49 protein-coding genes and 1 pseudogene (1 of these 50 only partly in view) are annotated in these 57,087 nt (G+C 61.3%); 21 read left to right on the forward strand and 29 right to left on the reverse strand.

From position 1 onward, the window contains the following. Window positions 1–116: 116 nt before the first annotated feature. The 4 genes from yidA to G5287_RS08895 form a co-directional block, all read right to left on the reverse strand. Window positions 117–926 carry a sugar-phosphatase gene (gene yidA, locus G5287_RS08880; protein ID WP_005363212.1) on the reverse strand — a complete coding sequence of 270 codons (810 nt, stop codon included), beginning with the start codon at window positions 924–926 and terminating at the stop codon, window positions 117–119. Between the two features lie 101 nt (window positions 927–1,027). Beyond that, window positions 1,028–2,695, reverse strand: a complete 1,668-nt coding sequence (locus G5287_RS08885; protein ID WP_421231177.1) for a FapA family protein — start codon at window positions 2,693–2,695, stop codon at window positions 1,028–1,030. A 285-nt stretch (window positions 2,696–2,980) separates the two neighbouring features. Then, the gene (locus G5287_RS08890; protein WP_421231178.1) at window positions 2,981–4,132 is read right to left on the reverse strand and encodes a competence/damage-inducible protein A; all 1,152 of its coding nucleotides are present in this window, start codon (window positions 4,130–4,132) and stop codon (window positions 2,981–2,983) included. Window positions 4,133–4,185: 53 nt separating this feature from the next. Next, the gene (locus G5287_RS08895; protein ID WP_421231179.1) at window positions 4,186–5,424 is read right to left on the reverse strand and encodes an HD-GYP domain-containing protein; all 1,239 of its coding nucleotides are present in this window, start codon (window positions 5,422–5,424) and stop codon (window positions 4,186–4,188) included. Between the two features lie 144 nt (window positions 5,425–5,568). On the opposite strand from G5287_RS08895, the gene metA reads away from it, so the two are divergent. Next, window positions 5,569–6,516 (forward strand): homoserine O-acetyltransferase MetA, encoded by a 948-nt coding sequence (gene metA / locus G5287_RS08900; protein WP_042053667.1) that lies wholly within the window; start codon window positions 5,569–5,571, stop codon window positions 6,514–6,516. Here metA and G5287_RS08905 read toward each other — a convergent pair whose 3' ends face one another. Next, window positions 6,517–7,035 carry a cyclin-dependent kinase inhibitor 3 family protein gene (locus G5287_RS08905; RefSeq protein WP_421231180.1) on the reverse strand — a complete coding sequence of 173 codons (519 nt, stop codon included), beginning with the start codon at window positions 7,033–7,035 and terminating at the stop codon, window positions 6,517–6,519. Window positions 7,036–7,178: 143 nt separating this feature from the next. Here G5287_RS08905 and G5287_RS08910 point away from each other — a divergent pair, with 143 nt between their 5' ends. Beyond that, window positions 7,179–7,649: an Lrp/AsnC family transcriptional regulator gene (locus tag G5287_RS08910; RefSeq protein ID WP_005336001.1), complete on the forward strand. Its 471-nt coding sequence runs from the start codon at window positions 7,179–7,181 to the stop codon at window positions 7,647–7,649. Between the two features lie 90 nt (window positions 7,650–7,739). Here the strand turns inward: G5287_RS08910 and G5287_RS08915 are convergent, their stop codons facing one another. Further along, a complete protein-coding gene (locus tag G5287_RS08915; RefSeq protein WP_421231181.1) occupies window positions 7,740–9,704 on the reverse strand; it encodes an LTA synthase family protein in 1,965 nt (654 codons plus the stop codon). Window positions 9,705–9,963: 259 nt separating this feature from the next. On the opposite strand from G5287_RS08915, the gene G5287_RS08920 reads away from it, so the two are divergent. Next, window positions 9,964–10,221, forward strand: coding sequence for a DUF2442 domain-containing protein (locus G5287_RS08920; protein ID WP_005335997.1), 258 nt, complete (start codon window positions 9,964–9,966; stop codon window positions 10,219–10,221). Here G5287_RS08920 and G5287_RS08925 read toward each other — a convergent pair. Then, window positions 10,218–10,478 carry a hypothetical protein gene (locus G5287_RS08925; protein ID WP_421231182.1) on the reverse strand — a complete coding sequence of 87 codons (261 nt, stop codon included), beginning with the start codon at window positions 10,476–10,478 and terminating at the stop codon, window positions 10,218–10,220. The genes G5287_RS08920 and G5287_RS08925 overlap by 4 nt on opposite strands. Between G5287_RS08925 and G5287_RS08930 the strand changes: the two genes are divergently transcribed. Further along, window positions 10,467–12,434, forward strand: coding sequence for a TonB-dependent copper receptor (locus tag G5287_RS08930; RefSeq protein ID WP_421231183.1), 1,968 nt, complete (start codon window positions 10,467–10,469; stop codon window positions 12,432–12,434). The two genes, G5287_RS08925 and G5287_RS08930, sit on opposite strands and share 12 nt — an antisense overlap. A gap of 109 nt (window positions 12,435–12,543) precedes the next feature. Beyond that, a complete protein-coding gene (locus tag G5287_RS08935) occupies window positions 12,544–14,172 on the forward strand; it encodes an alpha-amylase family glycosyl hydrolase (RefSeq protein WP_421172283.1) in 1,629 nt (542 codons plus the stop codon). A gap of 84 nt (window positions 14,173–14,256) precedes the next feature. Here the strand turns inward: G5287_RS08935 and G5287_RS08940 are convergent, their stop codons facing one another. After that, window positions 14,257–15,696, reverse strand: coding sequence for a RimK family protein (locus G5287_RS08940; RefSeq protein WP_421231184.1), 1,440 nt, complete (start codon window positions 15,694–15,696; stop codon window positions 14,257–14,259). Between the two features lie 186 nt (window positions 15,697–15,882). On the opposite strand from G5287_RS08940, the gene G5287_RS08945 reads away from it, so the two are divergent. Genes G5287_RS08945 through G5287_RS08955 form a run of 3 tightly spaced genes read left to right on the forward strand, consistent with a single transcriptional unit; the run spans window position 15,883 to window position 17,485 of the window. Further along, window positions 15,883–16,404, forward strand: coding sequence for a GNAT family N-acetyltransferase (locus G5287_RS08945; RefSeq protein ID WP_021231662.1), 522 nt, complete (start codon window positions 15,883–15,885; stop codon window positions 16,402–16,404). 31 nt (window positions 16,405–16,435) lie between these two features. Continuing rightward, complete coding sequence (locus tag G5287_RS08950; protein WP_100644972.1) at window positions 16,436–16,681, forward strand: DUF3624 domain-containing protein; 246 nt, start codon at window positions 16,436–16,438, stop codon at window positions 16,679–16,681. A gap of 57 nt (window positions 16,682–16,738) precedes the next feature. Further along, window positions 16,739–17,485 (forward strand): SDR family oxidoreductase, encoded by a 747-nt coding sequence (locus G5287_RS08955; protein WP_100644974.1) that lies wholly within the window; start codon window positions 16,739–16,741, stop codon window positions 17,483–17,485. A gap of 61 nt (window positions 17,486–17,546) precedes the next feature. Here G5287_RS08955 and G5287_RS08960 read toward each other — a convergent pair whose 3' ends face one another. Further along, window positions 17,547–19,019: a C69 family dipeptidase gene (locus tag G5287_RS08960; RefSeq protein ID WP_421231185.1), complete on the reverse strand. Its 1,473-nt coding sequence runs from the start codon at window positions 19,017–19,019 to the stop codon at window positions 17,547–17,549. A 474-nt stretch (window positions 19,020–19,493) separates the two neighbouring features. Between G5287_RS08960 and G5287_RS08965 the strand changes: the two genes are divergently transcribed. Further along, a complete protein-coding gene (locus tag G5287_RS08965; protein ID WP_150389782.1) occupies window positions 19,494–19,949 on the forward strand; it encodes a hypothetical protein in 456 nt (151 codons plus the stop codon). 143 nt (window positions 19,950–20,092) lie between these two features. Next, on the forward strand, window positions 20,093–21,244 hold the full coding sequence (locus tag G5287_RS08970) for an iron-containing alcohol dehydrogenase (RefSeq protein WP_421172279.1): 1,152 nt from the start codon (window positions 20,093–20,095) through the stop codon (window positions 21,242–21,244). Between the two features lie 89 nt (window positions 21,245–21,333). Here the strand turns inward: G5287_RS08970 and G5287_RS08975 are convergent, their stop codons facing one another. The 4 genes from G5287_RS08975 to G5287_RS08990 form a co-directional block, all read right to left on the reverse strand. Then, a complete protein-coding gene (locus tag G5287_RS08975) occupies window positions 21,334–21,792 on the reverse strand; it encodes a methylglyoxal synthase (protein WP_287975221.1) in 459 nt (152 codons plus the stop codon). Window positions 21,793–21,880: 88 nt separating this feature from the next. Then, a complete protein-coding gene (locus G5287_RS08980) occupies window positions 21,881–23,992 on the reverse strand; it encodes a DUF885 domain-containing protein (protein ID WP_227341873.1) in 2,112 nt (703 codons plus the stop codon). Window positions 23,993–24,194: 202 nt separating this feature from the next. Continuing rightward, window positions 24,195–24,674 (reverse strand): bacterioferritin, encoded by a 480-nt coding sequence (gene bfr, locus G5287_RS08985; protein WP_042053647.1) that lies wholly within the window; start codon window positions 24,672–24,674, stop codon window positions 24,195–24,197. Window positions 24,675–24,818: 144 nt separating this feature from the next. After that, a complete protein-coding gene (locus G5287_RS08990) occupies window positions 24,819–25,025 on the reverse strand; it encodes a bacterioferritin-associated ferredoxin (protein WP_005335965.1) in 207 nt (68 codons plus the stop codon). A 136-nt stretch (window positions 25,026–25,161) separates the two neighbouring features. Here G5287_RS08990 and G5287_RS08995 point away from each other — a divergent pair, with 136 nt between their 5' ends. Next, window positions 25,162–25,473, forward strand: coding sequence for an HlyU family transcriptional regulator (locus tag G5287_RS08995; RefSeq protein ID WP_374880344.1), 312 nt, complete (start codon window positions 25,162–25,164; stop codon window positions 25,471–25,473). Further along, a complete protein-coding gene (locus tag G5287_RS09000; RefSeq protein WP_421231186.1) occupies window positions 25,470–27,536 on the forward strand; it encodes a tRNA(Met) cytidine acetyltransferase TmcA in 2,067 nt (688 codons plus the stop codon). Before G5287_RS08995 ends, G5287_RS09000 begins: the two co-directional genes overlap by 4 nt. On the opposite strand, the gene G5287_RS09005 is transcribed toward G5287_RS09000, so the two are convergent. After that, complete coding sequence (locus G5287_RS09005) at window positions 27,523–28,242, reverse strand: SDR family NAD(P)-dependent oxidoreductase (RefSeq protein WP_374996357.1); 720 nt, start codon at window positions 28,240–28,242, stop codon at window positions 27,523–27,525. The two genes, G5287_RS09000 and G5287_RS09005, sit on opposite strands and share 14 nt — an antisense overlap. Window positions 28,243–28,443: 201 nt before the next feature. Here G5287_RS09005 and G5287_RS09010 point away from each other — a divergent pair, with 201 nt between their 5' ends. The 3 genes from G5287_RS09010 (at window position 28,444) to G5287_RS09020 (ending at window position 30,746) form a co-directional block, all read left to right on the forward strand. Continuing rightward, window positions 28,444–29,460 carry a chemotaxis protein gene (locus G5287_RS09010; protein ID WP_005335957.1) on the forward strand — a complete coding sequence of 339 codons (1,017 nt, stop codon included), beginning with the start codon at window positions 28,444–28,446 and terminating at the stop codon, window positions 29,458–29,460. 174 nt (window positions 29,461–29,634) lie between these two features. Next, the gene (locus tag G5287_RS09015) at window positions 29,635–30,114 is read left to right on the forward strand and encodes a hypothetical protein (protein ID WP_374996358.1); all 480 of its coding nucleotides are present in this window, start codon (window positions 29,635–29,637) and stop codon (window positions 30,112–30,114) included. 17 nt (window positions 30,115–30,131) lie between these two features. Further along, a complete protein-coding gene (locus tag G5287_RS09020; RefSeq protein WP_323925997.1) occupies window positions 30,132–30,746 on the forward strand; it encodes a superoxide dismutase in 615 nt (204 codons plus the stop codon). An 84-nt stretch (window positions 30,747–30,830) separates the two neighbouring features. On the opposite strand, the gene G5287_RS09025 is transcribed toward G5287_RS09020, so the two are convergent. The 8 genes from G5287_RS09025 to G5287_RS09060 all read right to left on the reverse strand — a co-directional run bounded on the left by G5287_RS09025 (window position 30,831) and on the right by G5287_RS09060 (window position 42,013). Then, a complete protein-coding gene (locus G5287_RS09025) occupies window positions 30,831–31,778 on the reverse strand; it encodes a SanA/YdcF family protein (protein WP_374996360.1) in 948 nt (315 codons plus the stop codon). A gap of 185 nt (window positions 31,779–31,963) precedes the next feature. Then, complete coding sequence (locus G5287_RS09030; protein WP_421231187.1) at window positions 31,964–34,723, reverse strand: collagenase; 2,760 nt, start codon at window positions 34,721–34,723, stop codon at window positions 31,964–31,966. A 218-nt stretch (window positions 34,724–34,941) separates the two neighbouring features. Further along, the gene (gene menE / locus G5287_RS09035; RefSeq protein ID WP_421231188.1) at window positions 34,942–36,369 is read right to left on the reverse strand and encodes an o-succinylbenzoate--CoA ligase; all 1,428 of its coding nucleotides are present in this window, start codon (window positions 36,367–36,369) and stop codon (window positions 34,942–34,944) included. After that, window positions 36,362–37,291, reverse strand: coding sequence for an o-succinylbenzoate synthase (gene menC / locus G5287_RS09040; RefSeq protein ID WP_421231189.1), 930 nt, complete (start codon window positions 37,289–37,291; stop codon window positions 36,362–36,364). Before menC ends, menE begins: the two co-directional genes overlap by 8 nt. Next, window positions 37,291–38,151, reverse strand: a complete 861-nt coding sequence (menB, locus tag G5287_RS09045) for a 1,4-dihydroxy-2-naphthoyl-CoA synthase (protein WP_042081860.1) — start codon at window positions 38,149–38,151, stop codon at window positions 37,291–37,293. The genes menC and menB overlap by 1 nt, the downstream gene beginning before the upstream one ends. Further along, the gene (menH, locus tag G5287_RS09050; RefSeq protein WP_374996363.1) at window positions 38,144–38,941 is read right to left on the reverse strand and encodes a 2-succinyl-6-hydroxy-2,4-cyclohexadiene-1-carboxylate synthase; all 798 of its coding nucleotides are present in this window, start codon (window positions 38,939–38,941) and stop codon (window positions 38,144–38,146) included. Before menH ends, menB begins: the two co-directional genes overlap by 8 nt. Continuing rightward, window positions 38,901–40,658 (reverse strand): 2-succinyl-5-enolpyruvyl-6-hydroxy-3-cyclohexene-1-carboxylic-acid synthase, encoded by a 1,758-nt coding sequence (gene menD / locus G5287_RS09055; RefSeq protein WP_374996364.1) that lies wholly within the window; start codon window positions 40,656–40,658, stop codon window positions 38,901–38,903. The genes menH and menD overlap by 41 nt, the downstream gene beginning before the upstream one ends. A 32-nt stretch (window positions 40,659–40,690) precedes the next feature. Beyond that, window positions 40,691–42,013: an isochorismate synthase gene (locus G5287_RS09060; RefSeq protein WP_374996365.1), complete on the reverse strand. Its 1,323-nt coding sequence runs from the start codon at window positions 42,011–42,013 to the stop codon at window positions 40,691–40,693. Between the two features lie 208 nt (window positions 42,014–42,221). Here G5287_RS09060 and G5287_RS09065 point away from each other — a divergent pair, with 208 nt between their 5' ends. Then, window positions 42,222–43,127: a 1,4-dihydroxy-2-naphthoate polyprenyltransferase gene (locus G5287_RS09065; RefSeq protein ID WP_216980055.1), complete on the forward strand. Its 906-nt coding sequence runs from the start codon at window positions 42,222–42,224 to the stop codon at window positions 43,125–43,127. A 75-nt stretch (window positions 43,128–43,202) separates the two neighbouring features. Here G5287_RS09065 and G5287_RS09070 read toward each other — a convergent pair. After that, a pseudogene (locus tag G5287_RS09070) lies at window positions 43,203–44,596 on the reverse strand (PepSY-associated TM helix domain-containing protein). Window positions 44,597–44,864: 268 nt separating this feature from the next. Here G5287_RS09070 and G5287_RS09075 point away from each other — a divergent pair. Continuing rightward, entirely contained in the window at window positions 44,865–45,272 is a 408-nt protein-coding gene (locus G5287_RS09075) for a hypothetical protein (RefSeq protein ID WP_337073192.1), read from the forward strand. 172 nt (window positions 45,273–45,444) lie between these two features. Here G5287_RS09075 and G5287_RS09080 read toward each other — a convergent pair whose 3' ends face one another. Next, complete coding sequence (locus tag G5287_RS09080; protein WP_005363120.1) at window positions 45,445–45,735, reverse strand: YkgJ family cysteine cluster protein; 291 nt, start codon at window positions 45,733–45,735, stop codon at window positions 45,445–45,447. A gap of 89 nt (window positions 45,736–45,824) precedes the next feature. Next, the gene (dbpA, locus tag G5287_RS09085) at window positions 45,825–47,204 is read right to left on the reverse strand and encodes an ATP-dependent RNA helicase DbpA (protein ID WP_421172272.1); all 1,380 of its coding nucleotides are present in this window, start codon (window positions 47,202–47,204) and stop codon (window positions 45,825–45,827) included. Between the two features lie 545 nt (window positions 47,205–47,749). Between dbpA and G5287_RS09090 the strand changes: the two genes are divergently transcribed. Continuing rightward, window positions 47,750–48,955 carry a NupC/NupG family nucleoside CNT transporter gene (locus tag G5287_RS09090; protein ID WP_421231190.1) on the forward strand — a complete coding sequence of 402 codons (1,206 nt, stop codon included), beginning with the start codon at window positions 47,750–47,752 and terminating at the stop codon, window positions 48,953–48,955. Between the two features lie 64 nt (window positions 48,956–49,019). Here G5287_RS09090 and G5287_RS09095 read toward each other — a convergent pair whose 3' ends face one another. Beyond that, the gene (locus G5287_RS09095) at window positions 49,020–49,520 is read right to left on the reverse strand and encodes a metal-dependent hydrolase (protein WP_421231212.1); all 501 of its coding nucleotides are present in this window, start codon (window positions 49,518–49,520) and stop codon (window positions 49,020–49,022) included. 125 nt (window positions 49,521–49,645) lie between these two features. Beyond that, a complete protein-coding gene (locus tag G5287_RS09100) occupies window positions 49,646–50,095 on the reverse strand; it encodes a YaiI/YqxD family protein (RefSeq protein WP_421231191.1) in 450 nt (149 codons plus the stop codon). A 140-nt stretch (window positions 50,096–50,235) separates the two neighbouring features. On the opposite strand from G5287_RS09100, the gene zntB reads away from it, so the two are divergent. Next, entirely contained in the window at window positions 50,236–51,201 is a 966-nt protein-coding gene (zntB, locus tag G5287_RS09105; protein ID WP_005341467.1) for a zinc transporter ZntB, read from the forward strand. A gap of 13 nt (window positions 51,202–51,214) precedes the next feature. Continuing rightward, on the forward strand, window positions 51,215–51,727 hold the full coding sequence (locus G5287_RS09110; RefSeq protein WP_005335914.1) for a mechanosensitive ion channel domain-containing protein: 513 nt from the start codon (window positions 51,215–51,217) through the stop codon (window positions 51,725–51,727). Between the two features lie 142 nt (window positions 51,728–51,869). Here the strand turns inward: G5287_RS09110 and G5287_RS09115 are convergent, their stop codons facing one another. Beyond that, the gene (locus tag G5287_RS09115) at window positions 51,870–52,283 is read right to left on the reverse strand and encodes a hypothetical protein (RefSeq protein WP_216952830.1); all 414 of its coding nucleotides are present in this window, start codon (window positions 52,281–52,283) and stop codon (window positions 51,870–51,872) included. A 262-nt stretch (window positions 52,284–52,545) separates the two neighbouring features. Here G5287_RS09115 and pulA point away from each other — a divergent pair, with 262 nt between their 5' ends. Beyond that, window positions 52,546–56,610: a pullulanase-type alpha-1,6-glucosidase gene (gene pulA, locus G5287_RS09120; RefSeq protein WP_421231192.1), complete on the forward strand. Its 4,065-nt coding sequence runs from the start codon at window positions 52,546–52,548 to the stop codon at window positions 56,608–56,610. A 195-nt stretch (window positions 56,611–56,805) separates the two neighbouring features. Here the strand turns inward: pulA and G5287_RS09125 are convergent, their stop codons facing one another. Next, window positions 56,806–57,087, reverse strand: the 3' portion of a protein-coding gene (locus G5287_RS09125; protein WP_421231193.1) for a zinc/cadmium/mercury/lead-transporting ATPase. It continues 2,163 nt past the right edge of the window; 282 of the gene's 2,445 nt are visible here — the last part of the coding sequence; its start codon lies off the right edge, out of view — the gene reads right to left on this strand; its stop codon occupies window positions 56,806–56,808.

A 57,087-nucleotide genomic window follows, 5' to 3' on the forward strand; every position in this document is an offset into this window, starting at 1 on the left:
GGAAAAGGCGTAAATATCAAAGTGTGTTTGTATGAGGCCCTGGGGCGCCCCATGCAACACGTAATTGGGACATAGCCTTTTATTTCCTTATCGGACGCAGCGGCGCTCGATTGCGGTCAGGCGTTCAGTACGAACTGTTCGATCACCTGAGCTACGCCATCTTCATCGTTGCGGGCAGTGGTGTGCTGGGCGAGAGCCTTGATCTCGTCGGTGGCATTGCCCATCGCAACCCCGAGGCCTGCGTATTCGATCATGTGGCGATCGTTGCCCGCATCCCCGACGCAGATCACCTGATCGGCGGTCAGGCCAAGGTGCTCGGCCAGTGCGGCCACGCCGGTTCCCTTGTTGCTCTGCTTGTTCATGAACTCGAGGAAGAAGGGGGCGCTCTGTACCACGGTATAGCGCTCATAGAGCTCTGCAGGCAGTCGCTCGATGGCGCGGGAGAGCTGGGGCGGCTCGTCGATCATCATCACCTTCATGATCTGCTCGTCGGCAGGCAGGGTGGCGAAGTCGATCAGATTGATCGGCATGCCGATCAGGCGGGATTCGTGCTCGGTGTAGGTACTGACACGGGGACTGATGAGGCCCTGGGTCACCGAGAAACCGTGGACGTTCACCTCCAGCTCGTCAGCCAGTTTGGCGACGGCGCTGGCGTCACTGCCGGTCAGCAGCTGGCTGCGGATGATGCGCTGATCGGCCACCTGTTGCACCAGGGCGCCGTTGTAGCAGATGACGTAGTCATGCTCTGTGGTGAGGCCGAGCTCTTCCAGATAGCGGCTCATCCCTTCCAGCGGGCGGCCGGAGGCCAGCACAACGGTTACCCCTTTGGCGCGCGCGGCGCTGATGGCGGCGTGGGTGCGGGGAGTAATCTGGCCCTGCGGGTTGAGCAGGGTGCCATCCATATCCAATGCGATCAGCTTGTACATCTCTCACTACCTGAGTCTGGCTGGCCCACCCGGTGGGGCCAAGGAAGTGGCGAGTGTAGCGAAAATCGACGGCGGGATCACGGTCGATGCGGATGGTTCACCTAGCTGTGCCCCTCGTAAGGGGTCATCTCCAGCTGCTCGTCGTGAATAGTCAGGCGGGTAGGGCCTCGGGTAATGGTAACCTTGCGTTTGAAGCTGGCCATCTCGACCTCGATGCCGGAGTAGAGGTGCTGGGTGGCAATGACCTCCATCTGAGCCATCAAGTTTCGCAGCTCCTCCTGGTTGGCGGTGAGCTGCTCATCGAGCTGGGCCAGTTCGGCCAGCTGATGGTCCCGGATCGGTTTGAGCTTGCGCAGGGTATCCGGATTGCGTTTATCGCTGGGCAGTTGCAGCAGCCTCATCACCAGCGCCTTGATCTTGTCGAGTTGAGCCTGGCACTCCTGCTGACGAACCTTCAGCTGGATCTCCTGCTCCTTGTGGGTGAAATAGCCACCGAGGATCTGCAACCGGGTATGGTTGGCGGCCTCGGCCCCCAGGCTGGGGGCCATGATGAGACGGTTGGCTATGCTGGTGCCACCCAGCAGGGTGCCTTTGCGCATGCTGCTGTCACCCACCTTGATATCCTGCCCGCTGCGGCTATAACAGTGGCTGAGCTGACTCTGGATCTGGATGTCGCCCCCAGCTTCAAGTTGCGCATACTGGGCGTAGCTGGCGTGGATCTCCCCCTGCGCATTGAGTTGGCAAAGGTACTCCCCTTGCTCGTTGCGGCGGCCAATGATGCCGTGGCGAACCGTGATGCTGCCGCCGGCCTCGATCACGCCCCCTTCAATAAATCCACCGATGACGATATCGCCGCTGACCCGCACCTTCATGCCCGGATTGACGTCGCCATTGACGATCAACCCCCCTTCAAAGGTAATGTGGCCGTGACGAACATCTACCTGTTTGACGGTGAGCACCTCATCCACCTTCATGCCCGCTTTCTCCTGACAGGGCAGGCCTGCCCGACCGGCGATCAACAGATCGGGATCGTCGGGGGAGATAAAGGTGCCCTCGCCAGCGCTCATCGGGCTGTCCTTGCCATTCTTGGCGGGCAGCTCCTGGCCTGTCACGGTAAAGCCGGGCACTCCCTGGGTGGCCGGATGACGTCGCATCAAAGGCGCCCCGGCTTTGACGGTGACGATGGAGCCGAGATCCCGCAGGTCGACCTTGCCATGATCCAGTTCCTGTGGTTTGAGGATCCGTTCGGCCGGAGTCTCCACCAGCCGCTCGTAACGGGTGTCCTCACCATTTTGTGCAGGTTGACCACGAGCGATGACCAGCTTGAGCAGGGTGCCGGGGGATGCCTCCCTGGCGGACTGGATGGCGGCGGTGAGCAGTTGCTCACTCACCCCCTGTTTGATTTCGCTGATGGCGATCGCCTCTTTCAGCTGTTCCAGCGTCACATACTTGCCCCCCCAGTCGGCAGTGATCTGGGCGATGGCGCTCATGCGATCCTTCTCCACTATTACGGCGAGTCGGGCATCCTGACGCTTGCCGATGGGGATGGGGTTGGCGGGGACGGGGGCGGCAGGGTTGGTGAGCAGGGTATTGAGCAGGCTGATGGCCTGTTTGATCCCCTCGGGCAGCGGCTGATAGCGGCGACAGTTGGAAGCGAGCAGCAGAGCCTGCACATCCTGTTCCGTGACAGGTTTGGTGAGACCGGCGGCAATCCGCAGGCAGACCAGTTCCATATCGCTTGATAGCAGCAGCCACTCTTTGCTTAACACCGCATCTCCTTGCCTGGTGGGGAGAGGGGCGCTCGGTTTTCCCCTCTACTGTCATTTAATCTCTCTGTGATGAATAAAGCGAGTCGCCAACCCTGAGAGTGGGCAGTATTCAGATATTTCTTCTGAATGGTCAATGAATTGAGGTCGGATCGGTGACAAGAGACGGATAAATCGTGGTCGTATAAATGGCGTTCTGTTCGGTGATGACGCCAAGAGGGATGCCGGAGAGTGACCGGATATATCAGCCAGCGGCATGGCCTGCACGGGCCGGGTGAGGGATTGTGGTTAACCGCCGCGTTGTGTCGTTCTGTCCAGCGTGAGGTACTTGCCGAGTACCGGCTCGTCCAACAGGTGGCGGCGCAGCATGTCGAGGGCGGCAAAGGCGAGGATCTTGCGGCGGCTCTCCGGGTCGGGGTGGCTGACCTTGACTGTCTGACCGATGTGCATGCCATCGGCGCTGAGCAGCAGTGGCACTCCCTCTGGCCCCTCTCGCCCTATGGTCAGTTGCAGGCCCGCATCGGTCGTCGGTAGCTGCGCCAGCTCATCGGCCAGTTGTGTACTGAAGTTGGCCTCCAGCCGGGAATGGCCGTGACAAAGCGCCAGCAGGGCGCCGCCACTCTCTCCCTCCAGCAGAGACAGCGGCCTGCCTTGCAGCAGCGCGAGGATCTGCTGCGCCGGTTCCGTATCTCCGCAGCCAGCCAGCCAGGGGCGGACCGTATCCAGCAGTCGGCGCTCGGCACTCTCCATATCAGCGGCACTGGCGCCGTGGCCGATCAGTTTCAGCTCGATAAGGGGCATGGAGGAGCGGTAACCCAGCTCGATGCCGGCTGGCCAGGGTTCGGCATCCAGCATATCGCTGAGCGCCGACTCCGAGATGCCGAAGGTGTAAAAGCGACGCAGCTCGGTATCGATCTGCGCACCGGCCAGCTGTTTGAGGCGCGGCAGAATTTGCTCACGCACCATCTGTTTGAACTCGAACGGCACTCCCGGGGTGAAGAAGAGCTGACTCTGGCCACTTCGCACCACAAAGCCGCAGGCGGTGCCGACCGGGTTGTCGAGGATCTCGCACCCCTGTGGCAGCCAGGCCTGTTTGGCATTGCTTTGTGCCATGGGGCGGCCACGGCTGGCGTAGCGCGCTTCGATGGTAGCGAGCCAGTCGGGGAAGAGGGTGAGCGGTTGGTCAAAGGCCTCGGCTGCCGCCTGAGCGGTGAGGTCGTCGGCGGTGGGCCCGAGCCCGCCACACACCAACACCACCTCGGCGCGGCGGGCACTCTCTTGCAGCACCGTTTTCAGGTCGGCGAGGTTGTCCCCTACCGTCAGGCGACGGCGCACCTGCCAGCCCTGCTCCAGCAGCAGAGCGCTGAGCCAGGCCGCGTTGGTATCCACCACCAGACCCGTCACTATCTCGTCTCCGGTACTGATGATCTCGATACGCATGGCAGGCTCCTTGGATTAAACGGGTGGCAACGGTTGGCCTTGGGCCAACACAATCAGGCTTTGTTGTGCTCGAAGTAGTAGCTGATCCGGGTACGCGGATTGAGGTACTCGAACACGGCGGGCGGCAGCCGTTTGGGGTGGATCACCTTGGCGATCGACAGTTCGGCCTGCTGCAGGTCGATGATGGCCGCTTCCTGACGGGGAATGCGCGGATCGTAGACCAGCACCGAGGGGTATAGCAGGCGGGAAGCGTTGACCGACATCACCAGCCCCACCTGACCGTTGGAGAGTTGCACCACGCTGCCGGGGGGATAGATCCCCATCAACCGGATCAGCATGCTGAGGTACTCCGGATTGAACTGCGCCTTGCGCTGCTTGTAGAGGCCGCTCAGGGCCGAGTAGGGCACCTTGGCCTGCATGTGGCAGAGGTTATCGTACTCGTTGATCAGCGACACCATCTGGGTCAGCGGATCGAGCTGGCCGCCCTTGAGCCCTTCCGGCCCGCTGCCATCCAGATATTCGTGGTGGTGCAGCACTATCCCCTTCGCTTCCGACGGGAAATCCTTGGCCAGATTGAGCAGATCCAGTCCGTAGCGCGGGTGCTGGGCCATCAGGTTCTGCTCCGGCCTGGTGAGCGGCTCGGTCTTGCGCAGGATCTGGCTCGGGATCTTCAGTTTGCCGATGTCGTGGAACAGGGCCCCCATACCGATATGGCGGATCTGGTCGGCCGACATGTTGCACTCCTTGGCCAGCAGCATGCTGAGCACGCTGACGTTGAGGGAGTGGAAGTAGAGGTTGTTGCCATCCTCGCTGTCGGAGACCAGGTGCAGCACCATCTCGTCCACCGAGAGCAGCTGTTCTGTCATGGCGTTGACCAGCTCCTGCGCCTCGCCGATGGCATTGAGGGGGCGGGACTGGATCTTGCTCATCACGCTGCGCACCTGGGCCAGCGACTGCTGAAACTGTTTCTCGCACTGCTGCAGGTTGCGACGATACTGCTGCAACTGCTCGATGCGGCGGTCCTTCTCCTGCTGCATCTGAGCCTGGCGCTGGGCGGCGTCTGCGCTCTCTTGTGGTTGAGGCTGTACCTGATTGAGGGGCTTGGGCGGAACGTCGCTCTTGTCGGGAATGATGGTGACCAGTTTCAGGCCGAGACGGCGGATCAGCTCGATCTCTTCTTCACTTTTGATCTTGAAGCTGGAAAACAGGAACGGGTGTTCGCGCCACCCCAGTGGCAGGGATACATAGTTGCCGACTTGCAGTCGATCTACGGAAATCTTGATACCGGTCATTATCTTGGAAGCAGGAGACACACTGAGCCGTATGCTAGTCAAAGGCGGGGGTGAATACAAAAGGTATCTGATGACAGGGCTGGAGCTTTATTATAGGCTTCTGGATGTCCAGACATATTTACCGATGCAGTACAGGGAGTAAGCATGCCGATCAAGATCCCGGATCAGTTGCCCGCCGCCGAAGTGCTGGGGCAGGAGAACATCTTCGTGATGACGGAATCCCGGGCCGTCACCCAGAACATCCGCCCGCTGCGGGTGCTCATCCTCAACCTGATGCCAAAGAAGATTGAGACCGAGATCCAGCTGATGCGGATGCTCTCCAACTCGCCGCTGCAGGTGGATGTGGATCTGCTGCGCATCGATGACAGGGAGTCAAAGAACACGCCGCAGGCCCATCTGGAGAACTTCTATCACGACTTCGAGCAGGTGCGTGGCAACAACTACGACGGCATGATCATCACAGGGGCGCCGCTCGGGCTGGTGGAGTTCGAAGAGGTGGTCTACTGGCCGCGCATCGTCGAGATCATCGAGTGGTCCCATCAGCATGTCACCTCCACCCTGTTCCTCTGCTGGGCGGTGCAGGCGGCGCTGAAAGCCTTGTATGGTATGGAGAAGCAGACCCACGGCGAGAAGCTCTCCGGGGTTTATCGCCACCATCGCCTCGATGAGCACGAGCCGCTGCTGCGCGGTTTTGATGACGAGTTTGTGGCGCCCCACTCCCGCTATGCGGCATTTGATGGCGATCTGATCCGCGCCCAGACCGACTTGCAGATTTTTGCCGAGTCAGAAGAGGCGGGGGTCTATCTGGCGGCGACCAAGGATTGTCGTCAGGTGTTTGTCACCGGGCACCCGGAGTACGATGCCCTGACGCTGGACGGGGAGTATCAGCGGGATCTGGCGGCGGGGCTCGACCCAGCCATTCCGGTCAACTACTACCCGAATAACGATCCGAGCCGGACGCCGCGCGCCAGCTGGCGCAGCCACGGTCATCTGCTGTTTGCCAACTGGCTCAACTACTACGTTTATCAGCTCACCAGCTATCGGGTGGAAGATATCGGCAAGGTCTTTACCTACGACCAGGGAGGCAAGTAGTCAGTCGCCCTGCGCCAGCCGCTCGGCCAGCTGGTCGAGCCACTGGCGGTGGCAGGCCAGGGTAAATGCATTGGGTCTGTGGGCCTTGATGGCGGTCATCGCCTCTTGCTGTGGCTGGCCGAGGGTCATCAGCAGCGCGGCGGCGACCAGCCCGGTACGACCGCTGCCCCCTTTGCAATGGATGACCAGATGCTTGCCATCCCCCAGCAGCTCGCGCAGCTGCGGCAGTGCCTGTTGCCAGGCGGCCTCGAAGGCGGTGTCGGGGGCCAGATCATCCTCGATGGGCAGATGGAACCAGCGCATCCCTTCGTGCTCGACCTGCTGGCCGAGCGGCGCCAGTTCGAGTCGGGTCAGCTCGGCGCTCGTCATCAGGGTCACCACCCCGTGGGCACCGGCCAACCGCAGTTGATCGAGCGCCAGGGTCAGCGGCACCTGCTGGGTGCCGGGGCAGGGAGTCAGCAGTAACTGGCCATCGACACGGGGAACCTCAAGGCTCCAGAAGGGGTGAAACGGGTGCATGGCGGATCCTCGCGTAGTGGCCGCAGGTCTGCGGTCGGTGAATGGCGCCAAGGATAGGCGGGGCCGGAGGGATGTCAATGGCCGTTGTGTTTGCCCCGGTTTACGGGCAGAGTCTAAAAAATTGAGCGGTTCAAGGAGTTAAGATGAGAAACCTGGATCAACTGGATTTGGATATCCTGGCCCATCTGTTTCGGGATGCGGGCATGACCAACAAGGATCTGGCCGCGCTGGTGGGCGTTGCCCCCTCCACCTGTCTGGAGCGGGTGCGCAAGCTGCAGCAGGATGGCGTGCTCAAGGGAGCGCACTGCGAAGTGGATTATCAGGCCCTCGGTGGTCACATTCAGGCCATGGTCTCCCTGCAGCTGGCCCGCCACAGCCGTCAGATCATCGATGCCTTCCGCGATGCCATTCTGGCGCTGCCCGAAGTGATCAGTCTGTTCCACATGGGCGGCAAGGATGATTTTCTGGTGCACCTCTGTGTCTCCGATACCGAGCACCTGCGCAACTTTGTCTTCGATCACTTCACCTCCCGCGAGGAGGTGGTGCACCTCGAAACTTCGCTGGTGTTCGAGCACAAGTTCAGCCGCTCCCTGCCCTGCTTTCCCCAGCCATAGCGGCCAGTGGGCCGACAATATGGGGAGATGAAAAAACCGCCAGCTGGCGGTTTTTTCTAGTCTGCTATCGGCTGAATCAGCACGGTTGGCTCAATTGGCGGCGGTGCGTTCATCCTTGGCCGTCTGATAGAGACTCTTCTGATAGGCCATGCTGCCCCACAGGGCAAGACCAAGGGCATCCTCTTTCAAAGCGTCCGGCTGCGCCGCCAGTGTCAGCTTCTCGCTGGCATTGTCGTAGACATAGCCCTCTGCCGCCCGCTCCGGTTGCAGGATCACCACATCCTTGCCGCGCATCAGGGCGAAGTTCTTGTCGTACTGCATGATGGCGCGCCCCGGCCAGTCGGTGGGCATGCGCGTCAGATCCTTGCCGAGCATGGGGTAGTCGGCACTGATCCCCATCAGGGAGAGCAGGGTCGGCGCCATGTCGATCTGGCTGACGACGCGCGGATCCTTTCTCGGCACTATGCCGTCGCCCACGATAACCCCCGGAATATGGAAGCGGGGGATGGGCACCAGACTGGCGCCACCGACCCGGCTGTCGTGGTCGGCGATGACCAGGAACAGGGTATCCTTCCAGTATTCGGACTGTTTCGCCCTCTTGAAGAACTCGCCGATGGCGTAATCCGCATACTTGGCCGCGTTGTTGCGGGTCTGCTTGGGTTGCTCGAAGAGTTCGATGCGGTTGTCCGGGAATTCAAACGGATCGTGATTGCTGGAGCTGAACACCAGACTGAAGAAGGGCTTGCCCTCCTTGTGCAGCGCCTTGAAGGTCTCGTCGGCCTTGGCCATCAGATCCTCGTCGGAGGCGCCCCATGAGCCCTTGAACACCGGATTGTCGAAATCCTTCTGCTCGACGATGGTGGTGAAGCCGTTGCCGAGGAAGAAGCTGCGCATGTTGTCGAAGTGACTCTCGCCGCCATAAATAAAGCTGGTGTCATAACCCCGCTGTTTGAGCAGATCCGCGATGGTGAAGAAGTTGGTCTGGCTCTTGCCGAGTTTGACCACCGCCTGTGCCGGGGTCGGCGTGAAGCCGGTCAGTACCGCCTCGATACCGCGCACCGAGCGGGTGCCGGTGGCGTAGAGCTGCTCGAAGGCCCAGCCCTGCTGCGACAGGGCGTCGATGTTGGGGGTAAGCGGCAGGCCGCCGAGGGAACCGACAAACTGGGCACCCAGACTCTCCTGCAGCAGGATCACCAGATTCTTCGGTTTACCCTGGAAGCTCGCCTCGTTGAAGGTCTGGCTGGGCAGCAGATCGGAGTTGAAATCACTGGCCGGACGGCCACTCTCCTTGCGCATGACCTCGAGCACCTTCTGAGGGGTCATCTCGCCGTAAAACTGGCCGGCATCCTCCTCGGCGCCCATCTGTTTGATGGCAAAGAAGAGGGAGTAGGCGGAATTGACGGTGAGCGAGTTGACCAGCGGATCCTCGGCAAAGGCGACCATGGCCGGGTTCAGGGCGCGGTGGCCGAGACTGGAGCGGGCACCGAGAAAACCTATGGCCAGAATGAGCAGGGCGAAGGCCGGACGCAGATACCAGCGGGGGAAGCTGAGGCCATGCACCAGACGGCCGCTCAGCCACCAACCGCCGGTCAGCACGGCGCCACTGAAGAGTAACGCCAGCAGCAGCTCGGCTTTGCGCCCCGCCCACAGCATGGCGAACACCTCTTTCGGATAGATGAGGTACTCCACATAGAGACGGTTGGGACGCACGCCATATTCGGTGACAAACGAGGGGGTGGAGATCTCGAGGAACAGCATCAGCCAGAGTCCGACGGTCAGCCAGACGCGCATCAGTTGCAGCCAGCCCCGGCCGATGGCATGGGGGCCTGCCAGCAGCAGAGTGAGCATGGCGGGGACACCCCAGACCCAGCAGAGGGTCGCAAAGTCGACCCGGATCCCTTGCAGCAGCATCTCCTGCCAACCGGCCACGGCATCCACCCGTTCCAGTTGCCAGAGACCGAGGGCGATTCGGCTGAAAGAGAGAGAAAAAAGCGCGAGCGCGCAGAAGACGGCGAAGGGCCAGAACGGGCCGAGTCGCTGTTTTAGATCTGTCATGTTTGTTCCTGAATGAGACTGTAAACGTCTGTCCACAGACGTTTTTTTAGTTGTTGTGAGGTTATGACAGATCGAATTGGTTAAGGTTGCATTCAAGTTTGTTAAAAGTCGGCATTAACACATTTATCATCTAAAAATGTGATGTCGCGCCACTAATGAGCACAGCATAATCTGCTGGGTAAAATGTGAGCCACAGCGTGTATGGATGGAGCGCTGGTGTTTATAATTGCCGCGAATTATCTCAATCGGAGCCGAAGGGATGCCGGTCTTTATCGATGTCGAGTATGTGCGGGGATGGCGCCTGTTTCTGGTGTTATCGGATGGCACCACGGGTGTGCTGGATCTGACCCCCTGGCGAACCCAGCCGCTGTTTGCAAAGCTGGAGAGCGAGCGTCACTGCGCCCGGGTCTTCATCAACCGTCACCACCAGCTGGAGTGGCCTGTTGGCTGCACGCTATCCGCCCATGAGGTCTATCACCTCATCTCTCCCATCGATGAGCGGGAAGCCTTCAGCTAATCCCCATTTTTTGTGAGCCAACGCCAGATTCCTGTTACTGGAATGTTTGCCCGTTTGCCTTTCTGAGCCAACTTGGGTAAAACCTGCGCAACATTTTGCCAACTTGCCTTCGCTTCACCTGACAGAGGCTTGCCGCTTTCGCGCCGCAGGCCTTTTTTGCGGCCTGATGGCAAACATTCCCCTTGCTGAAAGGTTTGGTCGGTTGAATGAAAATAACAAAATAAACAAATACATAAGGAAAATGTATGGCTTGTCATATGCGCACACCTCTTGCCCTGCTGGTGGGCGGGCTCGCCTGTCACGGCGCTGCCGGTCAGGAATCGGTTCAACAGCTGGATCCCATGGTGGTGGTGGCAACCCGCCCCGCCAGCACACTTGAAGTGACGCTGGATCCCAAGAAGCCCGGTTCCCCCATGCCCGCTGCCGACGGCGCCGGTTATCTGAAGAATGTCACCGGCATGAGCATGGTGCGCAAAGGGGGGCTCGGTGGCGACCCTGTACTGCGGGGGATGGGGATGTCCCGCCTCAACGTGCAGATGGATGGCGGCATGCTGGCCGGTGGGTGTGGTGGCCGGATGGACCCGCCCACCGCCTATGTGTTCCCCCAATCCTTTGACCGGATCAGGGTGCTGAAGGGGCCGCAATCCCTCGAGCAAGGGGCTACGCTGGCGGGAACCGTGCTGTTCGAGCGGGACAGACCCGAGTTCACCGCACCGGGCCTCAAGGCCGATGCCTCGGCCCTCTTTGGCAGCTTCGGCCGCGATGATCAGATGGTCGACATGACGGCAGGCTCGACCGACGGCTATCTGCGCGGTCAGTTCACCCACTCCGATAGCGACGATTACCGCGATGGCCATGGCAACAAGGTGCGCTCCTTCTATCGCCGCGAGAACGGCACCGCCCAGCTGGGCTGGACGCCGGGGGAGCACACCTGGCTGGAACTCACCGCCGAGCGCAGCAACGCCCGCGCCGCCTATGCGGACCGCACCATGGATGGCCCCATGTTTGATCGCGAATCCTTCGGGCTGAAGCTCAAGCAGGAGCAGATCACCACTCACTGGCAGCGCAGCGAGCTGACCCTGTGGGACAACTATATAGACCACATCATGGACAACTTCAGCCTGCGGCAAAACAGTGGCATGAAGATGCTCTCCAACCCGGATCGCCGCAACACCGGCGGTCGCTGGGCCAACGACATCGCCTTGCCAGCAGACTGGCTGCTGACCGCCGGGCTCGACAGCAACCGGGATCAGCACCGCAGTCGGAGTGGGGTCGACTATGCCACCAAGGATCGCCAGCGCACCCTGCGTTTCGAGCAGCAGGGCGGCTTCGCCGAACTGGGTCGTCAGCAGGGGGCTCACAGCTACAAGGGCGGTTACCGTCAGGATAGGGTAGAGACCACCCGCTATGGCGCCGGTGAACAGACCCTCTACAGCGATACCCTGAGTCTTAACAGCGGGTTTGGCCGCTACGAATATCAGTGGTCGCCACGCTGGTCCAGCTATCTGGCCTGGGGGCAGGCAGAGCGTGCGCCGGACTACTGGGAGCGCAGCAAGGACAGCACCCCGTTCACCCTCAACCCGGAGCGCAGCCGCCAGTGGGATGCGGGTCTGGCTTTGCGCAGCCGCGAGCTGGATCTGACCCTCTCCCTCTTTAGCGCCGACATCAAGGACTACCTGCTCTACAACAGCAAGTCGAACAAGGTGCGCAATATCGATGCCCAGACCCGGGGTGGCGAGCTGGAGGGACGCTGGCAGTTTTCCGAGCAGTGGCGTCTCGATGGTGGTATGGCGGTGGTCTACGGCGAAAACCAGAGCGACAACAAGCCGCTGGCCCAGATGCCGCCGCTTGATGGCAAGCTGGCGTTGGGCTGGCAGCCTGACGAGGCGCTGAACTTCACCCTGCTGGGACGCGCGGTGGCGGCGCAGGATCGGGTGGACGTCGGTTCCGGCACCGTTGCGGGTCAGGATCAGGGGGAGACTCCGGGCTTCTTCACCATGAACCTGAGCGGCGCCTGGCAGTTTGCCAAGGGGTGGCAGCTCTCGGCCGGGGCGGACAACCTGTTCGACACCTTCTACTACGAGCACCTCTCCAAGTCGGTACATGCCAGTCAGGCAGGGCTGGGCTACGAGCAGAGCGGCCGTATCCCCGAGCCGGGTCGCTCGTACTGGCTCTCGTTCAACTACCGGTTTGCCTCGGCGGGGGTGCTTTAACCAGTTGAGTCAGATAACGTTTTCAGTCACAGACACCGCTGTGTGAGCCTCGCTATCATGGTGGAAAACAGGCGTATCAGACGCCTGCTCTCACAGCGGGAATATAACAATGAAACAGGGAACGTTACGCTATGGCGGCCTGCTCGGGGCCGCCCTGTTACTTGCGGCTTGCGGCGGCAGCGGTAGTTCAGGCGGGGAGAGCTCTCCCCCCGTCGTCAATCCGCCGGTCACCCACCCTCCGGTCGCGACGGCCAGTCGTGCCTGCTATGGCGACGATCAACCCGCCTGCAACCTGCGCATCTATCAGGTGATGGTGGAGTCGTTTGCCGATGGTGACGGCAGCGCCAACTACGGCGTCGGCTATGGCCCCTCCCAGCACAACGGCGATCTGCAGGGGATCATCGATAGTCTCGACCACATCAAGAGTCTCAACGTCAACGCTATCTGGCTCACCCCGGTGTTCGACTCCTGCGCGGGGCAAGGCGGCGATAACAAGCTCGATGCCACCGGCTACTTCGCCTGCGACTTCTTCAACGTAGACCCCAACTTCGGCAGCAATGCCAAGCTCAAACAGTTGGTGGATGGGGCGCACCAGCGCGGCCTCTATGTCTTCCTCGACGGGGTGTTTGGCCACGTCAACAAGGTGGGGGTGAGCAAGCCCTCGCCAGAGGGGCGTCTGCCAGCCCTCACCAGCGGCGGTGCGGGTTATCCCGGCCAGCTGGTGGATTACAGCAAGCCGGAGAGCCTCGCCTACTTCAAGGAGGTGGCCCGCTATTGGGTCGAGCAGTACGGTATCGACGGCTGGCGCCTCGATCAGGCCTATCAGCTTGGGCTGGATGATTGGCGCGCAATTCGCAGCGAGGTGGAGCAGGCCAGCGCAACGCGCAAGGCGGCAGGGCAGCAGTGGGGCACCCTTGGCTACATGGTGGGCGAGGTGTGGAAGGGGGCTGACGACATTCGCGCCCAGGCTTACGGCAGCAGCGACAATCCGGCGCTCTCCTCGGCCTTTGACTTCCCGTTGCGCTACGGCATCGTGCAGGCGCTGGCGGTGGAGGAGTCCGGCAAGGGCGGGCAGGGGGCCAGCGTGCTCGATGCCAGCTGGAACAAGGTGGAGAACTACCCGAATCATGCCATGCCGAACCTGATGCTGGGCAACCACGATCTGGTGCGTTTTGGTGATCTGCTGGAGCGCGGCAACTTCAAGTTGACCGAGTACTGGCAGCGCCACAAGGCGGCCTTCAGCTTTATGGCGGCTCGCTCCGGCCCGATTACCTTCTACTATGGCGAGGAGTTTGGCGACGAGGTGCCGGGCTTTGCCGCCAAGGTTGGTGGTGACTGCGCAGCGCAGGGTTTGTGCGACGATCATGTGGCCCGCAGCGATGGCAAGGTGCCCGCTGTCACCGGCTTTGTGCCGGGTAGCGAACAGGCCGAGCTGAAAGAGTGGCTGGCCCAGCTGCTGGCAATGCGTGCCGCCCACCCCGCCCTCTATCAGGGGGAGCGAGTCAAACTGGTGGCCGAGGGCAGTCTCTATGGTGACATCAAGCAGACGGCGGGGGAACAGATAGTCTACCTGCTCAACCTCTCCACCACGGCGCTCAGCTACAACCTGCCGGCGGGCAAGTTGCGCAGCGGCAGTGCGCTGGTGGATCTGCAAAGCGGCGAGAGTCTGGCCATCGGCGGCAGCAGCGTGACGGTGGAGATACCGCCCTTGAGCGGGCGTTTCCTGCGTCTGCAATAAGTCAGCCATAGCACGCTTTGATATGAGAGAGGGCCCCATTACGGGGCCCTCTCTGTCATTGTAGGCGACAAAGTCATGGCGGGATTATGCGGTGGTCTGGCCCCGGTTTTCCAGCCGCTGGCGGAAGGCGCGGGCCAGTCGCTCGTAGAGATCCTGCGCCTCCTTGTCTTCGATATCGCCGCGGATCCAGGGGTTGTCGACGATCTCCAGCAGCACGCAGTCACGCCCTTGCTGGCGCAAGTCGAGCCCGTAGAGGCCATTGCCGAGCTGATGCACTGCGCGGCGGGCGGTCTGCAGTACCTGCTCCGGCACCTCGTTGAGCGGCAGCGCCTCGATTCGGCTCATGTCGAGGGGGTGCTTGCGGCGGCGGATGCGGTTGCCGGGTTCGGGCCGGTAGCGGCGGCAGGCGAACAGCGGCGAGCCGTCGAGAAAGCCGATGCGCCAGTCGAACTCGGCGGGGATCCGGCTCTGCACCAAGAGCAGGGCTGAGCGGCCCAGCCCCTCGTCCAGCAGGCGGGCCAGCTGTTGCTCGTCGCTGGCCATGGCGAGATCGCGCCCCTGTGCCCCGTCGGGCACCTTCACCATCAGCGGCAGGCCGAGCCGTTGCACCAGCTCGTCCACATGGTGGCGGCCGCGGCGGGTCACCACCATGGTGGGCGGCATGGGCACGCCGCTGCGCACCATCAGCTCGTAGAGGTAGAGCTTGTTGCTGCAGGCCAAGATGGCGCGGGAGCTGTCGATCACCGGCATCTTGAGCTGCTCGGCACGGTGGGCAAATTCGAAGGTGTAGTGGCCGACCGCGGTTTCGGCCCGCAGCCAGAGGGTGTCGAACTCCGGCAGCCGCTCTATGGCTGACGGTGGCAGGATCTCGGCCCGTATGCCCTGGGCGGCGGCAGCCCGGATAAAGCGCTCCAGCGCCAGCCCATCACTGCTGGCACGGCCGTCGTTGGGGTCGACCAGAATGGCGAGCTGATAGAGCGGCGCCGCCTGCTCCTCGTCACCGGTGCCCACCAGTGCCTGAGCGTGGTGCAGCATCAACTCTTTCTCGCTCTGGCTCAGCTCCAGCGGCGACAGGCTCTGCTGCTGGCGTACCGACCAGCCGTGGCGACCGCGCTTGAGGGTCAGCTCCTGCAGCGGCAACTGGCTCAGGCCATAGTAGTAGCGGGCCAGTCCCGCCAGCTCGCTCTGTTCACACTGGCCGAAGATGGCGCGCACTCTAATCCGATCCTCGCTCTGCTGGGCCAGCCACCCCTGTGCCTTGCGCCACAGCTTGGCCGGTGGCTGCTGGGGTTGCAGTCGGCTGATGGCCTGCAGACCCGGCAGGCAGTGGTGGCCGCGGGCCTGGGCCAGCAGCGAGCAGTAGTAGCCTGCGCTCAGGTGCTCCAGATTGCGGCAGAGGTTGATGATGCGGGGTCGGCCGCCGGTGGTCGGCACGCCATGTTGCAGATAGGTGCGGGCGGTCAGCAGATAATCGGCATGGCAAGGCCAGTCGCCCAGCTCTTCGACGATGACATAGGTACTCATATTTTCGGCTCCACAGATCAGACTGCCTGAACAGGCAGGATCCCCAGTGGGCTTCGATGCACCGACAAGCACGACAATGGCGCGAGGGGAAACAAGAGGTTACAGTGCCTAATATGACGCCTTGGTAACTTGTGATACAAGTCGCATTTTTGGTGCTGAGGATAAATAACCGAATAAGGACTCCCCGTGTTGACCGTACGTGCGGCCCGAACCGATGATCTGGGCGCCATCGTTAATCTGGAACGCTACTGTTTTCCCCCCGAAGTCGCCTTTGGCCGCAGCCGCTGGCACTATCTGCTGGCCCACGCCAAGGGGCGCACCCTGTTACTGCTGGACGAGAAACATCAGCTGATGGGCTATCTCTGCCTGCTGGAGCACAGAGGCTGGGATCGGCTGGTCATTCAGGCGCTGGCTATCCGCTGGACGGTGCGTCGTCTGGGCTGGGCGCGGCGCCTGCTGGAGCAGGTGATCCGCGAGGGCAAGGCCGCTGGCTGGGGGGCGATTCGCCTCGAAGTGGGGGACGCCAACGAAGAGGCGCTGGCGCTCTATCAGGGATTGGGATTTCGTCCCCAGCAGCGGCTGGCGGACTACTATGGCCGCGACCAGCACGCCCACCGGCTGGTGCTGCCGCTGGTGAGCGACGAGGAGCGTGAGCGGCGTAGAGTGGCTCGCACTCAGGCTCGCAAGCCCTCTTCACAGGCCAACTGATCATGTTGAACGAGCAGAATCGAGGAGCAGGATGAGCTGCGACAACTGCCTTGCCACCGCCATCAGGGCCAAGCTGGGGCGCTGCCCGGTCTGCGCCGGCCAGACCTTTGCCATCGGCATGGTCGGCTGGCTGGTCTGGTGGTGGTGTGGCGCCGACACCTCGGTCAACGCCCTCACCGGCTTGCTGTTTGCGCTGGGTGGCTCGGCCCTCTTGCTGCTCCATCTGGCGGTATTTGTCTGGCGCAAGGCGACCGGACGTGAATTGAGCGATGAATAAATCAGATTGGTTTCAACAACATAAATAACAATATCGGTTGAGATAATGGAGGTTCAGATGATAGCAATGGTAACGGGCGCCTCGTCCGGTTTTGGTGAGTCCATCAGCCGCCAGCTGGTGCAGGCGGGCTACAAGGTGATCGGTACCGGTCGCCGCGCAGAGCGGCTCGCTGCGCTGGCTGACGAGCTGGGCGCGCAGTTCCTGCCGCTGGCGTTCGACGTGCAGGACAAGGCGGCCACTCGCGCTGCCATCGACGGGCTGCCAGCCGAGTGGAGCGAGGTGGATCTGCTGGTCAACAACGCCGGTCTGGCGCTGGGGCTGGAGCCGGCCCACAAGGCGGATCTGGAAGATTGGGAGCAGATGATCGCCACCAACATCAGCGGTCTGACCCTGCTCACCCGATTGCAGCTGCCGGGCATGGTGGCGCGCAATCGCGGCCACGTCATCAACATCGGTTCGATTGCCGGCACCTACCCCTATCCGGGCGGCAACGTCTACGGCGCCACCAAGGCGTTCGTGAAGCAGTTCAGCCTCAACCTGCGCGCCGATCTGGCGGGTACCGCCATCCGCGTCACCAACGTGGAGCCGGGCCTGTGCGGCGGCACCGAGTTCTCCAACGTGCGCTTCCACGGTGACGATGCCAAGGCGGCCTCCGTCTATCAGGGGGTGGAGGCGATCCAGCCGGAAGATATCGCCAATACCGTGCTCTGGGTGAGCCAGCAGCCGGCCCACGTCAACATCAACAGCATCGAGATCATGCCGGTGGCGCAGACCTTCGGCCCGCTCAATATCAGCCGTCGCTGATCGCTGGATTGGCTGATACAAAAGAGGCTCCCTTGGGAGCCTCTTTGCGTTGGCGAGCCGATTACAGGCTCATGATCTTCTTGAACTCCTCCGGCGAATACTTCTTCTCGGTGCGCTTGGTCAGATCCGTCATCAGCTTGTAGCGCAGCGTTTTGGCCATCTGATAGGTCTGCTCCAACTGGCCATAGGAGTAGTCGGCAGCCAGCCCGATGGCGGTAGCCTTGTCGCTGGCGTAGGCCTGCTTGAGGCTCTTGTCGAGGATGGCGACCTCCTTATAGAGCTTGTTGCTCTCATTGCTCCAGACGCCGCGCAGCAGCGGCAGGTACTTGTCCGGATCGGCGCTGGCCAGCGCGGTCAGGCTGCGGAACTGCCAGTAGGCGGAATCGTCGGAGTAGCTGTCGCTGCCGGTGCGATAGGGCAGGGGATAGTTTTCCAGGGTGTTGTAGAGCGGCACCATCACAGATTCGGCCAGCACGCCGTAGCTCTGCCAGATCAGTCCCTGCAGCTCTTTGGGCATCTCCTTGCGCAGCTGGATGACGTGGGATTCCAGCTGGCGATCGACGCGGATCGGCCGCTCCGCCTTGTCCTCGAGCGGCGTACCGTCATAGGTGGCGCTCAGCACCCTGGCTACGTCCGGCACGGCGATGGGGGCATCCGGCTTCATAAACAGTGGATATTGCGCCTGCCGGGTCGCTTGTTTGTGGGAGGCCGTCAGCATGTTCTGGCCGAGCCACTCCCGATCCACGTTGTAGGGATCGGCAATCACTCCGAACGCCTTGGCGAAGTTGAACTCTTTCGGGTCGGCGTTATCCAGCAGTTTGTGCTCGCGCACGAACTCCAGCAGCTTGGGCGAGTGCAGCACATCGGCGCTGTCGAGATTGACGCCGTGGATGCGCAGGCCGTTGGCCATCATGGCGTAGCTGTCGTCCGGCACCCGCACCGCGATCCAGTGGTGGCCGGAGCCGATCTCCATCAGCCAGGCCTCGTTCACATCCGCCAGATAGAGGCTGTTGCCCTCACCGGCGCCATATTGCTCCACATAGCGGCCGAGCAGCTCGACCCCCTCTTTGGCCGTCTTGGCCTGCGGCAGGATCAGGGTGGGGATGATGGCTTCAATCACTCCCTTCTCGATCAGCGGATCGGCTTTTTGGGCCTTGTCGTTGACCTCGGCACTGGTGGTGGCCGAGATGGCGACGTTGAACTCGTTGATGCCACGCTCCTCATAATATTTGCCTGCCGGATCGCTGGTTGTGGCATCCCAGTCGTGGATGGCGGAGTAGGCGAAAAATGCTTTGGGCATCGGCACTTCCAGCCCGTTGCCCAGTTTCCAGAGTTTGCCCTCGTTCTGCTGCGCGGGCCGGAAGGCGAGGTACTTGTTCCAGTTGTTGACGCCAAAATCCTCGTTTCTGGCGATCATTACGCTGCCGTCCAAGCTGGCTCCCTTGCCGACGATGAGGCCGGTACAGGCGTCGGCACTGGTGCCAAGCAGGGTGAGCAGGGTGGCGGAGAGAAGACTCAAGGTGTGTTTTTTCATAGGTGTACCCGAAGGGTTGCGGTGAGTGAGAGTCAGACGAGGGGATGAGGTGTGGGGAGGCTGCAACTCCGAACTGGCAGCGGAGTGAGCACGACAGATTGGTCTGCCTGTTATTGGTTTTTCGAACAGATCATCCATGACACGGCTGGCTGGTTGTGATGTGCGCCAAAATTGTATTCCCGAGTGGTTGTTTATTTTGTGATCGAGCTGCGGTTCCTGACTTTTCTCTGGCGTCGTGGTGCGCGGACGGCGAAATGTGCCAAAACAGCGTGAGCCGACAGCAGATGAGTCATGATTCTGACGTCAGCCTTGCGTGGGGGGCGTGCTGAGATCCGCCATAGCGCGGGATCTTGCACCATCTGACAAGTTGGCCTGTAACTTGCTGGTTTAATTGATAATGGTGGGGCCTGACGCCCCATGTGACCGGATCAGCCTGTGCCCATTGCCGCAGATGCGCACTGAATTGGAGCCCCCATGGATATCAAACCCTACAGCCAGCAGCTTGCCCAAAGCGCATCCAACAACCGCGCCCTCGCCACCCTCAACAGTGCCAGTAGCGGCGGTCAGGGTGGTGGCTGGGAGGAGATGGTCAGCCTCTCCACCCAACGGATGACCGGTCAGGCCCAGCAGGTGCTGACCTACGAACATCTGGCCAAGAACAACAAGCTGCCGCCGGCGCTGGATATGAGCTCCGACAAGGGGGGCGTGGTGCAGCAGTTGGTGGACAAGGCGCTTGGTTTCGATCGCAAGAAGTTCAACGAGATCGAAGATAAGCTCAAGACCATCGCCGATAACAAGAAGCTGACGCCGGAAGAGCGGGCGGAGCAGAGCAAGCCGCTCAACGAGCAGCGAGAGGCGATGCTCAAGGAGGCGATGGATCGCCTGACCGGCAAGAAGAGCTCATCCAAAGATGAGGCCAAAACTGCCTGATCCTGCCGTTGTTCTGAGATCTACCCGGTCGGCACCGATGGGCCAGTGTCGACCGCCGATGGGCAAGCTTCTGCCACCTCTTTTGACCTCACCTCCCCACAGGCGCACAATGTCCGCGCATTGAGCCAGTCGAGGAGTCCGCCGTGTACAACTTCCAATATGCCAATCCGACCCGTATCTGTTTCGGCGAGGGGCAGATCGCCAGCCTGCCCGAACTGATCCCACCCGGCAGCCGGCTACTGGTGCTCTACGGCGGAGGCAGCATCAAGCAAAACGGCGTCTATGAGCAGTTGACCCGGGCGCTGGAGGGGGTGACGTGGCAGGAGTTTTCCGGCATCGGCGCCAATCCCAGATACGAGCTGTTGATGGAGGCGGTGGCTCAGGTTAAACGCGAGCGCATCGACTTCTTGCTAGCCGTCGGCGGCGGCTCGGTAGTGGATGGCACCAAGTTTGTTGCGGCGGCCGCCTGCTACGAGGGGGATAATCCCTGGGATATCTGCGGTAAACAGGCAAGTGTGCACAAGGCGCTGCCGATGGGCTGTGTGCTGACCCTGCCAGCCACCGGCTCCGAGAGCAATCCCACCTCGGTGGTGAGCCGCGGGGATGTGAAGATCTCCTTCAGAAGCCCGCTGGTGCAGCCGCAATTTGCGGTGCTCGACCCGACCACCACCTACAGCCTGCCGCCGCGCCAGACCGGTAACGGAGTGGTGGATGCCTTCGTCCATATTGCCGAGCAGTACCTCACCTTTCCGGTGGGAGGCGAGGTACAGGATCGGCTGGCAGAAGGCCTGCTGCAGGTGCTGGTGGAGAATGGCCCCAAGGCGCTGGCGGAGCCGACCAACTATCAGGTGCGGGCCAATCTGATGTGGGCCGCCAGTCTGGCGCTCAACGGTCTTATCGGCTGCGGGGTGCCGCAGGATTGGGCCTCTCACGCCATCGGTCATCAGCTGACGGCACTTTACGGGCTCGACCACGGCCAGAGTCTGGCCGTGGTGCTCCCTTCGCTGCTCCGTGAGCGGGCGAGCCAGAAGCAGGACAAGCTGGCCCAGTTTGCCGAGCGGGTGTGGCATTCGACCCGCGAGGACAAGGCCCTGCGCATCGAGGAGGCGATCATCCGCACCGAACAGTTCTTCCAGAAGATGGGACTGGGGACCCGGCTTGCCGACTATGGCCTCAGCGAAAGCTGCATTCCGGCGGTCTGCTCCAACCTCAAGCGGGTGGGGCGCACCGGACTCGGGGAGCAGCAGGATATCGACCCGGATCAGGTGGCGCGGATCCTCGCCCGCGCGCTATAAGCCGGCGCCGGTTTGTGTCCCTGGCTGATTCATTTTCCCAATTAAAGAGGGCCGCTTGTTGCGGCCCTCTTGCATCACGGGTTAGCCGATCACTCGGTGCGCGCCTTGAGATAACCGGCGTAATCCGGGATCTGCACGCTGAAGGCCTGGCGCATATGGGGGCTGTCCATGATGAAGTCGGCGGTCGCCTCGTTGGTGGCGACCGGGATGTTCCAGACTGCCGCGAGGCGCAGCAGTGCCTTCACGTCCGGATCGTGGGGCACCGCATTGAGGGGATCCCAGAAGAAGATCAGCACGTCAATCTTCCCTTCGGCAATCAGGGCGCCGAGCTGCTGGTCGCCCCCCATGGGGCCGGAGAAGAGGCAGGTGATGGGCAGTTGCGCCTTCTTGCCGAGCATGGTACCGGTGGTGCCGGTGGCGTAGAGGTGGTGGAGTTTGAGCTCCTCCTTGCGCCGCATCACCCAGTTCAGCAGGGGGGTCTTCATGTTGTCGTGAGCCACCAGCGCCACTCGCTTGTGGGCCGCCATCTCACGGGCGATCTGTTCCATGGACATCATCCGTAGCAGTGTTGTTTGAATAGAGCCGTATCCTAATCGAAAGCGGCGCCCGTTGCCTTGCTGGGCGCCGTAACTGTGATCACTTCGACTGTTCAATCCACTGCTTGTTCTTCTGCTCCAGCACCGAGATGGGCAGCATGCCGTATTCCAGCACATGGTGGTGGAACGCCTTGAGGTCAAAGCCTCCGCCCAGTGCCTGCTCGGCCGACTCCCGCATCCGGATCAGCGCCAGCTGGCCCGCTTTGTAGGAGGTCGCCTGGCCAGTGTAGGCCATGTATCGCGGTACCTCGGAGCTGATGTCCCCAGCACCCAATGCCGAGTTCTCCTTCATGTAGTTGACGGCCTGATCGTGGCTCCAGCCATACCAGTGGATACCGGTATCCACTACTAGCCGCATCGCCCTGAGCATCTCCTCGTTGAGGCGGCCAAAGTATTGCAACTGGTTGTTGAAGGCGGAAGACCCCTCGACCTTCACGTCTCCCACCGCCGGATCGTAGAGACCGCGCCCCTGATAGAGCCCCATGTCGTGATCCGCCAGATACTCGGTGTAGAGCGCCCAGCCCTCCGCATAGGAGGTGTAGGAGGCGTTAGCCACGTACTGCGGGAAGTCGGGATCCTTGGCGGCTAGCTCCTGGGCGATGGTGATCTGGAAGTGGTGACCCGGCGCCGCCTCGTGGGCCAGCAGGGTGCTGATGTTCCAGCTCTGCAGACCATAGGGGTAGTATGTGTTGAGGAAGAACTGCCCCTTGCGGCCGGTCTGCGGGTTGCCGTCCTGATACCAGGCTACCCCGCCGTATGGCGCATCTTCATAGGAGACGGGCACCACCTCGTAATCCAGTTTGGGAATGGTACGTTCGGCATCGAAGAAGTCTGGCAGCACCAGTGCTGCTTTGCTCTTGAAGACGTTGTACTCCTGCAGTGCCCGCTCGTGTTCGGCCAGCGCCTGCTGCTGTGGCCCGCTCAACGTCGCCCTGGCTGCATTGTCCGGGTTGAGGCCGGCGGACCAGACCTCTAGCGGGTTCTGATAGAAGAAGGTCGGCTCGTTCAGATAGCGGAAGAAGGCGTAGATCTGGCCGCTCTGCTTGCTCTGGCTCACGTCGTCGCTGTCACACTTGCCGACGGAATGGCATACCTTGACCATGGCAGCGAAGATCCGCTCTACCTCGCTCAATCCCAGCTCATGTACCTGCTCGGGTGTCATATTGGTGGTGGTGTGCTTCTTCAGCAGCCAGCGATACCAGTCTCGCCCGTTGGTCATGCCGCAGAAGCCATCATCACACTCGCCACTACCCAAGCGCACTGCATAGGCGCCGCCATGCTGGTAATCCAGATAGTCGCGCAGCGCCAGATAGCGGGTGTTGATGCTGTCCAACACGGCTTTGTAGTCTGCTCGCAGTGTGGCATCGGCATCCCCCGGCAACTGCTGCCAGCCGAGGTTGGAGCCGGCGATCGCCTCCCCATCCAGCTTGCTGTTGAGCTGGGCCAGCAGCCGGTCTACCAGCTCATCAGGCAAGGTGTTGCCTTGAACACTGGCCAGCTCGAACTGGTGTTTCACCTCGGCAAGATAGACATCATAGGCCTTGAGCCAGGTGAGGTGTTCCTGATACCAGGCCAGCGGGGTCATTGTTGTCTTTGCTCGAGTTGCCATTGCAAGTGCCGGAGCTGTGTCTGTGCGGTCGAGATCCCGTCGCCATGCGCCATCACCCGGCGTGACCCTGTCGGCCGAGCTGTGCTCGAAATAGTCGAAGTCACCGCTGACGGTGCGAGCCGCTTTGCCGCTGGCAGGGGCTGCTCCGACGTCATCTGCCAGATCCACCACGCGGTTGCGGAAGTGATGGATCGGGATCTGGGATTGGGGTAAATCGTATCCTTCAAGATTGATCTGCAAGTCCCAGCGGATCATGTCGTAGAACAGCCGATCCCGCTCACTTAGCACCGTGGGATCCAGAGCATTCAGTCGTTGGAGCAGTGAACTGTCGAGTGCTTTGCGCTTGGCGATGCTGGTGGCATCGATGGCAAAACCGTAGGGGTCGAGCGATTGGCTCTCGCGCAGGGCCTCATCCATGGTTTGCATCAGGGATGCTTTGGTGGCTGCGGGATCTGCAGGTGCGTTCGAGCTGTTGTCATTGCAGGCGGCAAGAGACAGGGCAATGGCGCAGGCTAGCGCGAGCTTGTTGGGTAGGAAGTGCATGATTTAGTCCTTTCACATGTTGTTATTGTATGTCCCTGTGAGGGGCCCCAATAGTGCAACTGCCAAGCGTCTGTTTTTGCGATCTGAATAGCAAAAATACGCTTATTTTTCATGCTGATAAGTGGTGTGAAAAGCTATGCAGCCAGACATTAAAAAACCCGCCTTAGCGGGTTTTTTAACCGTTTTTTCATGCCATAACTATTCAGGATGAACTGTGGTGCAGTTGCGACTGCTGGTAGTTCTCCAGCCCGATGCGATCGATAAGATCGAGCTGGGTCTCCAGCCAGTCCACGTGCTCCTCCTCATCCTCCAGGATCTCCTGGAACAGGTCGCGGCTGATGTAGTCCTGCACCGACTCGGCGTAGGCGATGGCTACCTTGAGGTCGGGGATGGCATCCATTTCCAGCGAAAGGTCGCAGCGCAGCATCTCTTCGACGGTCTCACCGATACGCAGCTTGCCCAGATCCTGCAAATTGGGCAGCCCTTCGAGAAACAGCACGCGTTTGACCAGCTCGTCGGCGTGTTTCATCTCATCGATAGACTCGTGATACTCCTTGTGCCCGAGCGCCTTGAGGCCCCAGTCATCGTAGATGCGGGCGTGCAGGAAGTATTGGTTGATGGCAATCAGCTCATTGGCCAGCACCTTGTTGAGATGGGCAATGATCTTGGGATCTCCTTTCATCGACAGTGCTCCTTGGTTCGTGCCTGAGGCTTCGATCGTTAGAGCTTAGTCCAGAAAAGTGACAACAAGAGGTCTGGCGAGCCAGCTCGCCTGAGAAAAGGGGTGACCCTGTTGGCGGGTCGCATCAGAAAAGAGGTGTCCGGATCAGGCCACTTCGTAGTAGAGCACGGGTTGCTCCTGCTCCATCTTGTCGAGTTCGGCGGCGATGATCTCCATGGTCATGCGCACGCATTTGCCACATTGGGCGCCCACCTCGAGCGACTGCTTGAGCTGGCGGAATTCGCTTTTACCTGACTGCACCGCTTTGCGGATCTGGGTATCTGTGATGCCGCGGCACAAACAGACGTACATGATGGTCACCTCTTGTGGAATGAGATGAAATCTAAATGAGAATGGTTCGTAGTGCAAATAACCATTGGTAATAAGATCCCCTGCTTGCCACTGTGCAACCCCTTGGGGACAATGCTGGCAACCAGAGGAGATCACCATGCTCAAGAAACTGTTCAGCGCCCTGTTCGGGGGCGAGCCGACCAAGGCGTCGGAAGTCACTCCCACCGAATATGCAGGCTATCTCATCTATCCGGAGCCCATGGCAGAAGGTGGCCAGTACCGACTGGCAGGGCGCATCACCAAGGAGCTGGACGGCGTGCTGCAGACTCATCGCTTTATCCGCTCCGATCTGTTTGCCAATCCGGCCGATGCCGAGCGTTTCATGGTGCAAAAGGCCCACACCTTTATCGATCAGATGGGAGATCGCATGTTCGAGCCCCGCAAACCGGCTGACAGCCAAGCTTCATGACACTGCAAGAGGTCACTCTGCTGCGCGAGGCGTTGGCCCGCGCCGGTGAGCGGCGCCTGATCTGGCTGGAGGGGAAGGAGGCCGACTGCATTGCCCGCGCCCAATCCCTGCTCGGTGAGACTGTCTTTTGGCTGGGTGCCGGACCCGAGTGTTATGCCCCACAACCAGCCGCCAAGGCGCTGCAGCGCCTTGGCCAGGAGTGCGACACGCTCGTCTTCAATGCCTTTAGCGGCTTTCATCCCGACGCCTTTGGTGCGCTGGCGGGCACTCTGCGCGCCGGTGGCTTGCTGCTGTTACTGACCCCGCCCAGAGAGAGTTGGCCCTCATGGTCGGACCCCGACCGGATCCGGCTGGTGGCCCAGCCGGAGGAGGCCGGTCGGGCCGGTCACTGCTTTATCGTCCGGCTGGTGCGGTTGCTGGAGGGGGATCCTGCCCTCTCTCTGGAACCGCCGGTTTGCTCGCATCCATGGCAACCGCTTGGGCCCGAACGCAGGCTGAGCTGCGATCAGACACGGGCACTGCCCGCCATCCACAAGGTGTTGCACGGCCATCGCCGCCGTCCGCTGGTGCTGAGCGCCGACCGCGGCCGAGGCAAGAGTGCGCTGCTGGGGCTGGCTGCCGCCGAGCTGCTGCGCCAGCAACCCTCGCTGAACATAGTGGTGACGGCCCCCTCGCAGGCAACGGTAGCGACCCTGTTTGCCCACGCAGCTCGCGGGCTAGATACCACGCCTGAACAGCTGACCGGACTGAGCTACTGCTCGCCGGATCGGCTGGTGCACGAGGCGATGAATCCCGATCTGCTGCTGGTGGATGAAGCTGCCGCCATTCCGACCCCGCTGCTTGAAGCCATGCTGGCCCGCCACAGCCGCATTGTGTTTGCCACCACTGAGCACGGTTACGAAGGGACGGGGCGCGGTTTTCACCTGCGCTTCAAACGGGTGCTCGATAGCCAGACCCCGGAGTGGCAGGAGATCCACCTCTCTGAGCCCATTCGCTGGAGTGAGCGCGATCCGCTGGAGCCGCTGATTTTCCGCCTGCTCGGCCTCAATGCCGAAGTCGCAATGCCCTTGCCGCCGACCAGCCCGAGCTGGCGTCTGGTCAATCAGGAGGTGCTGGCGAGCGACGAGACGTTGCTCAACCAGCTGTTCGGCTTGCTGGTGCTGGCCCACTACCAGACTACGCCGAGCGATCTCAGATCCCTGCTTGAGAGCCCGGATCTCGATATCCATCTGCTGGAGCAGGATGCGAGCCTGCTGGGTGTGGCCTTGGTGGCGCGAGAAGGGGAGATAGATCCCGAGCTGGCCGAGGCGATCTGGGCCGGGCGTCGTCGTCCGCGCGGCCATCTGCTGCCCCAGTCGCTGCTAGCTCATGCCGGTTTCAAGACTGCGGGGGGGCGCAGCTACGCCCGGGTGATGCGTATCGCCATCCATCCCGAGCTGCATCGTCACGGGTTGGGTTCACTGCTGCTTGGCAAGCTTGAGGAGCACTATCGCCAGATTGGCACCGACTACCTCGGCTCGGCCTTTTCGGCTAGCGCCGACCTGCTCCCCTTCTGGCGCAAGGCCGGACTGACGGTGCTGCGCATTGGTCTGCAACGGGATGCCGCTAGCGGCTGCCACGCAGCCCTGCTGCTCAAAGTGCTGAAACCCGAGCATGAGCCCGAGCTGGATCAGTGGCAGCAGCGTTTTGTTTGCCAGTTGCCGACCCTGCTGGCGGGCGAGTTAAGCGCGTTGGATCCCGAGTTGGTATGGCAATGCCTGCAAGGCAGTACCGTCACCGCAGCGGAGCTTGGTGAGTTCGAGCGCGACGAGATTGAGTGCTTTGCCCTGCATCACAAGCCGTTCGAACTGAGCCAATCCAGCCTGCAGTTGTGGCTGGCGCGCAATCTGGATGTGTTGGCTTCGCTGACCCCTGACGAGCGTTATCTGCTGATCGCAGCCATCTGGCTATATGCCGACTGGGGAATGCTGGCCGCGAGGTTGCAACTGGCGGGCAAGCCCGCCGTGATCAAGAGTTTGCGGGCGCTGCTGGCGCGTCTCTTGAGTTCCTCTACCACTCGATAGGTTTGCCCTGCCAGTCGAGAAAGCTCAGCTCGCCATCCGGTTGCAGCCGGTTCATCAGGTTAATCAGATGGTCGGCTACCAGCTCGGGACTCTGCACATTTCCCGCCGGTACATTGGCGTGAAACGGGCGGGAGAGTTGGGTATCCACGGTGCCGGGATGGAAGGCCAGCAATTTGACGCCGGGGGCCCGCCGGGCCAGCTCGATGGCGGCACACTTGAGCAGCATGTTGAGGGCGGCCTTGGATGCACGATAGCCATACCAGCCGCCCGTTCGGTTGTCGCCAATGCTGCCGACCCGGGCGCTGAGAACGGCCAGAATGCAAGGCTCGCGGCCAAACAGCGGTAACAACTGGTTGATCCAGCGCAGCGGCAGCAAGGCGTTGGTCTGGTAGAGGCGGGTCATGGCATCGAGATTGATTGCTTCGAGCCGCTTCTCTGGCTGGATCTCCCCCTGATGCAGGATGCCGTTGCATATCACCACCCGATGGGGTCTCGGCGCCAACTCCGCGATGCGGGCTACCGCAGTTGCCATCTGCTCATCGCTGTAATCACAACATAGCCAGTGCAGGGCCGGCGAAGAGGCTCCTGCTGGTGCGGGTTGACGACTGATGGCAATCACTGGCCCGACACCCGCCGCCAACCAGTGTGCGACCAGCGCCGCCCCGATACCGCCAGAAGCGCCAATCACGACGATACCTTCACTCATCTCAGGCTCCTTGTGGGTGCATGATGGATTTCACCATCCGCCAATGTTGTCCTGATTGGCAGATACGATCGTGCCAGCCTGCGGGATCAAGCGGTTAAGGCTGCAATCTTGCCGAGATCCGAGCCGTTGGGTGAAATCCATTCCTATACTGAGGGAAAACCGCAGCGGTCTGCTGCCCGCGCAACCAGAATGAGAGTCACCATGATGTCCAAAGATGGGGAAGAGCGTAAATCTATCCTGACCGAAAGTGGCACCAACGAGCTTGAGATCATCGAGTTTCACCTCAAGAAGCAGCTACCGGACGGTCGTGAAAAAACCGCTTATTACGGGATCAACGTCGCCAAGGTGCGCGAGGTGATCCGGGTGCCGGAGACCACCGATTACCCCAATGCCCAGCGTCATATGGTGGGGGTATTCTCCCTGCGGGATCGCCTCATCCCGCTGGTGGATCTGGCGGGCTGGCTCGGCATCAAGACCAACCCTGACCCCAGCCACAAGGTGGTGATCGTCACTGACTTCAACAAGATGGCTAACGGCTTCCTGATCGACAGTGTCAGCAGGATCCACCGGGTCTCCTGGGAGGATGTGGAGTCCCCCAGCCAGTTTCTGGAAGCGGGGGAGAACGACTGCGTGGTGGCCGTGGTCAGGCGCGATGGCAACCTCATCATGATCCTCGACTTCGAGAAGATCATCGCCGATATCAACCCCGAGCTCAGCATGGAGAAGTACGACGTCACCCAGGATCGCAAAGTGCTTATCGACGATCGCATGATGGCGCTGCGCCAGGGCAAAACCATTCTGGTGGTGGACGACTCGGCCTTTATCCGCAAGATGATCGAGACCACCCTGCGTACCGCTGGCTACAACGTGATCACGGCCAAGGACGGGGGAGAGGGACTGGAGATGATGACGGATTTCGATCGTCTGGCCCAGGAGGAGAGAATGCCGGTGACCGGCTTCGTCAATGCGGTGATCACCGATGTGGAGATGCCGCGCATGGATGGCATGCACCTGCTCAAGCGGCTGCGGGACACCCCCTCCTACAAGGAGATGCCCATCGTGATGTTCTCCTCCCTGATGAGCGATGACAACCGCCAGAAAGCGCTGCAATTGGGGGCCAACGATACCATCACCAAGCCCGAGATAGGGCGCATGGTAGGCATGATGGACCATATGCTGCTGGGGATCGCCCCGCCTTCGCCAGCCAACAACATCTGACCTGCCGTTAACTTCCAATTAGCCGGTCGAATTCACTGACCGGTGCCTCAAGCGGCCACTCCTTGCCAAGGAGTGGCCGCGCTGTTTTGGCTGTTTGCTGCGATCCCGACGCCCCTTGTCTCCCGGATATGATTCATGCAATGATAATTATTATCATTTGTTGGTGTGAAGCATATGACAGCAACCTGGGTGAAGGGGTGGGTCGACTCGACCGAAGGTGGCAGCAGCATGAGTCACTGGAAACAGCAGACCCGAGAGGGCAACCGGCTGTTTGACTGCGGCGAGTATCATCAGGCGTTGGCCCATTATCAGCAGGCGCTCTGGCTGGCTCGTCAGCAGTTGGTGCAGTGGCATGACGCCGATGAGGCTGTGGCGGCGCTGGTGGTGGCTCACCACAATCTGGCGGATCTGCTGGTGGCCATGACCCTGCCCGATCGCGCCGCCGACCTGCTCTGCTATGTGCACGACTGCCTGCTGGCGACCTGTCACTCCCCCGCTTGCTCCTCTCGCCTGCGAGAGGCTGCTTTGCGCCATACCCGCACAACCCGTGCCGAGTTGCTGACGTTCGTACAGCGCCACGGCAGCCACGCCGGGATCATGCGTTCACTCGGTCACTGCCTGTGTCAGAGCGAGCCCTCATCCCGGCTCCATTAATCCGAACAGAGGTCATCATGAGCCATACCCTGCCAGCCCTGAACTATGCCTACGACGCACTGGAACCCCATATCGATGCACTGACCATGGAGATCCACCACAGCCGTCATCACCAGACCTATACCAACAACCTCAACGCAGCGCTGGAAGGGGCGCCCGAGCTGGCTGCACTGCCAGTAGAGGAGTTGCTGCGCCGCTTCGATACCCTACCCGCCACCTTGCAGGGGGCGGTTCGCAACCATGGCGGCGGCCATGCCAACCACTCCCTGTTCTGGCTGGTGATGAGCCCGCAGGGGGGCGGTGAGCCGGGTGGTGAGCTGGCTCTGGCTATCGAGCGGGAATTGGGGGGATTCGATGCCTTCAAGCAGGCCTTCACTCAGGCGGCCCTGAGCCGGTTTGGTAGCGGCTGGGCCTGGCTGGTGGTGGACAAGGCGGGCAGATTGCAGGTGGAGAGCAGTGCCAATCAGGATAGCCCCCTTATGCATGGCCATACCCCGATCCTGGGGCTGGATGTGTGGGAGCACGCCTACTATCTCAAGTACCAGAACAAGCGTCCTGACTATATCGCAGCCTTCTATCAGGTGGTGGATTGGGCCGAAGTGGCCCGCCGCTATCAGGCGGCGCGAGGCTGACCTAGTCGCAGGGAATGGGTGTACAGGCTCACCGCCACAACCCGCGCTGTAATAACAAGACCCGCCAGTTGGCGGGTCGTCTGTTTATGGTGTGGCAGTGCTGACGCTGGCGGCTGAAGGGGTCATCGGCAATGTGGGCAAGGCCGTGCTGGGCGTCTCGGCGGTGGTTTCTGCCGAGGGTGTGACGGGAGTGACCGGCTCAGTCGTTGCCGCAGCGGATAAAGCTAGCGTGACTTGTTCCGTCACGGCCGAGGAAGATGGAGTAGCCGACTCGGTGGCAACCGCGGCAGATACTGCCGCTGGCTTGGCCTCATCCAGCGCCGGTTTGGGTTGTTTTAGGCAGGGTTGCAGACTGCCGATGGTACTCAGTGACTGGCAAGGCACAGGCAGGCCGATGGGGACCGGTGCCCCGAGGAACTTGGGCCCCTTGTCCAGCACATAGAGGTCGAGCAGCCCCATCAGGCGGGCAAAGACTTCCCGCACCCGGGTGCGGATCCCCTGATAGGCGCTGGGATCCTCGGCATTGAAGCCGACCGCATCGATACCGAAATGGCGAGCGATAAAAATGGCCCGCTCGTTATGAAAGCCCTGGGAGACCACGGTAAAGCGCTCCTGGCCGAACACCTCTTTGGCGCGAACCACTGAGTCGAGGGTGCGGAATCCGGCGAAATCCATATAGATGGCGGAGGCGGGGATGCCCGCCTTGATCAGGGCGCGGCGCATCTGGCGTGGCTCGTTGTACTGCACGGTGGCGTTGTCACCGGAGACGATGATGAAGTCCACCTTGGCATTGTTGTAGAGCTCGGCCGCCGCCTTGATGCGGTATTTGAAGTAGTGGTTGGGGCCGCCACCGGAGAGATATTTGGAGGTACCCAGCACCACCGCAACCCGGTTGTAGGGCACCTTGTCCACCTGATCGTAGGTGTAGTGACGGGCATCCGAGACGATCCACTCGCTGTAGCCCAGCAGCATGGCAATCAGGGCCAGCAGCAAAACGAGGCAGGCGAGGAGGATCTTGGCAAACTTCTTCATGCGCGGTGCGGTCAGGGTCTGAAGTTGGGAGTGGCTATCGGCATTCTATTACAACTCGGCCGCTGGCGTCAGGCTTGATAACGGGCGGGCACCTCATTCGGGCAGAGGTTGTCGCAGCAGAAGAGGGAGTGCGGGGGAAAAAGCGAGGGGCTGCGGTGGCAGCCCCTCTGTTAGGTGAAGGTTTATCAGTGGGCGGAGTCATTGCCCTTGCAGGCGTCTGACTCCTTGTTTGCTTGCCACCAGGGCAGCAGATCCCGGGCGAGCCACGCCTGATAGGCGTCGCTGTCGTTGGCGATCAGCCGGTCCAGCTCCCCTTCGAAGTCGCTCATCGCCTGCTGGCGATCCGGATTGCGCAGCGCCTGTGCCAGCGCCAGCCAGCTGGCGCCGCGACCGGTATCGTTGAGGAAACGGTGCACGGTATAGGACCAGGAGTAGACCATCTCGCCACCCTGGTCGTAGTCAAGGTGGAGGATAGCCGCCAGTGTCGGACGCTGGTTGGCGGGGCGGTTTGCCACGTTATCCAGACCCCGGGCAAAGCACTGGCCGTGGGCGATGTACTCTGCAATTCCCTCGGCCCACCAGGTGGTGCGGTTGAGCGGATAGTGGCCGAAGCTGCCGTACTGGTTGAAGCGACCATCCAGATAGTGAACGTACTCGTGGCGCAGGTTCCACACCTGGAAGGCAGGGCGTTTCCACTCCGCCTCATAGGCGAAGAAGCGGGCCTGATTGCCGGGACGAGCCGGATCCCCCTCGATATAGATGCCGCCATTGTCGGTGGAGACACCAAACAGCGCGCTGCCGTAGCGGCCCCAGTCGGCGGAGGAGTTGAAGATCACCAGCTCCAGCGCTTCGTTGTGATCATCGGCCACCGGTTGCCAGCCAGTCTCCATCTGCTGGTGGAAGCGCTGCTCTTCATCACCCAGCTCGCGGCAGATCCCTTCGGCCTGAGCCAGGGTCAGATCCTGGGCGCGCAGACGCAGGGTGGGTGAGCAGGTGTGCTCGAACGGCAGAATATCTTCCATGCGGATCGGGGTACAAAGCCCGGTAAACTCGCCACTGACACAGGCTTCGCTGGTGCGATCCGTGTAGGTGAGGTAGTAGCTGGAGAGGGTCAGGGAGACCTCTTCCAGCATGGCGGCCGGATGCTGGCCGCCCGGGATCAGCCCCTGCTGGCGCATGATGGCGATGACATCGCGATCCAGCTGTTGGCGGTAGGCGATCGCCTTATCCGGACTGGTGTGATGGAGGTAGCGCATCATCTGGTAGAGACGGCTATGGGCATCGAGGATGTTGTTGAAGATAAACAGATCCCGTGAGCCATCGCGCTGTTTCCAGAGGGCCAGCTCGCTCAGGCCCAGTTGCAGCAGGCTCTGGCGCAATGCCGCCTCCTGCTGCAGCACAGCTGCGCTGAAGTCAGCCTGCTGACCGTAAGAGGCGCTCTGATCGACCAGATTGAGCAGCTCGAACAGGCCATCGGCCCAGGGTTTGTGGCCATTGATCTGCGCCGCATGTTGCACCGCATAGCCGAACGCCTGGTTGAGCTGGGCCAGCATGGGGGCGGCACTCTGGCGGAAGGCGGCTTGGCCAAGTTGTCCCTGCGCCGCCACGCTCCAGGCTTCCAGCACTGTGCCAGCCTGATCCTGTGGTTCGGCACCCAGCAGCAGGGGATGGTTAAGCAGATCAATCATTACCCCGGCCAGTGCCCGGGCGGCCTGATCACTCTCTTTGCCAACGCCGCCGTGGTAGTTGTGGGCGCGCACATAGTAGAGCAGCTTGTCCATTGCCGGATGGGTCGGTTGGTTGGCCGCCAGCAGGGCACGCATGCCGCGCACCACCGCCATCAGCTTGGCGTCATCGTGGCCGTAATCCGCCTGCCAGGCAGGACTGTTCTGGCCGCTCACGTCGGCCACCAGTTTGGCGGCATCGCTGTCGAGCAGATCCACATCGGGCTGCTCTGGCTCCGAGCAGAGACGACCGTTGGCACGGCGGCACTCCAGCTGCTCCTCCTTGCTGGCCAGCACGATGGGGCGATTGAGCACCCGGCTCTCCTGCCACTCTTTGCTCTCTGGCAGGGGTTGCCACTCGCCGCCGGCGACCGGGTATTGGTAGCCGCTATCTTGCAACGTTACCTGAACCTCGCTGCCAGCGGGGATCACCTGACGGCAGATGCGATAGCGGATGGTGTTGCTCCCCTCCTTGCGCTCCTGCGGCTCATCACACTCCTGTTGAGGCGTGAGTTGATCCAGCTGCCACTGATAGCGGCGCCAGACATGGAGCTCGCTGACCTGAGCGGCAGCCTGACTGCCTGCCACCGGTTGCAGACGGAAGAAGATCTGCTCCAACCGGCCATCCCGTTCACTCGGGGTCTCTTCAAGTACCTGCAACTGCTGCCAATCCTGCGGCTGATAGTGCCACTCCGACTCGGCGCAGCGGCCCTGCGCGTTGAGCTCGCAACGATCCAGCTCCCTTTCGCTCTGACCCAGGATGATGGCTTGCGGCAGCGGCAGACGATCCTGCCGCTGGGCGGTCGGCGTGCCCGCCAGCTGCTCCCAGCGACCCTGCTTGAGGCCATAACCGAAGTCATAACTGCTGGCGGGAATGAGCTTGCCCGCTGGAATCCGGTCTTCACAGCGCATGAAGCGGATCTGCCAGCCCGCATCTACCTTGAGCTGCGGGTCGCCACACTGTTGCTCGGCCAGTGCGGCGAGATCGCTGTTCTGCCAGTCGAAGCGGCGGTAGACCCTAAGCTGCTGATAGGGTGCATTGCTGCTGCGCGCCTTGAGCTCGTAGGTGATCTCGGTGATGCGAGCGGCCAGCTGCCGGCTCGATTCGCCAGTCAGCTGATACTGTCGCCAGTCATTGGGGGAGTAGTTGGCTTGCGCCGAGGATGTAGCCAAAAGCAGGGGGCCTGCCAGCAGCAGCCACCCGGTACCTGAACGGTTCATTTTTATCCCTTTGTTCTTTTTTGTGTATTGTCTTGCGAGTAATCGCAAGGCAATTTAAACAGTTCCAAAGGGATATCAATTGCCAATTAAAAATCAGATAAATCAATAAGATGGTGACTTTTTGAGTCTGATCGAATTATCGTGGGTTGGCGCCGCAGTAAGGACTCACATGTTTCTTTTTTGTTTTCAAAGAAGATCGGTAAATTGTGAGTCCGATCTCATTCAGCTTGTCGTGCCCGAGTAGTTTGTTGTCGGGCTACCTTGCCCAGCAGTTGGCGGGAGGGTTTGAGATTGCCGCCAAGATCGGGCCAGGGGAGCCAGTGGTCGGGCACCATAAAGCCGGGCAGGGTGCTGCGGATCCAGGCTGCCAGCTCGGAGTCGGGAACCGGCTCGCCGTGCCAGTCGATAAAGGCGGCGGGGCGTTGGCCCCACTCGTCGCTCGGCACCGGCACCACCAGCGCCTGGGCGACAGCGGGATGATCTACCAGTCGTTGCTCGATGGTTTCGGGCTGGATGTTTTCGCCACCCGAGATGAAGAGGTTATCGAGCCGTCCCTCTACCAGCAGCTCCCCTGCCGCAGTGAACCTCCCCTTGTCGCGAGTATGAAACCAGCCTGCGCCATCGAGGGGCAGATCCAGCTCGCCAGCCCGGTAGTAACCGGCAAACAGGGTGGCGCCGCGCACGCAGATCTCCTGCTCCCTGATACACACCTCCCGCCCCGGTAGCGGTTTGCCAACTACGCCTGCATCGCCGGGGATAGCGGTGCAGACCTGACTGCCCATCTCGGAGAGACCATAACTCACCTTGGGTTCGAGCCCCATAGCGCAGAGGCGGCTCACCAGCGGCTGCGGGATGGCGGCACCGCCGAGCAGCAACTCGCGCAGGCTGGTACGGGCGGGATCAAAACCCTCTGCCAGCAGGCGCCAGAGCTGGGTCGGCACCAGCGAGAGATGGGTAATGGGTTGCTGTTCAAGCCGCGCCTTGAGCGGCTGACTGCGATCGTCCAGCACCAACGTGGCACCCGCCAGAAAGACTCGAAACAGGATGGCGTAGCCGCCCACATGGAACAGCGGCAGGGAGAGCAGCCAGCCGCAGGCCTCATCGAGGGGAATGAGGCTGGCAGAGCCGCGCGCCGAGGCCAGGTGGTTGCAGAGCCGGTGCACCACCGCTTTCGGCGTGCCGCTGGAGCCCGAGGTGAGGATCATATTGTTGAGTTGGGTCGATGCCAGCGGCCACGCTTCCTCTCTTGCTGGCAGTTCGCGCGTGAAGTCGAGCTGCAAGGGCTGCCAGTTGCCTGCCGGGATCTCCCCTGCCGACCAGAAGACATCGGCATCGAGTTGCACCGCCAGCTCGCGCTGCTTTTCGAGGGGGAAGGCGGGGTTGAGCGGGCAGAACACCACGCCGCTGCGCACGCAGGTCCATGCCAGCAGCACATCTTCCAGCGCACCGCGCACCACTGCAGCCAGATGATCGCCACGGCGCACGTCGGCCTGTTCCAGCTGTTGGCACAGGCTGTTGAGGCGGGCATCGAGCTGGCGGTAACTGAAGGGCGAGGCGGCGTGGATGGCAATGCGGTTCGGGGCTGTGATTGCCCGGTGGCGTACCGGGCAAGGTGTCTGTTCGGGTGAACGGGAGGGGTCAATCACGGTAATACAGTTGCTCCAGTCGGCTCAGTTCCGGTTTGCCATCTTCCCCCAGCAGGTTGCCTGCCATCCAGCGGCGGGTATCCAGCCCCGGCGCCTGTTCCGGTGCCCACTCGCCTGCCAGATGAAAGAGCTGGTTCAGGCCCAGATCCGATTCGAAACAGGAGGAGATGATCACCTTGAGCCGCAGTTCGCGGGCGCGGGCGATCAGCGCTTCGCAGTTGGCGAGTGAACCGAGCAGGGTAGGCTTGAGCACCAGCGCGCGCAGTTGCGGGATCGGCTCCCACGGCTTGCCTTGTGCCAGCAGCTCGTCCAGCGCCACCGGCATGCCGGTGCGGTTGGCGACAAAGGCGATGTCGGCAAAGTCGGCGCAGGGGTCTTCCAGATACTCGATGCGATTCGGGTCGAGATGGCCGCAGAAGGTCCATGCCTCCTCGCGAGTCCAGCCCTGGTTTGCATCCAGCACCAGCTTGAGGGAGGGGAGGCGGTCGCACAGCAGTCGGATCAGCGCCAACTCGTCACGCATCGGGTAGCGCGCCACCTTCAGCTTGGCCTTGCCGGGCGAGCGGTGCAGCCACTCTTTCCAGTTGCGCAGCAGCTCCTGGGGGGAGCCTTGAATGAGGGGATAGGGCTCCGGCAGCGGGTTGCGCTGCTCGGGCCATGTCCGGCGCGCGCAGTCGAGGCCAAATTGCACCGACGGCAGCACGGGGTTCGGGGTATCGCCGGCGGCCAGGGCCGCCAGCGTGGCAAGGGCTTCTGCCTCTGCCTGTTGCAGACTCTCTTTCGAGAAGCCGGGCAGGGGGGCGATTTCCCCCCAGCCGTCGTTGATGCGTACCAACAGCCCCTCTCGCGCCACCTCCACCTTGCCGTGAAAGGTCAGGGGCTGGGTAAAAGGCAGTTGATAGCGATACAGGGCGAGTGCCATCAGGGGTTCCGCTTGTATTTGGAGAAGTCGGGGCGACGCTTTTCGTTGAAGGCGTTGCGGCCTTCCTGACCCTCTTCGGTCATGTAGAACAGCATGGTGGCATTGCCCGCCAGCTCCTGCAAGCCCGCCTGACCATCACAGTCAGCGTTGAGGGCCGCTTTCAGGCAACGCAGCGCCATCGGGCTGTTTTGCAGCATTTCGCGGCACCAGCGCACGGTTTCACGCTCCAGATCCGCCAGCGGCACGACGGTGTTGACCAGACCCATGTCGAGGGCTTGCTGGGCATCGTACATGCGGCAGAGGAACCAGATTTCGCGGGCCTTCTTCTGGCCGACGATGCGAGCCATGTAGGAAGCACCCCAACCACCATCGAAGGAGCCCACTTTCGGGCCGGTCTGGCCAAACTGGGCGTTGTCGGCGGCGATGGTCAGGTCACACATCATGTGCAACACGTGGCCACCACCGACCGCGTAACCGGCCACCATGGCCACCACAGGTTTCGGGCAGGTACGGATGTCGCGCTGGAAGTCGAGCACGTTGAGGTGGTGAGTCCCCTCGTCATCCCGGTATCCACCGTAGTCGCCACGGATCTTCTGGTCGCCGCCGGCGCAGAAGGCTTTCTCGCCAAAACCGGTCAGGATGATGGTGCCGATCTGATCATCATAACGGGCATCGGCCAGCGCCTGCAGCATCTCTTTGACGGTGCGGGGGCGGAAGGCGTTGCGCACCTGGGGACGGTTGATGGTGATCTTGGCAATGCCATCGTTGGACTTGTGATAGAGGATGTCCTCGTAACCGGCGGAGCAATCTTGCCATTCAACAGGTGCATACAGTTCAGCTTCCGTCATTGCTTCAATCATGACTCGTCTCTTCTTGTTGGTTGACCCACTCCGCGAGGAGTCGGGCAAAGTTATCAGGCTGATGGGCGTGCAGATTATGGCCGCCATCCAGCACCAAGTGGTTGATTCTGCGATTTTGGTTCGCCAGCTGGCAAGCCAGCTGATGGAATTTGTGATCCCGTTTGCCACTCACATAAGTAACCGGCAGCTGGCTCGCCATGAGCCAGGGGGCGAGATCCGGCTGCTTGCCGAGCGAAGTGGCGCGCAGCATGGTGGCGATGCCTAGGCCGTCGTTGCCAAGGCGGTGGGCGATCTGGCGGGCCCGGGCCGCGTCGTCGAGATCGGCAAACACCCCTTGCCGGTACCAGTCTGCCAGCACGTCAGCCAGGCGCTCGCGCTCGAAGCGCCGCGCCCACTGTTCATCGTGCTGGATGCGGGCGGGCCGCTCATTGTCTGGTAGCCCCGGGTGGCAGTTCTCCAGCAGCAGCCCCCGCAGCCCGGCGGGCTTGCGGCTGGCGTGATAGAGGGCCAGTCGCCCACCCAGCGAGTAACCTGCTAGCAGATAGCGTTCAATATTGCGGCTGGCCAGCTCGGCAACCAGCCACTGGTGGCTCTGTTCAAAGTCGCTGACGTTGAGAGCGCTATGCTGGCCGTGACCCGGCAGGTCGAGGGCGATGCAGCGGATGGCGGGCAGCCGGTCGATCACCGGTTGCCAGTCGCCGCCATCCCCCAGCAGGCCGTGCAGCAACACCAGCGGCACATGGGCATTTTTATTTGCCACGGATGGCGGCCCCCAGCGCCTTGAGATCATCGGCCACCTGCTCGCTCGGTACCCGGATCTCGATCAAGGTAACGCCATGTTGGAGGGCTGTGCTGTAATCGCGTTCGAACTCGGGCAGGGTGGTCGGCGCCCGATAGGCGAGACCAAACATGGCGGCAGCATGTTCAAAACTGAGGCCGTGGGGCAGTCGGTAGTAGCTCTCCAGCAGCGCCCCTTCGGTGGGCACCGGCAACATACGGAATATGCTGCCGCCATCGTTGTTGAGCAGGATCACCACCAGCGGTCGGCTCGCTTTGCTGAGCAGGGCGAGGCTGTTGAGATCGTGCAGGGCGCTGAGATCCCCAAGCAGCAGGGTGGTGGGCTCATCACTGCCTGGCTCGACCGATTGGGCAAACCCGTAGGCGGTGGCGATCAGGCCATCGATGCCGGAGGCGCCACGGTTGGTCATCACCCGGCTCGGCCCCTTGCCCGTTTCGCCGAGCATATCCATCAGTCGGGCTGGCATGCTGTTGCCGACAAACAGCTGTCCTTCGATAAGGGAATTGAGGCGATGGCAGACTCCGAGCTCGGAGAAGTGCTCGCAGGCAGCGGCGATCTGCTGGCTGGCGTTGTGTTGCAGCTTGGCCAATGTGTGCCAAGGGGCCCGGGTGGTGACCGGATGGGCCGCAGCGAAAGCGCTGGCGCTGCAGAGCAGCCGGTTGCGCAGCCGGTAGTCGGGGTCGAGCCGCGCCGGTTGCGGATCCACCAGCCAGTAATCCTGCCATGAATGGTGTTTTATGAACTGGCCAAGCCGCTTGGAGACAAGCCGCGCGCCAAATTGCAGCAGCACCTCGGCGCGGCCCAGCTCGGCGACGAATTCAGGGGCGTTGAGCGCCATATCCATGTGGATGAGGTTGCGACTATCGAAGCGGATCTGGCTCTGCAGGTCCGCCAGCAGCGGCCAGCCGAGTTGCTCCGCCAGCGCAGCGGCGGTCTGTGCCTGCTTCGGGTCGGTAATGCGACCAGCCACAACGATGCCGCGCTGTTGCCGAAAGGTTTCCCACTCCGCCTGAGGTGGGCAGCTCGGCTCACTTTGCTGCCACGGGCTCCAGGGCTTGTACGAGCCGAGCCAGTCACCCAGGGGGGCCAGATAGTCGGAGAAATCCTGATAGTGCTCGCCCGGATAGAGGGGCTCGGGGTACATGCAGTTGAAGTGCACCACTCCGGGAGTGAGTGCCTGTTTGGCCAAGGCTTGATCTACCGAGCTCAGCACAAACGCCGCCGGAATGGTCGGGGTGGGGCTCGGCAGGTTCTGCTGATAGACGGGGTAGCGGCCGAAGATCCCCTGCTGGTCGATCGCCTGATTGGCGCCGTTGTCGATAAGTTCGTGAGGACGATCGGCGGAGAGAATAATCAGCGGCACGCCGGTGAGCTGGGCCTCAGCCACTGCGGGCCAGAGGTTGGCTACCGCGGTGCCAGAGGTCATGATCACCGCCACCGGCCGGTTGCTCCCCTTGGCTAGCCCCAGCGCCATAAAGCCGAGGCCGCGTTCGTCAAAGTGCAAGTGACGACGAAAGCCCTGATGGGCCGCGGCGGCCATGGTCAGCGGCGCAGAGCGGGAGCCGGGGGCCAGCGCGATATCGCGCACCCCGAGGCGAAAGAGCTCCTCCAGCAAGAGGGAGGACCAGACGTGGTTGAAGGTGGCGTGCTGGCTCGAAAACGGTGTGCAGGCAAACTCTTCGCTGGCAGGCTCTTTACGGGTGGGCATAGGGGCTCTCGTAGCGTGAAAAGGGTGAATGACTATCCCAGCAGGGAGAGCACATTGGCGATCTTGTTGTCGAGTTCGGCCCACTCGGCGACAGGCTCGGAACCGGCGACAATGCCGGCACCGGCAAACAGGGTGACGCTGCCCGGCTGAATGCGGGCGCTGCGAATGGCGACCGAGAACTCGGACGTCTCCCGACTCAGCATGCCGCAGGCTCCGGCGTACCAGCCCCGATCGTAGGGCTCGAACTCGCGGATAAAGGCGAGCGCTGCCTCGCGCGGGGCGCCGCCCACCGCCGGCGTCGGGTGGAGGGCGTCGAGCAACTGCCAGTCGCAGACCCCGGGCTTGAGCTCGGCTTCGATATCGCACTTGAGGTGTTGCAGCAGCCGCAGTTTCAGAATGCGCGGCTCGGTCAGGGTGGCATCGTGGGTCAGTGGCGCCAGACGGCTGAGGATGTCGGCATGTACCAGCCGGTTCTCCAGCCGGTTCTTGCTGTCGGCCAGCAGCTCGGCAGCCAGTTGGGCATCCACCTCTTCATCGCCGGAGCGGCGGATGGTGCCCGCCAGCGCCTCGGTAAAAAGGTGGCGATCTTCCCGGCGGTAGAGCCGCTCGGGGGAGCAGGCGATAAAGGCCTGCTCGGGGGAGAATTGAAAACCGAAGTGGAAGCAGTCCTGGGCGTGGCGGGCCCACTGGTCGAGCATGGCCCAGGGATTGATATCCGCATCATGGTTCGGACTGGTCAGCCGGCTCTCCCGCGACAGCACCACCTTGGGGGTGTGGGCCTGAAAATCGGGGGCAGTGACGCGCTCAACCAGCGTCTGCCACTGGGCGGGGCCGGGGCAATCCTGTCGCTGCCAGGGCTGCTTTTGCAGGGCGGGCAGCGGGGCTTCCGGGCGCAGGGCATCGAGGGCGGCTTCGGCCGCCTGCAGTTCGGCCTCGAGATTGTTTTCATCCAGCCAAAGGTTGAGGCAGAGACTGACGCACTCGCCACGGCGCACCAGCTCGATGCGGGGCAGCACGAAACGGCAGGGGCCAAACCCTTGCCAGCCGGACTGGGCCGGATCGAACGCCAGTCCGCCATAGTAGCGAGGGCTGTCGTCATGATGCTGGTTGGCTGTGTTAGTGCACACCTGCTTGATGGCGTGCGGTTCGGTCAGTTCATGGATGGCGCCCAGCGCGACATACTCGGGACGAGCCTCTCCACGGGCCTGCCAGTAGATGCGGGGATAGAGGGTTTGCGCCGCGAGCCAGCCCAGAAAGGAGCGGATTTCGATCGCCACTCGCAACCGTACGAAGCCGCTGACGTTGCTGTGACGCAGGGCGTCCAGTTGTTGCTTGATATGGGTCTGAGCCAACATGGATTCTTGTCTGAGCCGGGTAGTAACGAGCGATCCGGTAGCTGGATGCCGTAGGTTTATGCCAAAGGGCGATGATTTCCTATATATTATCTGCCCATTCGTCCATGTAAATCGCCCGCGGGAGCTTCACTCTCCGGGGCCAAGTATACCCAAATCCGGTTCGATAACCCTTAACACGATCAATATCCGATTGTTTGGCCATCACAAAATGACAAATACCTTCTCTGTTTGGTTGCTGGCGGCGCGTTTGCGAACATTGCCGCTCGCCTGCTCTTCCATCCTGCTGGGCTCGGGGCTGGCTGCCAGTCGTGGCGCCTTCGATGGCACCATCATGGCGCTCTCTCTGCTGACCGCCATCCTTCTGCAGATCCTCTCCAATCTGGCCAACGATTACGGCGATGCGGTCTCCGGCGCCGACAACGGCGAGCGGATCGGCCCGCAGCGGGCGGTGGTCTCCGGTCTTATCACCAAAAAGCAGATGTGCGTGGCGATGGGGCTGACCGCGCTGGCGGCGGTGGCCAGTGGCCTGCTGCTGCTCGGCTGCGCCTTCGGCGGCCAGTGGCTGCAGATTTTGGCATTTGTGGTGCTGGGTGGCGCGGCCATCGTGGCGGCGGTGACCTACACCGTCGGCAAGACTCCTTACGGCTATCGCGGGTTTGGCGATATCTCTGTGTTCCTCTTCTTCGGCTTGCTGGGGGTGCTCGGCTCCTACTACCTCTTCACCAAGAGTCTGGAGTGGGATCTGCTGTTGCCAGCCACCGCCTGTGGTTTGCTGGCTACCGCCGTGCTCAATATCAACAATGTGCGCGACATCGAGACCGACGCCGCCAGCGGCAAGATCACCCTGGCGGTGCGCCTTGGCCGCAACCGCGCCATCGCCTATCACTGGGTACTGCTGGGGGCGGCGTTGCTGGCAACCATCGCCTTTATCCTGATCCAGCCCGCCAGTTTCTGGCCGTGGATCTTCCTGCCCGCCATGAAGCCGCTCAGCGATGCGGCCCGCACCTTGCGCGAAAGCTACGATGGCGAGGTGCTGACCGGTGCCCTCAAGAAGACCGCCATCAGCGCCTTTCTGTTCAGCCTGCTACTCTCCATCGGGTTGGCGCTCTCCTGACAGCTGGTCGCAGCTCGCCAAGGCGAACAATACAAAGGGCTCCCGAGATGGGAGCCCTTTTTGGTTTTGGCGGGTTTAGCTGGCGCGCGCCACTTTGAGCGTACGGCGGGAAAATAGCAGGGTATCCAGCAGCCAGATGACAACCATGGAGGTGCCCACCAGCGGGAAGGCAATGCCCAGCAGGATCAGCAGGGCGATGGCACCGCGCATCGGCGGGAGTTTGGCGGGCAGTGGCGGCGCGGCGAGACGGCCTTGCGGACGACGGCACCACCAGATCCACAGGCCGCTCACGGCGCTGGCCAGCACCATCAGGCAGATGGTCAGCATGGCCAGTTGATGGGGCCAGCCGTAGAGCTTGCCCATGTGCAGCATGACGCCGCTCTCCACCGTCTTGGCAACCGTGCCGTAATCCTGCCAGCGCACATCGGCCAGCACCTTGCCGCTGTATTGATCGATATGCAGGGTGGCGTCGTTGCGTGGATCGTCGGCAAACAGGGCGATGGTGTAGACGCCGGTGGTGCCGACCGGCGGGGTGATGCTGTACCCCGGACTCACCTTCCGGGCAGTGGCGATATCCAACACCTGTTGCAGCGGGATCCGCTGGCTGGCCATCACCATTCCCTCGTGCTCGCCGTGGTTCATGGCGCCGTGATCGTGCCCCTCATCAACAGGCTGCGAGCTGGGCATGGGAGTGTTCTCCACCGCCCAGGGGACGGTCTGCTCGTGGGCCTGATTGAGGCTGCGAGCCAGCGGTGCCGATTTGGGCACCTCGTTCCACATGGCGGCGGGGAAGCGGTTCCAGACCGCGGCAAACTGATCGCCCCAGAAACCGGTCCAGGTCATGCCGCTCAGCAGCAACAGCAGCAGGAAACCAGCGCCCCAGAAGCCGACCACTGCGTGCAGATCCCGCCACCAGAGGCGTCCGCGCTGGTTCACTCTGGGCCAAAGAATGCCACCCACCCCGGGCCCCTTGCGTGGCCACCAGAGGTAGAGGCCGCTCAGCAGCAGTACTAGCCCCCAGCCTGCCGCCAGTTCGATCAGCCGATCCCCGTGGTGCCGAGCAGCAGGTCGGCGTGCAGGGAGCGAGCCACCGCTTGCAGATTCCACTTGTTGTCCATGGTGCCGAGCAGGGCGCCGCTGGCGGGATCCATAAACAGGGTCAGTTCGCGCTCCCCCTGATTGACGATGAACTGAGCGCTCAGGTCGGGAGCGGCAGGCGGCAGGTATTTACGCAGGTTGGCATCGGGCATGGTCATCATCGCCTTGGCCAGCAGCTGGTCGGCACTCAGGGTCTGGCTGGCGGGGGCGACCTCCATCAGCTCTGGGTACATCAGGTTGTCGAGCTGGGGTTTGAACAGATAGACGATCCCGGTCAGTGACAGCAGGATCAGGAAAGGGGCGACAAAGAGACCGTCGTAGAAGTGCCAGCGCCAGATCCGTTGGTAATGACTCGAGTCCCTGTTTTTCATTGCACATCCTTGTTGAGGTGCCAAACCTTTCGGCAGGTGGAATGTTTGTGGCGGCGCGGATAATAGCAGTAACGTTTCGTTAACTGCAATCGCACATCTTGAGATCGATTCAGTGCGGGCTGCCGGTAACATGAGGTGCCGACGGTTTGCTGGATAGGATGAGCACGCTTTGGGAAAAGCCTGTTTGCTGCTGGACTTTTCCTTATAAATTATTACCTTGTGGTAACAATTTGCAGGCGATGGTGGTGGTAACGGAATGGGAGCAGTCATGCAGCCACATGGGCAATTTGACATGGAGCGCAGGGGCCAGATGCTGATCTGCCGCCCGAGTGGCCCTTTCAATCTGGCAGGTGCCATGGCCTATGAGGCGCGTTTTCGTCACGAACTGGCCGGATTGATGGATGGCCCCTGGGGGATTGTCGAGGTCGCGACCGAGTTTGAAGCGGCCGGGCCCGAGGTGCTGGCCCGTTTTCGTCGCCAGTTTGGCTGGTGTGCCGAGAGTGGCTGTCAGTTTCTGGCGGTGGTCTTCGTGGGGGGCTTCAAGCGCTATCTGGCGGATAATATCTTCACGGGATTGCCCTTTCGGGCGGTACGTTACTTCGAGCAGGAGGCAGCGGCCATCCAGTGGCTGGGGGAGCAGCTCAACACCGCTCCCTGTGAACCTGCGCACGCTTGACCACCTCGCTCACCGTTTGGACGGGTTTCACTCCAGCTTGATAAACCACTTGTCCCGCTCGTCAACGCAGTCGGGTTCACCCATTTCGAATTCGCGGCAGATCAGCGGTCGCACCTCGTACTCGTACATGGATGGGGCACATCATCGTGGTGAGTGCATTCGAGGATCCTGGTCAATCCAGCTTGATAAACCACTTGTCCCGTTCGTCAACGCAGTCGGGCTCACCCATTTCGAATTCGCGGCAGATCAGCGGCCGCACCTCGTAGATACGGCACATCATGGTGTTGCGGTCGAGGGCGGCGCACCAGCCATCGTCCAGCCGGCGCATGACCGGTATCTCGCCTTCCCGTTCCAGTACATAACGGTCCGGCACGCCGGTATCGGTAAAGAGCATCACTTCGAGGCGGCAGCAGCAGGCTTCGCAGTTCTGGCAGCTCACATCGGTTTGGATTGCTTGGGTCATGGTGCCTGTCTTGCCGCATGGCGGCATCGGAGATATGAAACAGGCGCCTCTCAGGCGCCTGTGGTCTGGCTAACGGCTTGCAAAAAACCTTAGCCCAGTTTGCGGGCGCGGTAGCTGCGACCCTTGATCTTGCCTTCCTGCAACCGCTTGAGGGCGGCGCTCGCCACGCTGCGCTTCACGGCGACGTAGGAGTACTGCTCGGAGATCTGGATCTTGCCCACGTCGGCGCCGGCAATGCCGCCTTCACCGGTCAGGGCACCCAGAATGTCACCGGCCCGCACCTTGGTCTTGCGGCCTGCATCGATGGAGAGGGTCACCATCTGCGGGGCGATCGGCTTGATGTCGCGGCCGATGCTGTCGAGATCACCCAGCGGCATCGGGGCCTGCTGGTACTCTTCGATAAAGTTGACGCGCTGGGCCTCGTTCGGCTGATAGAGGCTCAGGGCCAGACCCTGCTGGCCGGCACGACCGGTACGGCCGATGCGGTGCACGTGCACTTCCGGATCATAGGTCAGCTCGTAGTTGATGACGGCGCCCAGCTCCTTGATGTCGAGGCCGCGGGCCGCCACATCGGTGGCCACCAGAATGGTGGCGCTGCCGTTGGCAAAGCGCACCAGCACCTGATCCCGCTCGCGCTGTTCCAGATCGCCATTCAGCGCCAGCGCCGAGAAGCCCTTGGCGGCCAGATGGTCGGCCACGTCGTTACAGGCGCGCTTGGTGTTGCAGAACACCACGCAGGAGCTGGGCTGGTAGTGACTCAGCAGCCAGGTGAGGGCGTCGAGGCGATGACCGGCAGGCACTTCATAGAGCTTCTGTTCGATGGCGCTCCCCTCGTGCAGGGACTCCACGCTCACCTCGACCGGATTGCGCTGCACGCCGCGGCTCATCTGGGCGATCCCTTCCGGATAGGTCGCGGAGAAGAGCAGGGTCTGACGCTGTTGGGGGGCATAGCTGATGACCCGGTTGATATCTTCGCCAAAGCCCATGTCCAGCATGCGATCCGCTTCATCCAGCACCAGCGTCTTGAGGCCGGAGAGCTCCAGCGTACCTTGCTCCAGATGTTTGAGAATGCGACCCGGGGTGCCAACAGCGATGTGGGCACCAAAGCTCAGGGTGGCGGACTGCGGTGCGGTCGGGGTGCCGCCGCACAGGGTCACCAGCTTGACGTTGGGCAGGGCGCGCGCCAGACGACGGATCTCGGTGGCCACCTGATCCGCCAGTTCGCGGGTCGGGCAGAGCACCAGCGCCTGCACTTCGAGGCGGTTGACGTTGAGCTTGGCCAGCAGGCCGAGGCCGAAGGCGGCGGTCTTGCCGCTGCCGGTTTTTGCCTTGGCGATCAGGTCTTTGCCATCGAGCACCAGGGGCAGGCTCTGGGCCTGGATCGGGGTCATCTGCAGGTAACCCAGGCTGGTGAGGTTCTCTTGCAGGGCGGGGGAGAGATTGAGGCTGCTAAATTCGCTGTTGTTCACAAAAGGACTCTATTTCGGAGAAAACGGGGATGCGCGAGCGCTAAGGCCGCGCATCATACCAGAATGTGGCACCGGATGTGGCGGATTTTTGAACGGCTGGCCATGGGGGGCACATTATGGGGGTATTTGTTGCCAGATTGGTTGTGAGCAATATGTGAAAGGATATCGGGGTAATTATTCAAACATGCGTGTAATTATTTATTGCGGATAAACGTTTGCCATTTCTGTTGTTTAAATATAATGGTTGAAAAATATTCTATTGGCGAGTGTGGCATTAAGCACAATGTTGCGAAAATGATATCAAGATATTTTGGAGGGCCATGAAAATGCCATTTTAATTATGTAATATCATGTTTTTTTAATGAATTTGTCGTCGTCAAAGTTGTGCGATTAATATCAGGTTGTTGCGTAATTAATTTAAAAACGTTTGTATTATCCTGCATGCATATTATTACACGGGATTGTGATGACTCTCTGATTTTTAAATGTGCAAATGTCTATGATGGCGCCGGTCGAAAATTACAATTCACTCAGGTGCTACAGGTATGGAATACGTTCACTTTGTGCTCGGACTGGTGATGGTCCTCGCTCTTTCTCTGCTGGCTAACCGCCACAACTGGAGACAGATCAAGCTGCGTTATATCGGCCAACTGCTGGTGGTCGAGCTGGCGCTGGCCTGGTTCATGTTGAACTCGGAAGTGGGTCTGGCTGTGGTGGGTGGCTTCGCGGCCGGCTTCACCAAGCTGATGGAGTTTGCCAAGCAGGGAACCGACTTTGTATTTGGCGGCATGATGAATGAAGGTTCATTTACCTTCTTCCTGATGGTGTTGATGCCCATCGTCTTCATCTCCGTGTTGATCGGTATTCTGCAGTACATCCGCCTGTTGCCGCTGGTGATCCGCGGTATCGGTACCGTGTTGGCCAAGATCAACGGCATGGGCAAGCTGGAGTCCTTCAACGCCATCAGCTCCATGATCGTCGGTCAATCCGAGAACTTCATCGCGCTCAAGAACATCCTGCCGCACCTGAACGAGAAGCAGATGTACACCCTGGCGGCGACGGCGATGTCCACCGTCTCCATGTCCATCGTCGGTGCCTACATGCAGCTGATCGAGCCGCGTTACGTGGTGGCTGCGCTGGTGCTCAACATGTTCAGCACCTTTGTCGTGCTGTCGCTGATCAACCCGTACGAGCCGGACAATACCGTGACCGATGCCAAGGCGCTGGCCGAGGGCGACGAGCACCATACGCCGAAGAGAGAGAACTTCTTCGAGATGCTGGGCGAGTACATCATGGCCGGTTTTTCCGTTGCCGTTATCGTGGCGGCCATGCTGGTGGGCTTTATTGCCCTGATCGCCCTGGTCAACTACCTGTTCGAGCTGGCGTTTGGTGTCAACTTCCAGTACGTCATGGGCTACCTCTTCTATCCAATCGCCTGGATTCTGGGTATCCCGAGTGGTGAAGCGCTGCAAGCGGGCTCCATCATGGCGACCAAGCTGGTGACCAACGAGTTCGTGGCCATGATGGATCTGGGCAAGATTGCTGCCGAGCTCTCCCCGCGTACCGTCGGCATCCTCTCCATCTTCATGGTCTCTTTCGCCAACTTCAGCTCCATCGGCATCATCGCCGGTGCGGTAAAAGCGCTGAACGAAGAGAAGGGCAACATGGTTTCCCGCTTCGGTCTGAAGCTGGTCTACGGTTCAACTCTGGTCAGCCTGCTCTCTGCTGTTATCACAGGCATCATGATCTGATCCTCTAGTGGCATCTGCCACGGTTTGAGCCCCTGACCTCGTCAGGGGCTTTTTTATTTCTGGCTTACAGGCGCCAGCCGCACCACCAGCCGGCAACCAGCAGGGTGAAGGTGCAAAAGCCGGTTTCGATGGCGCCGCCACTGCGCAGCGACCAGCCCGGCAGGCGGTAACGGCGCTTGATGGGCCAGAAGAGCGGAATGCCCGCCGGGGTGAGCCAGTCCCCCAGCAGATGGCTGAGGTAGCCGACGATAAGCGCATCCTTGACCCCCATGGGCAAGGTGTCCGGCGGCAGGCTCTGATTCAGCCCCCAGACAGCAGCGGCGACCGCCAGCAGACTGTGGGTGAAGCCGCGATGGCCGAACAGCCGCGACAGAGGTTTCGAGATCCACGGCAGGCGCTGCCCTAGCACCGATTTGGGGTGGTCGAGGTCGGGCAACAGGGCGCTGGCCAGCGCGGCAGGGATTGTCTGCCACAGGCTGGCATCGGCCAGTGCCGGAGTGAGCTGCAGTTTGTGGGCGATCAGGGTGCAGGTTACGGAGAAGAGCAGGTGCCCTTGGGCGGTCATGATGATTACGGCGTGGACAAGATGGCGGCGCATCTTACCAGCCTGACGGTTGTGGTCAGCTCTTATTTTAAAAATCAGGATGTTACGGCGAAAAAGCGCCCATGTTGGGCGCCTTTAGGGTCTCTTTACAGCTTGCCTTTGACCAGCCACTTGTCGAGGGCGTTGGCGAAGCGCTGTTTGTCAGCGGCATTGAAGGGGGCCGGGCCGCCGGTCTGCACGCCGGCCGAGCGAAGCTCTTCCATAAAGTTGCGCATGCCGAGCCGCGCCTTGATGGTCTCGCGGGTGTAGATCTCGCCGCGGGGATTGAGTGCCTCGCCACCGGCATCGATCACCCAGGAGGCGAGAGGGATATCACCGGTGATCACCAGATCGCCGGGCTGAACCTGCTGGGCGATGACATGATCTGCCACATCGAATCCCTTTTCCACCTGCTGGGTTTTGATGAAGGGCGAGGGGGGCACCCGCAATCCCTGATTGGCCACCAGGGTGGTGACGATCTGGGCGCGGTGGGTGGCGCGGTAGAGGATCTCCTTGACCGGAATGGGGCAGGCATCGGCATCAACCCAGATGGGCATGGCATGTTTTCCTGTAGTGAAAGCGGATAAAAAAACGAGAGCGGCCATGTTAACACAGGCCTCCCTTCCCGGCGCGGGGCTGAGTCGGCCCAACCTTTGGTGTAAGCTGGGGCCAGCACATGAAACGAGAAGGAGACGAGATGGATCGGGTGCCCGGTGAAGTGATTTATGCCCTGACCCTGGATGGCAAGGGTGGCATGGCGCCGCTGACGGCGGGAAGTGAAGTCCCGGCGGCACATCCCGGCTGGCTGCATCTGGATTACGGCAATCCCGATTCGGCGCGCTGGCTGTTGCAGACCCCCTTGCTCAGCGAGGCGGCCAGGGAGTCGCTGCTCGGCCAGAGCAATCGTCCCAAGCTGGTGCGGATGGGGGAGACGGTGCTGCTGATCCTGCGCGGCATCAACCACAACAAGGATCACAGGCCCGAAGAGATGGTGGCGCTGCGCATCTTCATCACCCCGGATCTCATCATCAGCAGCCGTCGTCGTCCGCTGCTCTCCGAACAGGATGTCTTCAACCAGCTCAAGCTGGGCGGCGGCGCCGATACCCCGGCCGACTGGCTGGTGGAGATTTGTGATGCCCTGACCGATCGGGCGGGGGAGTTTGTCGAGGAGCTGCACGACAAGATCCTCGATCTGGAGGAGATGGTGCTGATGCGCGACATGCCCGCCAATGGCCGCTTGGCGCTGATCCGCAAGCAGCTCATCATGATCCGCCGCTACCTCTCCCCCCAGCGGGATCTGGTGGCGCGGCTGGCCAACGAGAAGATCAGCTGGCTGGATGAGGATGATCGCCGCCGTCTGCTCGATATCGCCGACCGGCTGCGGCGCTGGCTCGATGACCTCGATGCCGGAGTGGCGCGCACCGCTGTGCTGGCAGACGAGATCAACAATCTGATGGCAGAGGCGACCAACCGCCGCGCCTACCAGATGTCGGTGATGGCACTGCTCTTTTTGCCGGCCAGTTTCCTGACCGGTCTGTTTGGCATCAACCTGGGGGGCATTCCCGGGGCCGAGAATCCGACCGCTTTCTGGGTCTTCTGTGGTTCGCTGGTGGCGCTGGCAAGCGGGCTGGCTATCTGGCTCAAGCATCGGCGCTGGTGGTAAGGAGGCATAACCCATGTGGCAATCCATTGGTCTGACCCTGCTGCTGTTGCTGGGGCATACCCTGATCCGGCGGCTTATTCACAAGAGTCTGCTGGCGCTCGGTCAGAGTCGGCAGGTGAGCGAGAACCGGGTGCTCTACGTGGCCCATGTGTTCCACTTCCTGCTCGGCTGTGCCACCTTGCTGGTGCTGGCCGGGGTTTGGGGGCTCGACTTCTCCCGACTGGTGGTGCTCGCGTCCTCCTTCTTTGCAGTATTGGGGGTCGCCATGGTCGCCCAGTGGTCGATCCTCTCCAACATCACCGCCAGCATCACCATCTTCTTCGCCTTCCCCTACAAGATTGGCGACCGGATCCGCATCCTCGACAAAGATGATTCGGTCACCGGCGTCATCACCGAGATTGGCTTGTTCTACGTGCGGGTGCGTGATGACAACGGCGATCTGGTCACCTATCCGGCCAACCTGATCCTGCAAAAGCCGGTCAGAAAGCTGGAGGGCAAGGTGGTGGAGCCGTTGCAACCGGAGTAGCAGGACATTTGCTGCCGGGGGGCTGGGCGTAGCGAGGAGTGATGCTCTGGTGTAAATCCACCACGCCTTCATTGGACACAGACTATTGTGGATGCGTGCTGCGGCCACAATAGCCAGAACGACTCAACAGTTGGCTCCGCAGCTAGATCTCCTGTTGTGAGAGATCGGCCTGCGGCTTGTGTTGCCAGATTGCGCCGAGCAGCAACTTGAGCAGCAGTCCGGGCGGGTTGTCCAGCAGTTTGCCGGACTCCAGCAGCAACTGGCCATCGGCGCGAAATCCGAGGCTGGCATCTATGGTGCCATCCTCCGAGACCACCTGGATCAGGCCATTGAGGGCGGAGCGCTCACCGGGCTGACAGCGCAGCCGCAGTTCGCGGGGTTCCCCCAGCAGGGTAAAGGCGCGGCTCAGCGGGGGTGAGTCTTCATAATCGGGCCAGTTGAAGAAGTGATACTGTTCGGCCAGGGCGCCAGCCTGCTGGCAGAACTGGTCGAACAGCTGCCCGATCGCCTGATACTCCTGATCGAGTCGTCTTGCCTGCTCTTCAATCCGTTTCATTGCTTACTCCTTGTGTATCCACTTGATCAGACATTGCTTTTCTGACCCCGTGACTGCCGTTTTCCAGATATGAGGCCAAATGGCCGCGAGGTCTGTGAGCCGGATCGAAGTTTCAGTCTGAAAACGTTATCTTGTTGAAACTGGATGGTTTTTTTGCCCTCTCGCTCACATTTGAATCGATTGCCGCTGATTAATATGGCACCGCCTGGCAATGACCGGGTGCTCGACTATCGAGACTAACTACAGCGGGAATTATAAAAATATGGATATGAAAAAGACCAAAGTGGCGCTGGTAACAGCCTCACTGCTCGCGCTTTTGTCTGGCTGTAATGACAACAGCTCTGATGCCTCCGGTGTGAACCCCGTCCCCCCTACACCGCCTACACCTGAAGTCACCGATGGGCCTGTCGCTCGTCTGCCCAAGATGGATCCCCCGAAAGAGTTGCTGGTTGCCGGCGACAATCAGGTGGTCATTGCACTGGTGGATACCCAGTCGGCAGCCAAAGGCGCCAAGGCACCGTTTGACAGCTACAGCCTGCACCTTTGGAACAACGACGCCTGCAAGGCAACGGCAGATAGCGGCCTGAATACCGGGTGGGATGACAAGAGCAAGACACCGGCCACCGCCGACAGCTTTGGTCCGGCCTGGGTCGTTCCGCTCAACAAGGTGGAAGGGTGCATCAACTTTATCGCCCGCAACGGCGATCTGGCCAACCTGACCGGCAGCGATATGAAGGTGATCTTCAGTGAGCACCCGGATCGCACCGTGGCCATTGTCGCGGGCAAGAAAGATCTGTTTGGCAGCCGTGCCGAAGCCTTTACCGCCGCCTTTGGCGTGGCGGGGGCCAGCGCTCATTTGATCGATGGCAATACCCTGATTTGGCAAGGGGGCAAGGACAAGCCCCACGTTCGCCTCTATTACACCGACTCGGGCACCATCAAGGCCAATGCCGATGGGGTGTTCGATTTCCCCTATATCAGCCTGACCGCGACCAGCCTGACTGCCGAGCAGCAGGCCAAATATCCGCACCTCAAGGATGCGGCCGCCTTTGCCCTGCCTGCCGGGAAAGATCTCAAGCCCCTGCTCAAGGGTGAGCTGGTGGCTATCGGCACCGATGCCGACGGTATCCTGCAAGGAGCCACCCTGGTGCAGAGCGCCGGCGCCCTCGATGCGCTCTATGCTCCCGAGGCGACCAAGCTGAGCTATGGCGCCGTGGTAGAGGGCAATCGGGTGACCTTCCGTCTCTGGGCGCCGACCGCCAAGTCGGTCAAGCTGGCCCTCTACAACGCCAGCCACCAGAAGAGTGGCGAGGTAGCGATGACCTTTGACAGCGCCAGCGGCAGCTGGAGTTATGAAGGGGGCAGCGAGCTGATCGGCCAGTTCTATCGCTACGATATGGAGGTCTACCATCCGCTGAGCCGCAAGGTTGAGCACTACGAGGTGACCGATCCCTACTCCCTGAGCCTCGCGATGAACTCCGAGTTCAGTCAGGTCGTGGATCTCGACGACCCGGCCCTGAAACCGGAAGGGTGGGACAGCCTCAAGGCGCCCCACAGCCAGCAGAACCCCGCCGACATCACTATTTATGAGGCCCATGTTCGTGACCTGACCGGCAACGATGCCTCCACCGATGAAGAGAATCGCGGCAAGTTTGTCGGTCTGACCCAGCCCGACTCTGTACCGGTCAACCATCTGAAAGCGCTGGCAAAGAGCGGCGTCAGCCACTTGCACCTGCTGCCGGTGTTCGATATCGCCACCGTCAACGAGGATCCGGCCAAGGTGGCCAATCTCGGCGATGACTTCAGCAAGCTCTGTCAGGTCAATCCGGATGTGAAAACATCCAAATTTGGTGGCTATTGCGGTGGCGGCCAGACCGTGGGAGATGTGCTGGCCGATCTGCAAGGGGGCGACAGCAAGGATAATCCGCAGGTGCAGGAGCTATCCGGTTACCTGCGCGGCGTCGACTCCTTCAACTGGGGTTATGATCCCTACCACTACACCACGCCGGAAGGCTCCTACGCCACCAACGCCGAGGGCACCAAACGTATTCTGGAGTTCCGCGAGATGGTCAAGGCCATCAAGCAGAACATCGGCATGAACGTGGTGATGGATGTGGTCTACAACCATACCAACGAATCCGGGCTCGGCCCCAAGTCGGTGCTCGACAAGATAGTGCCTTGGTACTATCAGCGCCTCAATCCGGAGACCGGCTCGGTGGAGAACTCCACTTGCTGCTCCAACACGGCGCCGGAACACGCCATGTTTGCCAAGCTGATGGATGACTCCCTGGTCACCTGGGCGCGCGACTACAAGATCGACGCCTTCCGCTTCGACCTGATGGGCCACCATCCGAAAGATCAGATGGTGCAGGCGCTGGCCGCGGTGAAGAAGGTCAATCCCGAGATGTACTTCTACGGCGAGGGGTGGAACTTCGGCGAAGTGCAGGATGACAAGCGCTTCGTGCAGGCTACCCAGAAGCATCTGGGCGGTACCGGTATCGGCTCCTTCTCCGATCGCTTGCGCGATGCGGTGCGCGGCGGCAGTCCGTTCGACGGTGGCGATACCATTCGCAAGACCCAGGGCTTTGGCAACGGTGCCTTCGTCGATCCTAACGAAATGAGCAAGGTGGATCTGGCGACGGCCTTGCACCAGTCCGATCTGGTGCGGCTCGGCATGGCGGGCAACCTCAAGGAGTTCGTGCTGACCGACAAGGATGGCATGCCGAAGAAAGGCGCCGAGATCGACTACAACGGTCAGCCTGCCGGTTATGCCCAGGATCCGGTGGAAGTGCAGAACTATGTCGACAAGCACGACAACCAGACCCTGTTCGACAACCTGATCTACAAGGCGCCTGCCGGAGCCGATCTGGTGCGGATGCAGGGGGTCTCGCTAGCGACTGCCATGCTGGGTCAGGGCATTCCCTTCACCCACGCCGGTGTCGAGCTGCTGCGTTCCAAATCCATGGAGCGGGACAGCTATGACTCGGGCGACTGGTACAACAAGGTCGACTACACCCTGGGCGACAACAACTTCGACAAGGGATTGCCGCGCAAGGACAAGGATGGCGACAACTATCCGCTGATCGAGCAGGTGCTCGGCAAGCATGCCAAGCCGGGCTCGGCCGAGATGGCGCAGATGGTGAGCTTCTATCAGGAGCTGGCGGAGCTGCGCAACTCATCCCGCCTGCTGCGTCTGGGCAGTGGCGCCGAGGTGATCAAGCGGGTCGACTTCCGCAATACCGGCCCGGATCAGGTGCCGGGCCTTATCGTCATGACGGTGGATGATGGCGTCAGTGCCGGAGCGGATCTGGATCCGGCCATCGACGGTCTGGTGGTGATGATCAACGCCAGCAACCAGAGCCAGAGCATCGGCGACTTCCGTGACGGTAACGATCAGCCGATCGATCTGAGCGGTATGGTGCTAAGCAGCAAGCATCGCGCAGTCGACAGCATCGCCAGCGGCGCCGCCTATGATAACGGCCAGCTGACGCTGGGGGCCTGGTCTGCCGCCGTGTTCGTCAAGCCGCAGTCTGGTGCACAGGGTGCGGGCCTGCCGGTCAGCAAGAAGACCGACCTGAGCACCCTGCCACCGTTTGGCAACACCGATGTTTATCTGAAGGGGTTCCTCGATGAGTGGGGCAACACCAACCAGATGACCTTCAGCGGCAACTTTATGTACGAGTTCACTACCGAGGTGAGCACCGACAAGCTGGGTACCACCAACGTCAAGATCGCTGACGCCAGCTGGGGGCCGGTCAACTACGGCAGCTGCAACGCCGGTGACAAGCTGGTGGTTGGCACTCCGCTGACCCTTTGCAAGGGGGGAGAAACCGGCAATATCGGTGTCGATCTGGCCAAAGCAGGCAGCTACAAGTTTGTCTTTACCGCCATGAACAAGGACAAACCGACCCTGAGCGTCAGCTTCACCGAGCCTGTGCAGAGCTGCAAGGTGCTGGATACGGTGGCGGGCAATCCGCTTGGCTACAACCTCTTCGTCAAGGGTGAGCTCTCCGGCTGGGGAGCCCAACCTCAGTACCAGCTGAGCTACAAGGGGATGGACGGCGATCTCGCCATCTATCAGGCGGCGTTCAACTACGCCGGCAGCACCGAGTTCAAGGTGGCCAACGAGGACTGGAGCAAGGAGTACCTGCTCAACGGTGGCGGCGCGGTGAACGCTGAAACCGGCTATTCGTTCGCCTTCTCCAAGGGGGGCAGTGCCAATAACAGCATCACCTTGCCGCAGGGGCTGTGGAGTGTGCTGGTGAAGGTTGACCCGGCTGGCGTTAAGGCGGGCACAGCCGTCATTCAGGAGTGCAGCGTCAAGTAAGCAAGCCATTGAGTCCGGGGGATGGCTCGGCGCCCCCGGGTTGAATTCCACCTCGCCAAGGGTGGGATAACTCCGAGAGAGTAAGCAAAGCGCGACTGCCGACCGGCAGGCGCGCTTTTTCTTTTACGGGGAACCGTGAGAAAAATGAGAGGAAAATGAAAAGCCGTCCCGGTTGGGGGACGGCTTTTGGCTGGCTTAACGCTTGCGCAGCAGCCGCAAGGCGTTGGCGGTCACCAGCGCGGTGGCGCCGGTATCGGCCAGCACCGCAATCCACAGGCCGGTGATGCCGAGCAGGCTGGTGACCAGAAAGATGGCCTTCAGTCCCAGTGCCAGCGCGATATTCTGGTGAATATTGGCCAGTGCCGCCCGCGACAGCCGGATCATCGTGGCAATACCGCCGAGCTGGTTGTGGGTCAGCGCCGCATCGGCGGTCTCCAGCGCCACATCGGTGCCGCCGCCCATGGCGATGCCGATACT

The organism is Aeromonas sp. 603079 (assembly GCF_049172135.1).
In the GTDB taxonomy this organism is placed as follows: domain Bacteria; phylum Pseudomonadota; class Gammaproteobacteria; order Enterobacterales; family Aeromonadaceae; genus Aeromonas; species Aeromonas veronii.

Bases quoted from the DNA above. Each gene is read 5' to 3' on its own strand.
- G5287_RS09060 (WP_374996365.1), bottom strand. From the start codon at position 42,013: ATGTTGGCTCAGACCCATATCAAGCAACAACTGGACGCCCTGCGTCAC.
- G5287_RS09010 (WP_005335957.1), top strand. From the start codon at position 28,444: ATGATGTCCAAAGATGGGGAAGAGCGTAAATCTATCCTGACCGAAAGT.
- G5287_RS08890 (WP_421231178.1), bottom strand. From the start codon at position 4,132: ATGCGTATCGAGATCATCAGTACCGGAGACGAGATAGTGACGGGTCTG.
- G5287_RS08895 (WP_421231179.1), bottom strand. From the start codon at position 5,424: ATGACCGGTATCAAGATTTCCGTAGATCGACTGCAAGTCGGCAACTAT.
- G5287_RS08940 (WP_421231184.1), bottom strand. From the start codon at position 15,696: ATGAGTACCTATGTCATCGTCGAAGAGCTGGGCGACTGGCCTTGCCAT.
- G5287_RS08995 (WP_374880344.1), top strand. From the start codon at position 25,162: ATGCTCAAGAAACTGTTCAGCGCCCTGTTCGGGGGCGAGCCGACCAAG.
- G5287_RS09030 (WP_421231187.1), bottom strand. From the start codon at position 34,723: ATGAACCGTTCAGGTACCGGGTGGCTGCTGCTGGCAGGCCCCCTGCTT.
- G5287_RS09090 (WP_421231190.1), top strand. From the start codon at position 47,750: ATGGAATACGTTCACTTTGTGCTCGGACTGGTGATGGTCCTCGCTCTT.
- G5287_RS09095 (WP_421231212.1), bottom strand. From the start codon at position 49,520: ATGACCGCCCAAGGGCACCTGCTCTTCTCCGTAACCTGCACCCTGATC.
- G5287_RS08975 (WP_287975221.1), bottom strand. From the start codon at position 21,792: ATGGAACAGATCGCCCGTGAGATGGCGGCCCACAAGCGAGTGGCGCTG.
- G5287_RS09100 (WP_421231191.1), bottom strand. From the start codon at position 50,095: ATGCCCATCTGGGTTGATGCCGATGCCTGCCCCATTCCGGTCAAGGAG.
- menB (WP_042081860.1), bottom strand. From the start codon at position 38,151: ATGATTGAAGCAATGACGGAAGCTGAACTGTATGCACCTGTTGAATGG.
- G5287_RS08925 (WP_421231182.1), bottom strand. From the start codon at position 10,478: ATGACAAGCCATACATTTTCCTTATGTATTTGTTTATTTTGTTATTTT.
- G5287_RS09015 (WP_374996358.1), top strand. From the start codon at position 29,635: ATGACAGCAACCTGGGTGAAGGGGTGGGTCGACTCGACCGAAGGTGGC.
- G5287_RS08960 (WP_421231185.1), bottom strand. From the start codon at position 19,019: ATGAAAAAACACACCTTGAGTCTTCTCTCCGCCACCCTGCTCACCCTG.
- menH (WP_374996363.1), bottom strand. From the start codon at position 38,941: ATGATCTCAAGGCGCTGGGGGCCGCCATCCGTGGCAAATAAAAATGCC.
- menD (WP_374996364.1), bottom strand. From the start codon at position 40,658: ATGCCCACCCGTAAAGAGCCTGCCAGCGAAGAGTTTGCCTGCACACCG.
- G5287_RS08915 (WP_421231181.1), bottom strand. From the start codon at position 9,704: ATGACAGATCTAAAACAGCGACTCGGCCCGTTCTGGCCCTTCGCCGTC.
- menC (WP_421231189.1), bottom strand. From the start codon at position 37,291: ATGGCACTCGCCCTGTATCGCTATCAACTGCCTTTTACCCAGCCCCTG.
- G5287_RS09075 (WP_337073192.1), top strand. From the start codon at position 44,865: ATGCAGCCACATGGGCAATTTGACATGGAGCGCAGGGGCCAGATGCTG.
- G5287_RS08980 (WP_227341873.1), bottom strand. From the start codon at position 23,992: ATGCACTTCCTACCCAACAAGCTCGCGCTAGCCTGCGCCATTGCCCTG.
- G5287_RS08930 (WP_421231183.1), top strand. From the start codon at position 10,467: ATGGCTTGTCATATGCGCACACCTCTTGCCCTGCTGGTGGGCGGGCTC.
- G5287_RS08905 (WP_421231180.1), bottom strand. From the start codon at position 7,035: ATGCACCCGTTTCACCCCTTCTGGAGCCTTGAGGTTCCCCGTGTCGAT.
- G5287_RS09115 (WP_216952830.1), bottom strand. From the start codon at position 52,283: ATGAAACGGATTGAAGAGCAGGCAAGACGACTCGATCAGGAGTATCAG.
- G5287_RS08910 (WP_005336001.1), top strand. From the start codon at position 7,179: ATGAGAAACCTGGATCAACTGGATTTGGATATCCTGGCCCATCTGTTT.
- G5287_RS08920 (WP_005335997.1), top strand. From the start codon at position 9,964: ATGCCGGTCTTTATCGATGTCGAGTATGTGCGGGGATGGCGCCTGTTT.
- G5287_RS09000 (WP_421231186.1), top strand. From the start codon at position 25,470: ATGACACTGCAAGAGGTCACTCTGCTGCGCGAGGCGTTGGCCCGCGCC.
- G5287_RS09065 (WP_216980055.1), top strand. From the start codon at position 42,222: ATGACAAATACCTTCTCTGTTTGGTTGCTGGCGGCGCGTTTGCGAACA.
- G5287_RS09110 (WP_005335914.1), top strand. From the start codon at position 51,215: ATGTGGCAATCCATTGGTCTGACCCTGCTGCTGTTGCTGGGGCATACC.
- metA (WP_042053667.1), top strand. From the start codon at position 5,569: ATGCCGATCAAGATCCCGGATCAGTTGCCCGCCGCCGAAGTGCTGGGG.
- G5287_RS08965 (WP_150389782.1), top strand. From the start codon at position 19,494: ATGGATATCAAACCCTACAGCCAGCAGCTTGCCCAAAGCGCATCCAAC.
- G5287_RS09025 (WP_374996360.1), bottom strand. From the start codon at position 31,778: ATGAAGAAGTTTGCCAAGATCCTCCTCGCCTGCCTCGTTTTGCTGCTG.
- G5287_RS08950 (WP_100644972.1), top strand. From the start codon at position 16,436: ATGAGCTGCGACAACTGCCTTGCCACCGCCATCAGGGCCAAGCTGGGG.
- pulA (WP_421231192.1), top strand. From the start codon at position 52,546: ATGGATATGAAAAAGACCAAAGTGGCGCTGGTAACAGCCTCACTGCTC.
- bfr (WP_042053647.1), bottom strand. From the start codon at position 24,674: ATGAAAGGAGATCCCAAGATCATTGCCCATCTCAACAAGGTGCTGGCC.
- zntB (WP_005341467.1), top strand. From the start codon at position 50,236: ATGGATCGGGTGCCCGGTGAAGTGATTTATGCCCTGACCCTGGATGGC.
- yidA (WP_005363212.1), bottom strand. From the start codon at position 926: ATGTACAAGCTGATCGCATTGGATATGGATGGCACCCTGCTCAACCCG.
- G5287_RS09020 (WP_323925997.1), top strand. From the start codon at position 30,132: ATGAGCCATACCCTGCCAGCCCTGAACTATGCCTACGACGCACTGGAA.
- G5287_RS08990 (WP_005335965.1), bottom strand. From the start codon at position 25,025: ATGTACGTCTGTTTGTGCCGCGGCATCACAGATACCCAGATCCGCAAA.
- G5287_RS09005 (WP_374996357.1), bottom strand. From the start codon at position 28,242: ATGAGTGAAGGTATCGTCGTGATTGGCGCTTCTGGCGGTATCGGGGCG.
- G5287_RS09080 (WP_005363120.1), bottom strand. From the start codon at position 45,735: ATGACCCAAGCAATCCAAACCGATGTGAGCTGCCAGAACTGCGAAGCC.
- G5287_RS08955 (WP_100644974.1), top strand. From the start codon at position 16,739: ATGATAGCAATGGTAACGGGCGCCTCGTCCGGTTTTGGTGAGTCCATC.
- G5287_RS08935 (WP_421172283.1), top strand. From the start codon at position 12,544: ATGAAACAGGGAACGTTACGCTATGGCGGCCTGCTCGGGGCCGCCCTG.